35 protein-coding genes, 2 pseudogenes and 1 riboswitch are annotated in these 45290 nt (G+C 73.6%); of the genes and pseudogenes, 30 read left to right on the top strand and 7 right to left on the bottom strand.

Annotation, left to right across the window (positions count from 1 at the left end; all coding sequences use genetic code 11):
• The 10 genes and pseudogenes from glgP to D450_RS0102995 form a co-directional block, all read left to right on the top strand.
• Positions 1 to 1003: alpha-glucan family phosphorylase (glgP, locus tag D450_RS0103040; RefSeq protein ID WP_017537203.1), on the top strand; the 1003-nt coding region annotated here is incomplete at its 5' end.
• An 84-nt stretch (positions 1004 to 1087) separates the two neighbouring features.
• Positions 1088 to 1193, top strand: a riboswitch (TPP riboswitch).
• A 63-nt stretch (positions 1194 to 1256) separates the two neighbouring features.
• Complete coding sequence (locus D450_RS0103035; RefSeq protein WP_017537202.1) at positions 1257 to 1859, top strand: ECF transporter S component; 603 nt, start codon at positions 1257 to 1259, stop codon at positions 1857 to 1859.
• Positions 1856 to 3355, top strand: coding sequence for an ABC transporter ATP-binding protein (locus D450_RS0103030; protein ID WP_241483036.1), 1500 nt, complete (start codon positions 1856 to 1858; stop codon positions 3353 to 3355). The genes D450_RS0103035 and D450_RS0103030 overlap by 4 nt, the downstream gene beginning before the upstream one ends.
• A 15-nt stretch (positions 3356 to 3370) precedes the next feature.
• Positions 3371 to 4081 carry an energy-coupling factor transporter transmembrane component T gene (locus D450_RS0103025; RefSeq protein ID WP_017537200.1) on the top strand — a complete coding sequence of 237 codons (711 nt, stop codon included), beginning with the start codon at positions 3371 to 3373 and terminating at the stop codon, positions 4079 to 4081.
• A gap of 65 nt (positions 4082 to 4146) precedes the next feature.
• Positions 4147 to 4911 carry an enoyl-CoA hydratase-related protein gene (locus D450_RS0103020; protein WP_026128350.1) on the top strand — a complete coding sequence of 255 codons (765 nt, stop codon included), beginning with the start codon at positions 4147 to 4149 and terminating at the stop codon, positions 4909 to 4911.
• A gap of 50 nt (positions 4912 to 4961) precedes the next feature.
• A complete protein-coding gene (locus D450_RS0103015) occupies positions 4962 to 5516 on the top strand; it encodes a YbaK/EbsC family protein (protein WP_017537198.1) in 555 nt (184 codons plus the stop codon).
• 175 nt (positions 5517 to 5691) lie between these two features.
• Positions 5692 to 7587, top strand: a complete 1896-nt coding sequence (locus D450_RS0103010) for a serine/threonine-protein kinase (protein ID WP_241483035.1) — start codon at positions 5692 to 5694, stop codon at positions 7585 to 7587.
• Between the two features lie 233 nt (positions 7588 to 7820).
• Positions 7821 to 8600 (top strand): electron transfer flavoprotein subunit beta/FixA family protein, encoded by a 780-nt coding sequence (locus tag D450_RS0103005; RefSeq protein ID WP_039820073.1) that lies wholly within the window; start codon positions 7821 to 7823, stop codon positions 8598 to 8600.
• Positions 8601 to 8631: 31 nt separating this feature from the next.
• A pseudogene (locus D450_RS29280) lies at positions 8632 to 9567 on the top strand (electron transfer flavoprotein subunit alpha/FixB family protein); the annotation flags it as partial.
• Positions 9568 to 9630: 63 nt separating this feature from the next.
• On the top strand, positions 9631 to 10806 hold the full coding sequence (locus D450_RS0102995; protein WP_026128351.1) for a cysteine desulfurase family protein: 1176 nt from the start codon (positions 9631 to 9633) through the stop codon (positions 10804 to 10806).
• Positions 10807 to 10828: 22 nt separating this feature from the next.
• Here the strand turns inward: D450_RS0102995 and D450_RS0102990 are convergent, their stop codons facing one another.
• Positions 10829 to 11992, bottom strand: coding sequence for a hypothetical protein (locus tag D450_RS0102990; protein ID WP_017537195.1), 1164 nt, complete (start codon positions 11990 to 11992; stop codon positions 10829 to 10831).
• A gap of 108 nt (positions 11993 to 12100) precedes the next feature.
• On the opposite strand from D450_RS0102990, the gene mnmA reads away from it, so the two are divergent.
• The 7 genes from mnmA (at position 12101) to gatA (ending at position 21235) form a co-directional block, all read left to right on the top strand.
• Positions 12101 to 13192 carry a tRNA 2-thiouridine(34) synthase MnmA gene (mnmA, locus tag D450_RS0102985; protein WP_193374819.1) on the top strand — a complete coding sequence of 364 codons (1092 nt, stop codon included), beginning with the start codon at positions 12101 to 12103 and terminating at the stop codon, positions 13190 to 13192.
• A 71-nt stretch (positions 13193 to 13263) separates the two neighbouring features.
• The gene (locus tag D450_RS0102980) at positions 13264 to 13767 is read left to right on the top strand and encodes a DedA family protein (protein WP_017537193.1); all 504 of its coding nucleotides are present in this window, start codon (positions 13264 to 13266) and stop codon (positions 13765 to 13767) included.
• On the top strand, positions 13760 to 14824 hold the full coding sequence (locus tag D450_RS0102975) for a uroporphyrinogen decarboxylase/cobalamine-independent methonine synthase family protein (protein ID WP_017537192.1): 1065 nt from the start codon (positions 13760 to 13762) through the stop codon (positions 14822 to 14824). The genes D450_RS0102980 and D450_RS0102975 overlap by 8 nt, the downstream gene beginning before the upstream one ends.
• A gap of 31 nt (positions 14825 to 14855) precedes the next feature.
• Positions 14856 to 17051: an NAD-dependent DNA ligase LigA gene (gene ligA, locus D450_RS0102970; protein WP_017537191.1), complete on the top strand. Its 2196-nt coding sequence runs from the start codon at positions 14856 to 14858 to the stop codon at positions 17049 to 17051.
• A gap of 285 nt (positions 17052 to 17336) precedes the next feature.
• Positions 17337 to 19409 (top strand): putative bifunctional diguanylate cyclase/phosphodiesterase, encoded by a 2073-nt coding sequence (locus D450_RS0102965; protein ID WP_017537190.1) that lies wholly within the window; start codon positions 17337 to 17339, stop codon positions 19407 to 19409.
• A gap of 27 nt (positions 19410 to 19436) precedes the next feature.
• On the top strand, positions 19437 to 19736 hold the full coding sequence (gene gatC / locus D450_RS0102960) for an Asp-tRNA(Asn)/Glu-tRNA(Gln) amidotransferase subunit GatC (RefSeq protein WP_017537189.1): 300 nt from the start codon (positions 19437 to 19439) through the stop codon (positions 19734 to 19736).
• Entirely contained in the window at positions 19736 to 21235 is a 1500-nt protein-coding gene (gatA, locus tag D450_RS0102955; protein WP_017537188.1) for an Asp-tRNA(Asn)/Glu-tRNA(Gln) amidotransferase subunit GatA, read from the top strand. The genes gatC and gatA overlap by 1 nt, the downstream gene beginning before the upstream one ends.
• Before the next feature lie 131 nt (positions 21236 to 21366).
• Here the strand turns inward: gatA and D450_RS0102950 are convergent, their stop codons facing one another.
• Positions 21367 to 22602 (bottom strand): thioester domain-containing protein, encoded by a 1236-nt coding sequence (locus D450_RS0102950; RefSeq protein ID WP_017537187.1) that lies wholly within the window; start codon positions 22600 to 22602, stop codon positions 21367 to 21369.
• A gap of 366 nt (positions 22603 to 22968) precedes the next feature.
• On the bottom strand, positions 22969 to 24189 hold the full coding sequence (locus D450_RS0102945) for a thioester domain-containing protein (protein ID WP_017537186.1): 1221 nt from the start codon (positions 24187 to 24189) through the stop codon (positions 22969 to 22971).
• Between the two features lie 311 nt (positions 24190 to 24500).
• On the opposite strand from D450_RS0102945, the gene gatB reads away from it, so the two are divergent.
• The 9 genes and pseudogenes from gatB to cimA all read left to right on the top strand — a co-directional run bounded on the left by gatB (position 24501) and on the right by cimA (position 39283).
• Positions 24501 to 25997: an Asp-tRNA(Asn)/Glu-tRNA(Gln) amidotransferase subunit GatB gene (gene gatB, locus D450_RS0102940; RefSeq protein WP_026124667.1), complete on the top strand. Its 1497-nt coding sequence runs from the start codon at positions 24501 to 24503 to the stop codon at positions 25995 to 25997.
• A 125-nt stretch (positions 25998 to 26122) separates the two neighbouring features.
• A pseudogene (locus tag D450_RS29275) lies at positions 26123 to 28905 on the top strand (putative bifunctional diguanylate cyclase/phosphodiesterase).
• Positions 28906 to 29274: 369 nt separating this feature from the next.
• Positions 29275 to 31041: an acetolactate synthase large subunit gene (locus D450_RS0102930; protein ID WP_017537184.1), complete on the top strand. Its 1767-nt coding sequence runs from the start codon at positions 29275 to 29277 to the stop codon at positions 31039 to 31041.
• Positions 31042 to 31082: 41 nt separating this feature from the next.
• Positions 31083 to 31607: an acetolactate synthase small subunit gene (gene ilvN / locus D450_RS0102925; RefSeq protein ID WP_017537183.1), complete on the top strand. Its 525-nt coding sequence runs from the start codon at positions 31083 to 31085 to the stop codon at positions 31605 to 31607.
• Positions 31604 to 32680 carry a ketol-acid reductoisomerase gene (ilvC, locus tag D450_RS0102920; protein WP_275041881.1) on the top strand — a complete coding sequence of 359 codons (1077 nt, stop codon included), beginning with the start codon at positions 31604 to 31606 and terminating at the stop codon, positions 32678 to 32680. Before ilvN ends, ilvC begins: the two co-directional genes overlap by 4 nt.
• Positions 32681 to 32874: 194 nt before the next feature.
• Positions 32875 to 34464 (top strand): phosphoglycerate dehydrogenase, encoded by a 1590-nt coding sequence (serA, locus tag D450_RS0102915; RefSeq protein WP_017537181.1) that lies wholly within the window; start codon positions 32875 to 32877, stop codon positions 34462 to 34464.
• Between the two features lie 501 nt (positions 34465 to 34965).
• Positions 34966 to 36027, top strand: coding sequence for a 3-isopropylmalate dehydrogenase (locus tag D450_RS0102905; protein WP_017537179.1), 1062 nt, complete (start codon positions 34966 to 34968; stop codon positions 36025 to 36027).
• 217 nt (positions 36028 to 36244) lie between these two features.
• On the top strand, positions 36245 to 37369 hold the full coding sequence (locus D450_RS0102900) for a branched-chain amino acid aminotransferase (protein ID WP_017537178.1): 1125 nt from the start codon (positions 36245 to 36247) through the stop codon (positions 37367 to 37369).
• 336 nt (positions 37370 to 37705) lie between these two features.
• Positions 37706 to 39283, top strand: coding sequence for a citramalate synthase (gene cimA, locus D450_RS0102895; protein ID WP_017537177.1), 1578 nt, complete (start codon positions 37706 to 37708; stop codon positions 39281 to 39283).
• A 353-nt stretch (positions 39284 to 39636) separates the two neighbouring features.
• Here the strand turns inward: cimA and D450_RS0102890 are convergent, their stop codons facing one another.
• Entirely contained in the window at positions 39637 to 39879 is a 243-nt protein-coding gene (locus D450_RS0102890; protein ID WP_241483034.1) for a DUF7683 domain-containing protein, read from the bottom strand.
• Positions 39880 to 40062: 183 nt separating this feature from the next.
• Entirely contained in the window at positions 40063 to 41463 is a 1401-nt protein-coding gene (locus D450_RS0102885) for a helix-turn-helix transcriptional regulator (RefSeq protein WP_039820075.1), read from the bottom strand.
• Positions 41464 to 41628: 165 nt separating this feature from the next.
• Here D450_RS0102885 and D450_RS0102880 point away from each other — a divergent pair, with 165 nt between their 5' ends.
• Both D450_RS0102880 and D450_RS0102875 read left to right on the top strand, forming a co-directional pair.
• The gene (locus D450_RS0102880; RefSeq protein WP_017537174.1) at positions 41629 to 42081 is read left to right on the top strand and encodes a glycine-rich domain-containing protein; all 453 of its coding nucleotides are present in this window, start codon (positions 41629 to 41631) and stop codon (positions 42079 to 42081) included.
• A 124-nt stretch (positions 42082 to 42205) separates the two neighbouring features.
• Positions 42206 to 42895, top strand: coding sequence for a class I SAM-dependent methyltransferase (locus tag D450_RS0102875; protein ID WP_017537173.1), 690 nt, complete (start codon positions 42206 to 42208; stop codon positions 42893 to 42895).
• A gap of 61 nt (positions 42896 to 42956) precedes the next feature.
• Here D450_RS0102875 and D450_RS0102870 read toward each other — a convergent pair whose 3' ends face one another.
• Positions 42957 to 43154 (bottom strand): DUF397 domain-containing protein, encoded by a 198-nt coding sequence (locus D450_RS0102870; protein WP_017537172.1) that lies wholly within the window; start codon positions 43152 to 43154, stop codon positions 42957 to 42959.
• Between the two features lie 10 nt (positions 43155 to 43164).
• Positions 43165 to 44019 (bottom strand): helix-turn-helix domain-containing protein, encoded by an 855-nt coding sequence (locus D450_RS0102865; protein ID WP_017537171.1) that lies wholly within the window; start codon positions 44017 to 44019, stop codon positions 43165 to 43167.
• A gap of 432 nt (positions 44020 to 44451) precedes the next feature.
• Between D450_RS0102865 and D450_RS0102855 the strand changes: the two genes are divergently transcribed.
• Positions 44452 to 44718 (top strand): hypothetical protein, encoded by a 267-nt coding sequence (locus D450_RS0102855; RefSeq protein ID WP_017537169.1) that lies wholly within the window; start codon positions 44452 to 44454, stop codon positions 44716 to 44718.
• A complete protein-coding gene (locus tag D450_RS0102850) occupies positions 44715 to 45080 on the top strand; it encodes a hypothetical protein (RefSeq protein WP_017537168.1) in 366 nt (121 codons plus the stop codon). The genes D450_RS0102855 and D450_RS0102850 overlap by 4 nt, the downstream gene beginning before the upstream one ends.
• Positions 45081 to 45290 lie beyond the last annotated feature (210 nt).

Below are 45290 nucleotides of genomic sequence, written 5' to 3'. Positions count from 1 at the left end.
CCCGGCCCGGCCGGTGCAGATCGTGGTCGCCGGCAAGGCGCACCCGGCCGACGAGGGCGGCAAGCGCCTGATCCAGGACATCGTGCGCTTCGCCGACGACCCGCGGGTGCGCCACCGCCTGGTGTTCCTGCCCGACTACGACATGGCGCTGGCCACCGCCCTGGTGCAGGGGTGCGACGTGTGGCTGAACAACCCGCTGCGCCCGCTGGAGGCCAGCGGCACCTCGGGGATGAAGTCGGCGCTGAACGGCGGGCTCAACCTGTCGGTGCGCGACGGCTGGTGGGAGGAGTGGTTCGACGGCTCCAACGGGTGGGCCATCCCCACCGCCGACGGCGTGGAGGACCCCGACCGCCGCGACGACCTGGAGGCCGGCGCCCTGTACGACCTGGTGGAGCACCAGGTGGCGCCGCTGTTCTACGACCACGACGCCGGCGGCCTGCCCAAGCGCTGGCTGGAGATGGTCAAGCACACCCTGGTCTCACTGGGGCCCAAGGTGCTGGCCACCCGGATGGTGCGCGAGTACACCGAGCGCCTCTACCAGGGCGCGGCCGACTCCTCGCGGCTCCTGCTGGCCGAGGACGCGCAGGGCGCGCGGGAGCTGGCGGCCTGGAAGCGGCGGGTGCGCGCCGGCTGGCCGGCGGTGCGCATCCAGCATGTCGACCTTGCCGGGGCGGCCGGGGCGCCGCAGGTGGGCGGGCGGCTGGAGGTGCACGCCACGGTCGAGCTGGGCGCACTGGCCCCGGAGGACGTGCGGGTGGAGGCGCTGATCGGGCGGGTCGGCGACGGCGACCGGCTGGAGGAGCCCGAGGCGGTGGCGCTGGAGCCGGACGGCGGCGAAGGGCCGCGCTACACCGGGACGGTCCCGCTCTCGCGCGCCGGGGCCTGCGGGTACACCGTGCGGGTGCTGCCCCGCCACCCGCTGCTGACCTGCCCGGCGGAGATGGGGCTGATCGCGCTGCCCGCCCCGCCGCAGGCGATGGAGGACGGCATCGTGCTGCGGTGAGGAGGCGGTAGAGCCGGCGGAGAGACGGCGGAGAGGCGTTATCAGGGCGGTATGTCCCATTGTTGACCGTTCGGCCATAATGGGAGGGAACGACAGGGGAGCGCTCCGGCGCTGAGAGTGCGGTCCGACCGCAGACCCTTAGACACCTGATCCGGGTCATGCCGGCGAAGGAAGTCGTAGGACCCGCCCGTGCGCCGGGCGCTCTTGGCTCACGCCCCCTCGTGTCGCGCAACCGATACGAAGGGACATCCGCATGAAGTCCGTCAAGGCCGTCCTGGCCGCCCTGCGGGGCCGCCTGCCCCGCTGGCGCACCGTCGACATCGTCGTGGCCGCCGTCCTGGGCGTCGCCGTGGGTGTGGTGTTCTGGTTCTGGGGCATGCTCTGGTCGGTGACCGAGCCGGTGTTCCTGGTCTTCCCGCCCGCCCAGGCCGTGCTCTACGGCGTCTGGCTGGTCCCCGGCGTGCTGGGCATGCTGGTCGTCCGCAAGGCCGGCGCCGGGGTGCTCACCTCGGTGGCCGCGGCCGCCGTCTCGGCGCTGCTGGGCACCTCCTGGGGCCTGATGGTGCTGGTCGCCGGGCTGGCCCAGGGGCTGCTGCCCGAGCTGGTCTTCGCCGGGGCCCGCTACCGCCGCTGGGGCATGGGGATCTCGGTGCTGGCCGGCGCCGCCGCCGGGCTGGCCCCGGTGGCCATGGACCTGACCCTGTACTACCCGACCTGGCCGCCGCACTTCATGGCCGCCTACGGCGTGCTCGTGGTGGCCAGCGCCGCGCTGATCGGCGGCGTCGGCAGCCGCGCGCTGACCAGCGCCCTGGCCCGGGCCGGAGCGCTCTCGCCCTTCCCCTCGGCGCGCGGATGAGCCCGACCGGTCCCCGGGGCGCGCGGGTGCGCGCCGCGGGGTGGGGCTGGCGCCACGCCGGGCGCGAGGCCTGGGCGCTGCGCGGGGTGGACCTGGAGATCGCGCCCGGCGAGCGGGTCCTGCTGCTCGGCCCCTCCGGGGCGGGCAAGTCCACGCTCCTGCAGGCCCTGGCCGGGCTGGCCGGCCCGGAGGCCGCCGTCACCGGGCAGAGCGAGGGCGAGCTGCTGGTGGACGGCGCCCCGCCCGGGCGCGGGCGCGGCGCCGCGGCCCTGGTGGGCCAGGACCCGCAGGCCCAGCTGGTGATGGCGCGCACCGGGGACGACGTCGCCTTCGGCCCCGAGAACCTGGGCCTGGCGCGCGAGGAGATCGCCCCGCGGGTGTGCGAGGCGCTGGCGGCCGTGGGCTTCCCCTACGGGCCGGAGCGCCCCACCGCCGCCCTGTCCGGCGGCGAGCAGCAGCGCCTGGCGCTGGCCGGGGCGCTGGCCATGCGGCCCCGGCTGCTGCTCCTGGACGAGCCCACCGCCAACCTCGACCCGGACGGGGCGGCGCTGGTGCGCGGGGTCGTCGCCGGCCTGGCGGCCTCCAGCGGCGCCACCATGGTGCTGGTGGAGCACCGGGTGGCCGACGCGGTCGGCCTGGTGGACCGGGTGGTGGTGCTCGAACCCGGCGGGGGCGTGGCCGCCGACGGCCCGCCGGACCGGGTGTTCGCCGAGCACGGCGCCGATCTGGCCGCACGCGGGGTGTGGGTGCCCGGGCGCGAGCCCCGGGCCCCGCGCGGCGGGGGGAGCCCCGGCGAGGTGCTGGTCGAGGCCTGCGGGCTGCGCGCGCTGGAGCCGCGCGCCCCGGGCGGGCCGGCGCGCGGGCGGCGGGCCGTGCTCGACGGGGTGGACGCCGTGGTGCGCTCCGCTGCCGTGACCGCGCTGACCGGGGCCAACGGCGCCGGGAAGTCGACCCTGCTGGCGCTGCTGGGCGGGCTGGCCCGCCCGGACGGCGGGCGGGTGCGTCCGGCCGGGGCGCTGGCCGCGGCCGACGGGCGGGACCTGGGGCGCTGGCCGGCCCGGCGGCTCGCCCGGCACGTGGGCACCGTCTTCCAGCAGGCCGAGGACCAGTTCGTCACCGGCACCGTCCGCGACGAGCTGGAGTTCGCCCCGCTGCGGGCCGGCGCACCGCCCCGGCGCGCCGCCGCGCGGGCCGAGGAGCTCATGGGGCGGCTGCGCCTGGACGGCCTGGAGGGGGCCCACCCCTTCACGCTCTCCGGCGGGGAGAAGCGGCGGCTGTCGGTGGCCACCGCGCTCAGCTCCGACCCCGAGCACGCTCCCGACGTGCTGCTGCTGGACGAGCCCACCTTCGGCCAGGACGCGGTGACCTGGGCCGAGGTGGTGGAACTGCTGGACGGGCTGCGGGCCCGGGGGCGGGCGGTGGTCGCCGCCACCCACGACGAGCGGCTGCTGGACGGGTTCACCGACACGCGCCTGCGGCTGGGGAGCGATGGCTGAGGCGGCGGTGGAACGGTGCTGAGACGACGCAACCCCGCGGCCAAGCTGCTGGCCGCCCTCCTGGTGGCCGCCGCGCTGGTGCCGGTGCTCGACCCGGTCACCGCCGGGGCCGTGCTGGCCGCCGTGGTGCTCGTGCTGCCCTTCGCCGGGCTGCGGGCGCGCCCGGTCCTGCTGCTCTTCCCGCCGCTGCTGCTGGCCGCGGCCTCGGTGGCGGTGGTCAACCTGCTCTACGGCGACGCCGGCGCGGCGGCCGCGCTGGGCCTGGGCCTGCGGCTGGCGGCCATCGCCCTGCCGTGCGTGCTGGCCGTGCTCACCAGCGACCCCACCGAGACCGCCGACGCGCTGGTGCAGCGGCTGCGGGTGCCCGAGCGGCCCGCCCTGGGGGTGCTGGCCGCGCTGCGCCTGGTGCCGCTGCTGGCCGAGCAGTGGCGCACGCTCACCCTGGCCCGGCGGGCGCGCGGCCTGGAGGCGGGGGCCAACCCCGCCGCCGCGGTGCGGCTGTTCGCGGGCAAGGTGTTCGCCCTGCTGGTGCGGGCGGTGCGGACGGGGACGCGGCTGGCCGCGGCGATGGACGCGCGCGCCTTCGGCACCGGGCCGCGCACGCACGCCCGGCGCAGCGTGTGGACCGCCGCCGACACCGCCCTGGTGGCCGGGACGGCCGCCGTTCTGGCCGGTGCGCACGGGCTGTCGCTGTGGCTGGGGACCTGGCGCCTGCTGTTCGCGTGAGGGCGTGGTAGACAGCCAGGGACAGTGGCCCCGGAGCGAGGAAGGCGGCAGGAGTGGGCGAGAGCGTGCGGGAGTTCGTGCGGGTGGAAAAGGACCCGACCCACCCGGCGGTGGCGGTGGTCCGGCTGGACCGGCCCAAGATGAACGCGCTGAACGCGCAGGTGCAGCGGGAGATCGGGCAGGCGGCCGCCGAGGTGGCCGCGGACGCCTCGGTGGCCGCGGTGGTGCTCTACGGCGGCGAGCGGGTGTTCGCCGCGGGGGCCGACGTCAAGGAGATGGCGGACATGTCGTTCGCCGACATGAGCGCGCACTCGCGCACCCTGCAGGACTGCTTCACCGCGGTGGCCCGGATCCCCAAGCCGGTCGTGGCCGCGGTGACCGGGTACGCCCTGGGCGGCGGGTGCGAGCTGGCGCTGTGCGCCGACTTCCGGATCGCGGCCGAGGACGCCAGGCTGGGCCAGCCCGAGATCCAGCTGGGCATCATCCCCGGCGCCGGCGGCACCCAGCGGCTGCCGCGGCTGGTGGGGCCGTCCCGCGCCAAGGACCTGATCTTCACCGGGCGGCACGTGGACGCCGCCGAGGCCGAGCGGATCGGGCTGGTGGACCGGGTCGNGGGGGGGGGGGCGGCGCCCCGCTACACCGGCGGCCCGGCGGTGGCGCTGCGCGCCGCCAAGGAGGCGGTCGACCGGGGCCTGGAGACCGACCTGGACACCGGGCTGGAGATCGAGCGGGTCCAGTTCGCTGGCCTGTTCGGCACCGAGGACCAGAAGGCCGGCATGCGCAGCTTCGTGGAGAAGGGCCCCGGCAAGGCCGGGTTCACCGGGCGCTGAGCCCGGCGCGTGCACAGGAGCGTACGGAGGAGCCTGCGAAGGAGGAGCCGATGCGGGTGTGGGGCCTGGACGCCGTTCCGGCCGGGGAGCGGCCCGACCTGCTCGCGCCGCCCGTCGCCGCGGCCCTGGAGGGCCTCAAGGGCGGCGAGGGGGAGCAGGCGCCGCTGGTGGCGCCGATCGACCCGGAGCTGGCCGACACCGCCGCCTGCTGCGAGCACTACGGCGTGCCTCCGGAGGCCTCGGCCAACTGCGTGGTGGTGGCGGGCCGGCGCGCGGGCGAGGTGCGCATGGCGGCCTGCGTCGTCCCGGCCACCGCCCGCGCCGACGTGAACGGGGCGGTGCGCCGCCTGCTCGGGGCGCGCAAGGCCTCCTTCGCCCGGCAGGAGGACGCGGTGGAGGCCACCGGCATGGCCTACGGCGGCATCACCCCGGTGGGGCTGCCCGCCGCGTGGCCGGTCCTGGTCGACGCCGCGGCAGCGGCCTGCCCGCGGGCGGTCGTCGGCAGCGGGTTGCGGACCTCCAAGCTCATCGTGCCCGGTACGGCGCTCGCGCGCCTGCCGGGGGCCCAGGTCGTCGAGGGGCTGGGGGTTCCGGCCGGGGGCTGAGGGCCCGCCGCGGCGGCGGGGGCGGGCGGTCCGGCGGAACCGCGCGCCCCCGGCTTCCGTCATACTCATAGGGTTGCCCGAACCGTTCGGGGCCCGCGGAACCGCCCGCGGACGGCCCCCGGCCGACGGCTAAGCTGGTGTGGTGCTATGCGGGGTTTGAGGGGATGAGCAGGCAATGGCTATGACGGCAGGTTTCCCCGAGGGCGAGGAGCTGCCGGAACGCGTCGGCCCTTACACCATCCGGCGGCGCATCGGCCAGGGCGGCATGGGCGTGGTCTACCAGGGCGTCGACCCCCGGCAGGACCGCCTGGTGGCGATCAAGGTGCTGCGCTCGGAGGTGGCCGGCGACGCGATCGCGCGCGCCCGGCTGGCCCGCGAGGTGGAGACCATGCGCCGGGTGCGCAGCCGCAACGTCGCCGAGGTGATCGACGCCGACACCGAGGCCGAGCTGCCCTGGGTGGTCACCGAGTACATCCCCGGGCCCACCCTGGACGCGACCGTGGAGGACCACGGTCCGCTGCGCGGGCGCGCCCTGACCCGCTTCGTGGGCGGCATGGCGCGCGCCATCGACGACATCCACGCCGCCGAGGTCGTCCACCGCGACCTCAAGCCGGGCAACGTCATCATCTCCAACGGCGAGCCCATCGTCATCGACTTCGGCATCGCCCACGCGGTGGACGGCGCCAAGCTCACCCAGACCGGCACCTTCGTGGGCACGCCCAGCTACCTGTCGCCGGAGGTCATCGAGGGCACCGCGCTGGGCCCGGCCACCGACGTGCACGCCTGGGGCGCGACCGTGGCCTTCGCGGCCACCGGCACCCCGCCCTACGGCGCCGGGTCCTTCGAGGTCATCTTCTTCCGCATCCTCAACGGCGAGATCAACCTGGACGGGATGCCGGACCAGCTGCGCCCGCTGGTGACCGCCGCGGTCTCGCGGGACATGGCGGCCCGGCCCACCGCGGCCCAGCTGGTCGCCGAGACCTCCCGGCTCAACCTTGACCTGCCGCTCAGCGACGACCTGGCGGCCTACGTGGGCTCGGGGACGACCGGCGCCCACACGGTGCACGCCCCGATGCAGGAGCGCCCGCAGGAGCCGGCCGACGAGCCCGGCGAGGCCCCCCGGACGCAGGCCTACGACCCCTCCTCCACGCAGCAGGCCCAGCACACCCAGCAGGCCCAGCACACCCGGGTCGCCCCGGCCGAGCCGCAGCCCGAGGTGCGCACCTACTACGCCGACGACGCCGAGGACGACGACCACGCCGCGCAGGGGCCGCACACCCAGTACTTCAACTCCACCCTGCGCCCCGAGGACTTCCGCGACATCCTGACCCCCGTCGGCCAGGAGCGCCGGGACGCCTCCCCCGACAGCACCGCGATGTTCGCCGGCGAGGAGATCCAGGAGGGCTACACCACCTCCCGGGAGTACGGCGGCGGCACCGGGCGCACCAGCCGCACCGACCGGGTCTCGGACTACTTCGGCGACTACGGCGGCGAGGGGCACGACGACGACCGCTGGTACCTGCCCAAGCTCTACCTGCTCCCGCTGGCGGCGCTGGTCGCCGGCCTGGGGCTGGTCGTGCCGACCATCGGCTTCGTGGTCGGGATGGTGCTGGTGAGCGTGCTGGGCGCGCTGGACAAGGTCAAGGGCGACCACGCCCGGCGGCTGCAGACCCGCGGACCGCGCAGCTCCGACACCATGGTGGTGGCGCTGAGTATGCCGGTGGCGCTGCTGCGCACGATCGGGGTGAACCTGCTCTTCGGGCTGGGGTACCTGCTCGTCGGGGTGGTCGTGGGCATCATCATCGGCCTGCTCACCGACACCAACTCGGCCAACAACGTCGGCTCCTACGCGGTGTTCGTGATGCTGCTGCTGACCATGGTCGGCCCCAACGGCAAGGGCGCCCGCCGTCAGTCCCTGGAGCTGGTCGACCGGGTCGGCTTCGGCAACATGTACGTCTACTGGGCCGTCATCGTCTTCACCGTGCTGTTCGCGCTGCTCGTGCTCTCCTTCGGGTTCGGCTCGGCCCCGGTGTGGACCGGCTGGCAGCCCAGTGCGCCGCTGGGCGGCTGAGCCGGGCCGGGCCCTGTTCGCTCTGAGCGCACACCCGCGTTCGCCCTCCTGGCTACCAGTCAGTAACATCGGGGGTGTCAGAGAGCGACGAATCGGGAGGCGCGGGACCGGAACGCGCCCCCGCCGCCGGATGCGACCAGCGCATTTGGCACCCTTAGGGACCACGGACGCGCCCGCGTCCGCGCCGTCCGAGCGGGCGACGCATGGGAGTGCAGGGAGGTCGGCCACCGGCCATGAATATTGTCGTTTTGGTCAAGCAGGTCCCGGACACGGCGACCGAGCGGAAACTGTCGTCCGACGACTTCACGCTGGACCGCGCCGCGTCGGACGGGGTCATCAACGAGCTCGACGAGTACGCGATCGAGGAGGCCCTCCTCCTCCGCGAGAAGCACGGGGGCGAGGTCACCGTCCTGACCATGGGTCCGGACCAGGCGACCGACTCCATCCGCAAGGCCCTGTCCATGGGCGCGGACAAGGCCGTGCACCTGGTCGACGACGCGCTGCACGGCTCGGACGCCCTGCAGACCGCCTACGCGCTGTCCAAGGCGCTGGGCACGATCGAGTTCGACCTGGTCGTCCTCGGTTCGGAGTCCACCGACGCGCGCACCGGCGTGGTCGGTGCCGCGCTGGCCGAGTACCTGGGGCTGCCCCAGCTCACCCTGGCCGGCAAGGTCGACGTGGACGGCTCGGCCGTCACGGTGCAGCGCCAGACCGACTACGGCTACGACGTCGTCGAGGCGCAGCTGCCCGCGGTCGTCTCGGTCGTGGAGAAGATCAACGAGCCGCGCTACCCGTCCTTCAAGCTGATCATGCAGGCCAAGAAGAAGCCGGTCGCCAAGCTCGGCATCGCCGACGCCGGCATCGAGGCCGAGCGGGTCGGCACCGCCGCCGCGGGCACCGAGACCGTCGAGGCCAGCCCCGCCCCGCCGCGGGCGGCCGGCACCGTCGTCAAGGACGAGGGCGACGGCGGCGCCAAGGCCGCCGACTTCCTCGCCGAGAAGAAGTTCCTGTAGGTCCGGCGGAGACGAAAGAGGGGTTAGAGACATGGCTGAGGTCCTCGTCCTCGTCGACCACGTCGACGGTGAGGTCAAGAAGGTCACCACCGAGCTGCTGACCGCCGCGCGGCGGATCGGCGAGCCGTCGGCCGTCTGGGTCGGCGAGGCGACCGACTCGGGCAAGGCCAAGCTGGCCGAGTTCGGCGCGCAGAAGGTCTACACCGCCCCGGCGGAGCTCAACGACTACGTCGTTGCGCCCACCGCCGAGCTGCTGGCCAAGCTGGCGCAGGACAAGGGCGCCGGCGCGATCCTGGTCTCGGCCACCGCCGGGAACAAGGAGATCGCCGGGCGCACCGCGGTCAAGCTCGGCTCGGGCGTGCTCACCGACGTGGTGGACGTCACCGCCGAGCTGGTCACCGACCACAGCATCTTCGGCGGCGCCATGGTCACCAAGGCCAAGGTGCGCACCGGCACCCCGGTGGTCGCCGTCCGGCCCAACTCGGTCCCGGCCGAGCCGCAGGCCGGCGACGCCGCCGAGGAGGCCGTCCAGGTGGAGGTCTCCGAGGCCGCTAAGGGCGCCCGCGTCGTCGAGCGCGTCGCCCAGGAGCAGGGCGAGCGCCCGGAGCTGACCGAGGCCGCGATCGTGGTCTCCGGCGGCCGCGGCGTCGGCTCGGACGACTTCACCGTGGTGGAGAAGCTGGCCGACTCGCTCGGCGCGGCCGTGGGCGCCTCGCGCGCCGCGGTGGACGCCGGCTGGTACCCCAACCAGTTCCAGGTCGGCCAGACCGGGAAGACGGTCAGCCCGAACCTGTACATCGCGCTGGGCATCTCCGGCGCGATCCAGCACCGGGCCGGCATGCAGACCTCGAAGAACATCGTGGCGGTCAACAAGGACCCCGAGGCCCCGATCTTCGAGATCGCCGACTTCGGCGTTGTGGGCGACCTGCACACGGTCGCCCCGCAGCTGACCGAGGAGGTCGGCAAGCNGGCCCGGGCCACAGGCCCGGGCCCGCCGCGCGTGTGCGGGCGCCGTATCCTTGGGGGCGCCATGGTGTATCTGGATCACGCCGCGACGACGAGCGTCCGCCCCGAGGCCCTCGCCGCGATGACCGAGGAGTTCGGGCGCCTGGGCAACGCCTCCTCCCTGCACGGGGCCGGGCGGGCCGCCCGCCGGGTGGTGGAGGAGGCCCGCGAGGACGTCGCCTGGGCGCTGGGCGCCTCCCCCAACGAGGTGGTGTTCACCGCCGGCGGCACCGAGGCCGACAACCTGGCGGTCAAGGGCCTGTACTGGGCGCGCTCGGGCGCCGATGCGCGCCGGCGCCGGGTGCTGGTGAGCAGCGTGGAGCACCACGCGGTGCTGGACCCGGCGCGCTGGCTGGCCGACCACCAGGGCGCCGTGGTCGAGGAGCTCCCGGTGGACGCGCGCGGCGCGGTGCACCCGCAGGACCTGCGCGCGGCCATCGAGCGCGACCCCGGAGACGTGGCCCTGGTCTCGGTGATGTGGGCCAACAACGAGGTGGGCACCGTGCAGCCGGTGGCCGCCCTGGCCGAGGTCGCCGCCGAGTTCGGGGTGCCGATGCACACCGACGCGGTGCAGGCCGTGGGCGCGCTTCCGGTGGACTTCTCCGCGCACGGCGGCCTGGCGGCGCTGACCGCCTCGGCGCACAAGCTCGGCGGCCCGGTGGGCGCGGGCGCGCTGGTGCTGGCGCGCGGCGTGGACCCGGTGCCGGTGCTGCACGGCGGCGGCCAGGAGCGCGACGTGCGCTCGGGCACCCTCACGGTGCCGCTGCTGCGCGGCTTCGCGGCCGCGGTGCGCCCGGCGGTGGCCGAACGCGCCGAGCACGCCGAGCGCCTGAGGGGGCTGCGCGAGGAGCTGGTGCGCGCGGTGCTCAAGGCGGTGCCCGACGCGGTGCTCAACGGCGACCCCCAGGAGCGCCTGCCGGGCAACGCCCACCTGACCTTCCCCGGCTGCGAGGGCGACGCCCTGCTGATGCTGCTCGACGCCCAGGGGATCGCCTGCTCGACCGGGTCGGCGTGCTCGGCCGGGGTGGCCCGGCCCTCGCACGTGCTGCTGGCCATGGGCGCCGACACCGACACCGCGCTGGGCTCGCTCCGCTTCAGCCTGGGCCGGGACTCCGCGCCCGAGGACGTGGAGGCCCTGGGCGCGGCGATCGGACCGGCGGTGGAACGGGCGCGCGCCGCGCACGGCACCCGGCGGCGCTGAGCCCCGCCCGGGGCCGCCGGGGCTACCGCTGGCGGCGGATCGGCTGGGTCAGGGTGCCGATGAACCGCCAGTCGGGGTCGAGGCTGCTGCCGACCGAGGCCCCGTGCGGCCACTGCCGCGCCTCCTCCTCCAGCCGCGGCATCACCCCGGCCTCGGGGTCCAGGTACAGGTAGAGGCGGCGCTTGCCGGCCGAGGTCTCCTGGCCGAACAGGGCGCCGTCGTCCCCGGCCAGCCGCTGCAGCCGGGTGGAGAAGGCGTCCATCTCGGCCGCGGCCTCGGCGGTGGGCTGGCGCTCGTCGTCGGCGTCGCTGTAGGCCAGCTCGATCCGGGCCAGCAGGGTGAAGGCGGGGTAGTCGCGGCGCCGCAGCGGGTGGCGGGCCTGCACCTCGATCACGCCGCGCAGCGGCACCCGGGCGCGGAAGGACACCCACGAGCCGCCGGAGCCGCCGGTGAGCTGGTCGACCACCGAGGGGACCGCGGTGNGGGGCGCCCCCAGCGGGTCCAGCGGCTTCTCCACCAGCGCGCTCACCTCGCCCACGGCGCGCACCCGGTCGTCCTCGCCGACCGCGAGCAGCAGCACGTGCTCGGCCACCCCGGCCCGGTCCTGCTCGGAGAGGAACATGAAGTCGGGGTGGTAGACCCCGGCGTCGATCCGGCCCCGCCGCTGATCCACCCGCAGCTCCACGCTGGCGTGCGACAGGTCCAGCTCGTGGCCGTTCCAGTCCAGGCCCCCGGCCAGGGCGCGGTGGTCGGCCGGCACCGCGGGGCGGAAGAGCCACTCCGGCTCCTCCGGGGCCGCCCGGGACCAGCGCTCGGAGAGCACCCGCGCCTCGTCGTCGGCGCCGGGGCGCAGCGTCAGCGCATAGCCCGGGGCCGCGGCGGGCTCCTCCCCGTCGGCCTCCGACAGCCGCCGCAGCAGCTCGTCGGGGTCGGCGTCGAGCGGGGCGGACAGGTCCTCCAGGCCGGTCTCGGCGGGTTCGGGGGCCGGGCCCACCTCCCAGCCCAGGGCCGGGTGGATGCGCTGCACCAGCTCGGTCACGCGCGCCGCGGCCTCCTCGGGGACGGGCTCGGAGGCGTCGACGGCGGCCGCCAGGGCCGGGCGGAGCCCGGGCCAGGCGGCCCAGAAGGCGTCGACGTTGACGGCGGAATCGGACGCGGGGGAACGGCGGCGACGGAACAGAGCCATGGTCCGATTTTCGCAGAACCGGGGGCCCACCTCGCACGGGCGCGGGCGCGCGAGGGGGCCGCGAGGGGGCGCCGGGCACCCGCGGCGGGCGCATAGGCTGGAGGGGCTATGACTCTGCGTGTACTGGCCGCCATGTCCGGCGGCGTCGACTCGGCCGTGGCCGCCGCCCGCGCCGCGGAGGCCGGCCACGAAGTGACCGGCGTCCACCTGGCACTGTCGAAGAACCCGCAGTCCTACCGGACCGGCGCCCGCGGGTGCTGCACGGTCGAGGACTCCCGGGACGCCCGGCGGGCCGCCGACGTGATCGGCATCCCCTTCTATGTCTGGGACATGGCCGAGGAGTTCGACCGCGACGTGGTCCAGGACTTCGTGGCCGAGTACGCCGCCGGCCGCACGCCCAACCCGTGCCTGCGCTGCAACGAGAAGATCAAGTTCGAGGCGGTGCTGGACCGGGCGGTGGCGCTGGGCTTCGACGCGGTGTGCACCGGCCACCACGTCCGCAAGGTCGACGGGCGCCTGGTGCGCAGCGTCGACGAGGGCAAGGACCAGTCCTACGTGCTCGGCGTGCTCACCGCCGAGCAGCTGGAGCACGCGATGTTCCCGCTGGGCGACTGCTCCAAGGACGAGGTGCGGGCCGAGGCGGCGCGCCGCGGGCTCTCGGTGGCCGACAAGCCCGACAGCCACGACATCTGCTTCATCGCCGACGGCGACACCGCCGGGTTCCTCAACCGGCGCCTGGGCAGCGCCCCGGGGCCGATCAAGGACGAGGACGGCAACGTGGTGGGCGAGCACGAGGGGGCGCACGCCTTCACCGTGGGCCAGCGCAAGGGCCTGGACCTGGGCGGGGCCCCGGAGCGGCGCTACGTGCTGTCCATCGAGCCGGTGGAGAACACGGTGACCGTGGGCCCGCGCGCGTCCCTGCGGGTGGGGTCGATCCGCGCCGTCCGCCCGGTGTGGAGCGGCCGGTCCGCGCTCACCGAGGCCGACGGGGAGCTGGCCTGCACGGTGCAGCTGCGCGCGCACGGCGAGGTCTACGGCTGCACCGCGCGGTGCGAGGGCGGCGGCCTGCGGATCGTGCTGGACGCGCCGGCCACCGGGGTGGCCCCGGGGCAGACCGCGGTGCTCTACGAGGGCGACGCGGTGCTCGGCTCGGCGACGATCGCGGCCACCGACCCCGCTCAGGAGCCCGCCCTTTCCTAGCCGCTGCCGGTTAGGTTAGCCTTAGCAACGCCGACCGGGTGGTCCGGGCGGCGCGGACGCCGGGAGGGCGTATGGAGTACGGGTTCCTGGAGGGGCGTCCCTTCTGGATCGTCTACTCCGCGCTGTACGCCATCGTCTTCGTGCGCACCCAGGCCACCTACTGGATCGGCCGGGGCCTGGGGGCGGGCGTGCACCGCTCCCGGCTCGGCGAGCGCCTGGGGCCGCGCCTGGTCCGCGCCGAGCGTCTGATCGACCGGTTCGGCCCGCCCGTGGTCACCGCCGTCTACCTCACCGTCGGGGTGCAGACCGCGGTGCACCTGGTGGCCGGGGCCATGCGGATGTCCTTCGTGCGCTACCTGGCGGCGATGCTGCCGGGCTGCGCCCTGTGGGCGGCGGTGTACAGCCTGGGCGGCATGGCGGTGCTCGCCGCCTGGTGGAGCGCCTTCACCCGCTCCCCGGCGCTGGCCGTGGCCCTGGCGGTGCTCGCCGCCGCCGCGGCCGTCGGCGTGCTGGTCCACCGGCGGCGCCGCGCCGCCGACCGGCGGGAGTCGCCTACCCTTGTCGGACGTGACTGAGCCCCGACGCCACCCCTGGCCGAACGCGAGCGCGACCGGAATCGGGTCCTACCCCGGGACCGACCCCGACGAGGCGGCACGGATCGTCTTCGGCGAGCTGCCCGAGTTCCCGCACCTGCCCGAGCTGCCGGAGCGCGGCGCCGGCGCCGACACGGTCGGCCGCACCGCCGCCCTGCTGGTGGACCTGCCGGTGGAGGTGCAGCCCACCGGCTGGCGCGTGGCGCGCGCCCCGGGGCGGGACCTGGCCCGGGCCCGCAGCTTCCTCTCCTACGACCTGGACGCCGTGCAGCACCACGGCCACGACCGCTTCGCCGGCCCGGGCGGTTCCGGTGACCCGGGGGGCGTGTTCAAGATCCAGGCCGCCGGTCCGTGGACCCTGGCCGCGGCGGTCGAGCTGCGCGGCGGCGAGCGGATGCTCGCCGACCCCGGGGCCGTGGCCGACCTGGCCGCCTCCCTGGAGGAGGGGCTGCGCGCGCACATCGCCGAGGTGGCCGCGCGCCTGCCCGGCGCGCGCCTGGTGGTGCAGGTCGACGAGCCGGGGCTGCCCGCGGTGTCCCAGGGCCGGGTGCCCACCGCCAGCGGGCTGCGCCGCATCCCCGCCCCGGACCGGGTGGCCGTCGAGGAGCGGCTGCGCTCGCTGGCCGGGGCGATCGCCGGGGCCGGCGCGGTCCCGGCCGTGCACTGCTGCGCCGAGGAGGCGCCGGTGGGGCTGTTCCACCGGTGCGGGTTCCGCGCCCTGGGGCTGGACGCCGCGCTGCTGGCCCCGCGGGACGACGAGGCCCTGGGCACCGCCCTGGAGGACGGCGTCGGGCTGCTGCTCGGTGTCGTTCCGGGAACGGGCCCGCGTCGCGGGGAGGGACTGTCCGACCTGGGCAGTACCGTCGATCCTGTACGGGAGCTGTGGAACCGCATCGGGCTCGACCCCGGGATGCTCGCCGACGCGGTGGTGTGCACCCCCGCGTGCGGACTGGCGGGCGCCTCACCGGACGCCGCGCGCGAGGCGATGGCCGCCTGCCGGGCGGCGGCGCGCGTGCTGCGCGACGAGCCGCGGCGGTGACACGGCGCTGGAAGAGGAAAGGACGCCCTGGGTGAGCGCGGAGAAGTCGACCGCCGTCGATTCCGTCCCCGAAGAGGTGCGCGAGCGCCATGCCGAGCTGTCGCAGGAGATCGACGACCACAGCTACCGGTACTACATGAAGACGCCCGTCATCTCGGACGCCGAGTACGACGGGCTCATGCAGGAGCTGCGCTCCATCGAGGAGCGCCATCCGCAGCTGGTCACGCAGGACTCGCCGACGCAGAAGGTCGGCGCGCCGGTCAGCAACCTGTTCGCGCCGGTGGAGCACCTGCGCCGGATGGAGAGCCTGGACAACGCCTTCGACGCCGAGGAGCTGCGGGCCTGGGCCGACCGGGTGGAGGGCGAGGCCCCGGTCGACGCCTACCTGTGCGAGCTCAAGATCGACGGCCTGGCCATCGACCTGGTCTACGAGAACGGGGGGCTGACCACGGCCGCCACCCGCGGCGACGGCAGGGTGGGCGAGGACATCACGCTCAACGCCCGCACCATCGCCGCGATCCCCGAGCGGCTGGACGAGAGCGTGCGCCCGGCGCCCGAGCTGCTGGAGGTGCGCGGCGAGGTCTTCCTCCCGGTGGAGGAGTTCGGCGCGCTCAACCGGCGGCTGGCCGCCGACGGCAAGGCCGAGTTCGCCAACCCGCGCAACGCCGCCGCAGGGTCGCTGCGCCAGAAGGACCCGCGGATCACCGCAACCCGTCCGCTCACCATGATCTGCCACGGGGTGGGCGAGCACCGCGGGGTGGACTTCGCCCGCCAGTCGCACGTCTACGACCTGCTGGCCGAGTGGGGGCTGCCGGTCAGCGACCGCTACCGGGTGGTCGGCTCGCTGGAGGAGGTGGCCTCCTACGTCGCCCACTACGGCGAGCACCGGCACGACCCCGCCTACGAGATCGACGGCGTGGTGGTCAAGGTCGACGACGTGGCGCTGCAGCGCCGCCTGGGCTCGACCAGCCGCGCCCCCCGCTGGGCGATCGCCTACAAGTACCCGCCCGAGGAGGTCACCACCCGGCTGGTGGACATCCGGGTGAACGTGGGCCGCACCGGGCGGGTCACCCCCTACGGCGTGATGGAGCCGGTCCGGGTGGCCGGGTCGGAGGTGGAGTTCGCCACCCTGCACAACGCCCAGGAGGTCGAGCGCAAGGGCGTGCTCATCGGCGACACCGTGCGCCTGCGCAAGGCCGGCGACGTCATCCCGGAGATCCTGGGCCCCGTCACCGAGGCGCGGGACGGCTCGGAGCGGCCCTTCACCATGCCGCGGACCTGCCCGGAGTGCGGCAGCCCCCTGGGGCAGCAGAAGGAGGGCGACGTCGACCTGCGCTGCCCCAACGCCCGCTCCTGCCCCGGGCAGCTGCGCGAGCGGCTGTTCTACGTCGCCGGCCGCAAGGCGCTGGACATCGAGACGCTGGGGTACGTGGCGGCCACCGCGCTCACCCAGCCCCTGGAGCCCGCCGAGCCGCCGCTCAAGGACGAGGGCGACCTGTTCGACCTGTCCGTGGAGCGGCTGCTGCCGATCCGCACCCTGGTGCTGGACCCCGACACCACCGAGCCCAAGACCGACCCGAAGACGGGCGAGCGCAAGGTGGTGACGTTCTTCGCCAACCAGGACGGCGAGCCCAAGAAGACGGTGGACAAGCTCTTCGAGGAGCTGGAGGCGGCCAAGGCCCGGCCGCTGTGGCGGGTGCTGGTGGCGCTGTCCATCCGGCACGTGGGTCCGCGCGCCGCCGAGGACCTGGCCCGGCACTTCCGCTCGATGGAGGCGATCGAGGCCGCCACCGAGGAGGAGCTGGCCTCGGTGGACGGGGTCGGCCCGACCATCGCCGCCTCCATCCGGGAGTGGTTCTCCGAGGACTGGCACCGCGAGATCGTCCGCAAGTGGCGCGCGGCCGGGGTGCGCATGGAGGACGAGGGCGCCGGTTCCGGCCCCCGTCCGCTGGACGGGGTGACCCTGGTGGTGACCGGCTCGCTGGAGGGCTTCACCCGGGACGGCGCCAAGGAGGCCGCGGCCGAGGCCGGCGGCCGGGTGACCGGGTCGGTCTCCAAGAAGACCGACTTCCTGGTGGCCGGGGACAGCCCCGGGAGCAAGTACGACAAGGCCCTCAAGCTCGGGGTTCCGGTCCTGGACGAGGACGGCTTCCGGGTGCTGCTGGCGTCCGGGCCGGATGAGGCCAGGAAGGTCGCCCGCACCGGCGAGGACGCGGACGAGGGGTGAGTCCGGGGTGCGGCGCGGCCCGGCCGCGCCGCACGCCGCGGGCGTCCTCGCAGGCCGCGGCGGTCGGTACCGGGGAGCACGGCCCCATCGCGACGGAAAACGGGCGCAAACCTCCAAGGCTTACCTAAAGTCCTTGTGCGGCGACAGCTGGTGATGAAGCGTCGTAAGCTGTGCCTGGAAGGCGCGGCTCGCGCACCGGACGAGACCGGCCGGATCTGACCGAGGGGGTGGCCGGAAGGGGTGAGACCTCCGCTCCGCCGCACATCCCGACTGCCCGAGGACGCTATGAAGGACCCCAACAACACCCGAGACGTGGGACCGCGGGCCGGCACGCCGCTGTGGCTGTACCTGGCCGGCACCACGGTGGCCGGGTGCGGCCTCCTCCTCGGGTCGCTGCTGTGGACCGGCCCGGCCGGCCTGCTGGCGCTGGCCGACCAGCCGCTGGTGTGGGTCGTGCTGTGCATGGTGGTCATCGGCGAGCTGCGGCCCATCGCCACCCCCAACGCCCCGGCCACCAGCGGGGCGCCCACCTCGCTGCCGTTCTCCTTCGCGCTGCTGATCTTCTTCGGCCTGCCCGCCGCCGCCCTGGTCCAGGCGGTGGCCACGGCGGCGGCCGGCATCGCCCGCCGGCACGCCCCGCACCGGACCGCCTTCAACCTGGCCCAGTACGTGCTCAGCTTCGGGGTGGCCGACGCGGTGATGCGGCTGTTCCACCCGCAGGCCGCGGCCGGGCCCTGGGTGCCCGACGGCCCCGAGCTGCTGCTGGTGGCCCTGGCCGGGGCGGCCTACTTCGTCACCAACCTGGTGCTGGTCGAGTGCGCGGTGGCCATGCACGAGCGGGCGCCGCTGAGCAGCGTGCTGGGCAAGGACATCGGCCAGCGCCTGTTCGTCAACGCGGTGCTGCTCAGCCTGGCGCCGCTGGTCGTGGTGGCGATGACGCACTCCATCTGGCTGGTGCCGCTGTTCGCCTTCCCGCTGGCCGCGCTCTACACCAGCGCCACCCTGTCGGTGAAGCGCGAGCACCAGGCCAACCACGACGAGCTGACCGGGCTGGCCAACCGAAAGCTGCTCATCCTGCGCACCCAGCAGGCGCTGGGCGAGGCCCGCCAGCGCCACCACCGCATCGGCCTGCTCCTGCTCGACCTGGACCGGTTCAAGGAGGTCAACGACACCCTGGGGCACCCCACCGGGGACCGGCTGCTGCAGACCGTGGCGCTGCGCCTGACGCACAGCGTGCGCCCCGGCGACCTGGTGGCCCGGCTGGGCGGGGACGAGTTCGCGGTGCTGCTGCCCCAGGTGCGCGACGCCGCCTCGGCCCGCGAGGTGGCGGCACGGCTGCGGGTGGCGCTGGCCGAGCCGGTGCGCCTGGACGGCATGGACTTCGACCTGGAGGCCAGCGTCGGCATCGCGCTCTACCCCAACCACGCCCCCGACTTCGAGCTGCTCATGCAGCGCGCCGACGTGGCCATGTACGTGGCCAAGGAGCAGCGCACCGGGGTGGAGCTCTACGCCCCGCACAAGGACCGCAACTCCACCGCCCGGCTCAGCCTCTTCGGCGAGCTGCGCCGCGCCCTGGTGGAGAAGGAGCTGGAGATGTTCTACCAGCCCACCGTCGACCTGGCCGGGCGGCGGCCGGTGGGCCTGGAGGCGCTGGTGCGCTGGCGCCACCCGCGGCGCGGAGTGCTGGAGCCGCACGAGTTCGTGCCGCTGATCGAGCAGTCCTACCTGATGCGCGGCTTCACCCACGAGGTGCTGGAGCAGACCCTGTCCCAGGTGGCCCGGTGGCGGGCCGAGGGCCTGGCGCTGCCGGTCGCGGTCAACCTCTCCGCCCGCGAGCTGCTCGACCCCACCCTGCCCGACGTGGTCGCCGCGGGCCTGCGGCGGCACGGGGTGCCCCCCGAGGCGCTGCGCCTGGAGATCGGCGAGCGGGTGATGGTGAGCGAGGCCGACGCGGTGGCCCCGGTCATCCTGGCCCTGTCCGACCTGGGCGTGCCGCTGTCCCTGGACGACTTCGGCACCGGCTACTTCACCCTGGCCCGGCTCAACGGCCTGCCGGTGCAGGAGATCAAGATCGACGGCTCGTTCGTGCGGCGGGTGGAGGAGGACGGCGACGGGCGGGTGATCGTCGCCTCCGCCATCGACCTGGTCCGCACCCTGGGGATGCGGGCGGTGGCCGAGGGCGTGGAGACCGAGGGCGTGGCCGAGGCCGTGGGCGCGATGGGCTGCCACGCCGCCCAGGGGCGGCTCTTCGCCCCGCCGCTGGAGGCCGCCGAGGCCGCCGCGTGGCTGCGCGCGCACGGCGCCGTGGCGCACGAGGGCCGAGAGCCCGCCGACGGCCATAGGATTGAAGCGCCCTGACTGCAAGAAGAGAACGGTAAGCAACCCATGTCCGCCATCACCCGCGATGAGGTCGCGCACCTCGCCCGGTTGTCGCGGCTGGCGCTGAACGAGGACGAACTCGACCACCTCGCCGCCCAGCTCGATGAGATCATCTCCGCGGTGGCCAAGGTCCAGCAGGCCGCCGAGGGCGACATCCCGCCGAGTTCGCACGCCCTGCCGCTGGCCAACGTCTACCGACCCGACGAGGCCCGGCCCGGCCTCACCCCGGACCAGGCCCTGGACGCCGCGCCGGCCGTGGAGGACCAGCGCTTCCGCGTCCCGCAGATCCTGGGGGAGGAGGAGTGATGGGCAACGAACTGATCCGCATGAGCGCCGCCGAGCTGGGCTCGGCGATCGCCGCCGGGCAGGCCTCGGCGGTAGAGGCGGCCCAGGCCTACCTGGACCGGATCGAGGCGGTCGAGGGCTCGGTCAACGCCTTCCTGCACGTGGACCGCGAGACCACCCTGGCCCAGGCCCGCGCGGTGGACGCCCGCCGCGCGGCCGGCGAGGAGCTGGGCCCGCTGGCCGGCGTGCCGGTGGCGCACAAGGACGTGTTCACCACCACGGACATGCCCACCACCGCCGCCTCCCGCATCCTGCAGGACTACCGCCCGCCCTACGACGCCACGGTCACCGCGCGGCTGCGCGAGGCCGGGCTGGTGGTGCTGGGCAAGACCAACATGGACGAGTTCGCCATGGGCTCGTCCACGGAGAACTCGGCCTTCGGGCCCACCCGCAACCCCTGGGACACCTCCCGGGTGCCGGGCGGCTCCTCCGGCGGCTCCTCGGCGGCGGTCGCCGCGTTCGAGGCGCCGCTGGCCACCGGTACCGACACCGGGGGGTCGATCCGCCAGCCGGCGGCGGTGTGCGGCCTGGTGGGCGCCAAGCCCACCTACGGCGGCTCCTCCCGGTACGGGCTGATCGCCTTCGCCTCCTCGCTGGACACCCCGGGGCCCTTCGCCCGCAACGTGCTGGACGCGGCCCTGCTGCACGAGGCCTTCTCCGGGCACGACCCGCACGACTCCACCTCGATCGACGCCCCGGTCCCGGCCGTGGCCGAGGCGGCCCGCCGCGCCGACGTGGCCGGCCTGCGGGTGGGCGTGGTCAAGCAGTTCTCCGGCGAGGGCTACCAGCCCGGGGTGCTGCAGCGCTTCCAGGAGAGCGTGGACCTGCTGGAGTCGATGGGCGCCAAGGTCGTGGAGGTGTCCTGCCCCAGCTTCGACACCGCGCTGGCCGCCTACTACCTGATCGCGCCCAGCGAGTGCTCGTCCAACCTGGCCCGCTTCGACGCCATGCGCTACGGGCTGCGCTCCGGCGACGACGGCACCCGCAGCGCCGAGGAGGTCATGGCGCTGACCCGGGCCGAGGGCTTCGGTCCGGAGGTCAAGCGCCGGATCATCCTGGGCACCTACGCGTTGTCCAGCGGCTACTACGACGCCTACTACGGCTCGGCGCAGCAGGTGCGCACGCTCATCAAGCGCGACTTCGAGGCGGCCTTCGACAACGTCGACGTGCTCGTGTCGCCCACGGCGCCGACCACCGCCTTCCCGCTGGGGGAGCGGACCGACGACCCGATGGCGATGTACCTGGCCGACCTGTGCACCATCCCGACCAACCTGGCGGGCAACGCGGCGCTGTCGGTGCCGTGCGGGCTGGCGCCCGAGGACGGGCTGCCGGTGGGGCTGCAGGTGATGGCCCCGGCGCTGGCCGACGACCGGGCCTACCGGGTGGGCGCGGCCGTGGAGGCGGCGCTGCGCGAGAGGTCCGGGAGCGACTTCCTGAGCGGCAGCCCCTACGCGGTCTGACCCCGGGGGTGCGCCCGGCACGCCGGGCACGTGAAAGGGGGCGGAGGGCCGACGGCCCTCCGCCCCCTTCGGCGTCTCACGCCCGGCGTCTCACGCAGAGACGGCGCAGACGCCCGCGGCGCCTAGGCGCCTCAGACCTCCTCGGAGGCGGTCCGGCGCTTGCGGCTCAGGTAGATCGCCGCGCCGCCGCCCGCGACCGCGGCCACGGCCGCGCCGATCAGGCCGTAGAGTGCCCCACCGGTGACCGGCAGGCCGCCCTGGTCCTCGTTCTCGTCCTCGGGGGCGGGCTTGTCCTCGCCCTTGTCCTCGTCGTCACCGCCCTCGTCGGGGGTGGACGGCGTGGGGCTCGGGGACGGCTTCTCGTCCTCGTCCTCGTCGCCGTCGTCCGGCGGCGGGGTCTCGTCGCCGCCGCCCTCGGTCCAGGTGGCCTTGGCGCCGGCGGTGACCTCGGTGGACCCGTTCTCGGCGGTGATCAGGGTCTGGGTGGCCTTCTCGCCCTCCGCGCCCCGGAACAGGCGGCCGACCTGGACGGTGGCCGTGATGGTGCCGGAGAAGGAGGCCTCGCCCGCGGCGGCGTCCTGGGGGACCTTGATGCCCAGGGTGTCGCCGTCGGCGGCGCTCTCGACCGGCTCGCCGCTCTCGGCGTCGACCAGCTGGAGCCCCTCGACGCCGCCGGCGTCCAGCACCAGCGGGACCGAGTCGGCGCTGGTCTCGACGGTGAACTCGCCGACGACCTCCCCGGCGGCGCCCTCGGCGGTCTCCGGGGTGATGGTCAGCGAGGCCTCGGGCTCGGGGACCTGGGGCTGGGACTTGGCCTCGGTGACCAGGTACTCGTAGAGGGCGTCGACCTTCTCGCCGTGCCCACCGCCCTCCTTCAGCTTGGTGCCGTTGCTGAAGTGCCAGATGGCGGCCTGGGTGCCGGCGACGGCGTCGGCCTCGTCCAGGCCCTCGACACCGGAGTTCGCCACGAGGTCGTCGATGCCGACGGTGGGGAAGGAGTTCTGCAGGATCCAGTGGACCTTGCCGGCCTGGGCGGTGTCGCCCTTGCCCGGGTAGCTGTCCCAGGAGTCCTCCTGGTAGCCGGCACCGGGGCGGATCGCGGTCTCGGCGTCGATGCAGTAGGTCTGCAGGACGGTGTCGCTGTCCTGCAGCTCCAGCTTGAACAGGTTGGTCGTGATGTCACCGTGCGTGGTCTCGACCTCGACACCGCCGGGGCCGTTGCCGATGTACTTCCCCTTGGCGCCCTCGGCCAGAGCCGGGGCCGAGGTGAGGCCGAAGGCCAGTGCGGCGGCGGCGCTCACGGCCGTGGCGGCGACCAGGCGGCGGCCGCGTCGGGGGGTGCTGTGGGGGTGGATCGTCGTGGTCAAATCGCGTCCCGTTCGGTCGGATCGGGGAAAATGGGGCGCCGCGTTCTCCCAGGTCGAAAAGGGCGGGGACGGGGGAGAAAGCGGTCGGGGAAGCCGCGCACCCGTAGGGTCGCCGAGCGGTTCTGCTCGGGTGCGCCGGGGATCGCCTGAGCCGCGGGATGTCTCGGGGCCGCGGGGCGAATTCTTCACTTCCGCACCGCCCGATCCTAGCGACCCGATTCCGGTCTTCCAACAGGGTTGGCGGATTTCTCTGGTGAATCGTCCGAGGTGTCGCATATTTCCCGTTCACCTGGGGAGCGCAAGGGGAACGAGGCCTGAATCGGACACGTCTCCAGAGTGACCGAAACCACGGGGCCGAAACCGGGCCTACCGGCGCCTCCGGAGCAGCCGCGCGGCCAGCACCGCCGCGGCGCCGACGCCCAGCAGCCCGGCCCCCAGGGCGACCAGCTGCCCCGCCCAGGTCCCGGTGAAGGCCAGCGGCCCGGTGGAGCGCGCCCCCTCGGCCGCGGGCGGCGGGCCCGCCGGGGAGGCCGCCGACGCCGAAGGCGAGGGGGACTCCGGCGCCCCGGCCTGCTCGCGGGCGGGCGCCTGCGGGCTCGGCGCGGACTCCGGCGGGGGCGTCCCCGCGCCGGGCGCCCGGGACTCCGGAGCCGCCCAGTCGGCCTTGACCTGGGCCGAGGATCCGGTGGGCACCTCCTCGGCGGCGACCACCGGCAGCGTGGCCACCCCGTTCCGGCCGGCGAACGCCCGCCCGGGCAGCAGCGCGGCGGTGGAGGCGCGGGCGTGCACGGTGGCCACCCCGGCGCCCGGCTCCTGCGGCACGTGCAGGTAGAACTCGTCGCCCTCGGCCACCTCGGCGACGGTCGCGCCGGAGGCGTCGGCCAGCCGCGCCCCGGGCGCGCCGTTGACCGCCACCCGCACCGGGCCGGTGCTGGTGGTGCTCACCCGCAGCGGCCCCAGCGGTGCCGCGGGGTCGGCGCCCTCGATCCGCCGCGGCTCCAGGTCCAGGGTGGGCGGGGCGGGCGCGGGGGCCGCGCTCTGGGCCCCGGTGACCAGGTGCCGGTAGTAGCGCTCCACCCGGGCGTCGTTGCCGCCGCTCGCGCCGGGCCCGGCCAGGTCCGCGCCGTCGGTGAAGTGCCACACGGCCGCCTGGGTGGCGGCGATCGCCTGCTCCTCGCTCAGCCCGTCCGAGCCCGGGCCCGACAGCTCCTCCAGCGGCCGTGCGGGGTAGGAGTTGGCGACCACCCAGGCCACCGGCCCGGCGGCGTCCGCGGGCGCCTCCAGTGCGGTGAAGCCGGTCTCGACGTAGGCCGCCGAGTGGTCCGCCTCGCCCTCCAGGGCGGCGCCGTAGGCGGCGACCGAGGCCGAGTCGTCCACCCGCACGCTGTAGAGCACGGTGGGCACCTCCCCGCCGCCCTCCAGGTGCACCTGCGCCCCCGGGGTCTGTTCACGCTCCACCCGGGCGGTGCCGTCCGGGGCGGCCGCGGCGGGCGGTGCGCCGGCGCAGGCCAGCACGGCGGCGCCGAGCAGCGCCGCGGCGGCGCGGGCCGGGACGCGGACCGGGGTGCGGGACAGGGTGCGGGGCACGGCGGGGCGGGCTCCTCGGCGGACGGGTGACGGGTCGCGGCCAGAGTAACCGCAGGGGCGCCCGCGTCCAGGAGGAACCGCGCGCGGGTGCCGAATCGTGCGCGGGCTGTGACATTTGGCGCCGGGCGTGCGGCGGGCGTGCGGCGGTCCGTCATCGCCGGTGCCCGGCCATCGGTAGGCTTCTCATAGGCCCCGCGGAGGCGGCCCTTGCGGCCGGCGCTGTGCGGGGGGTGACGACGACGAGCACGGAAACGGGTAGTGCGGCGATGGTCAGCGCGGTAACGAACGGCACTGCCGCGGACGCGGCGCCGGTGGCGTACGAGGACGCCCTGCGGCGGTACGAGCCGGTCCTGGGCCTGGAGGTGCACATCGAGCTGGGCACCGCCTCGAAGATGTTCTGCTCCTGCCCGACCGCCTTCGGCGCCGACCCCAACACCCAGGTGTGCCCGGTCTGCCTGGCGCTGCCCGGCGCGCTGCCGGTGGCCAACGAGGCCGCGGTGGCCAGCGCCATCCGGCTCGGCCTGGCGCTGGACTGCTCGATCGCCTCCTGGTGCCGCTTCGCCCGGAAGAACTACTTCTACCCGGACATGCCGAAGAACTACCAGATCTCCCAGTACGACGAGCCGCTGTGCAGCGACGGCGCGCTCGACGTGGAGGTCGACACGCCCGAGGGGCCGCGCACCTTCCGGGTGGAGATCGAGCGGGTCCACATGGAGGAGGACACCGGCAAGAGCACCCACGTGGGCGGTGCCACCGGCCGGATCCACGGCGCCAGCCACTCCAACGTGGACTACAACCGGGCCGGCATCCCGCTGCTGGAGATCGTCACCAAGCCGATCCCCGGCGCCGGCGACCTGGCCCCGCAGGTGGCCCGCGCCTACGTCGCCGAGCTGCGCGCGCTGGCCCGCTCCCTGGGCATCTCCGACGTGCGCATGGAGGAGGGCTCCCTGCGCTGCGACGTCAACGTCTCGGTCAACCCGGTCGGCGCCCGGGAGTGGGGCACCCGCACCGAGACCAAGAACGTCAACTCGCTGCGCTCGGTCGACCGCGCCGTCCGCTCGGAGATCGAGCGCCAGGCCGGCGTGCTCGACGCCGGCGGCCGCATCGTCCAGGAGACCCGCCACTTCCAGGAGAACACCGGCGCCTCGGTCTCCGGCCGCAGCAAGGAGGAGGCGCAGGACTACCGCTACTTCCCCGACCCCGACCTGGTCCCGGTCGCCCCGGGCGCCGAGTGGGTCGAGGAGCTGCGCGCCACCCTGCCCGAGCTGCCGGCCGCCAAGCGCGCGCGGGTGCGCGCCGAGTGGAGCCTCAGCGACGAGGAGCTGCGCGACCTGGTCAACGCCGACGCCATCGACCTGGTCGAGGCGACGGTGGCGGCGGGCGCCACGCCCGACGACGCCCGCAAGTGGTGGCTCAACGAGCTGTCGCGGCGCGCCGCCGAGTCCGAGACCGAGCTGTCCGCGCTGGCGATCACCCCCGAGCAGGTGGCCCGGGTGTGCGCGCTGGTCTCCTCGGGCGAGCTGACCAACAAGCTGGCGCGCCAGGTCGTGGACGGCGTGCTGGCCGGGGAGGGGTCCCCGGAGGAGGTCGTGGAGGCCCGCGGCCTCAAGGTGGTCAGCGACGACTCCGCGCTGGGCGCGGTGGTCGACCAGGTGATCGCCGACAACCCCGACATCGTGGAGAAGATCCGCGGCGGCAAGGCCGCCGCCGCGGGCAAGCTGGTCGGCGACGTGATGAAGGCGACCCGGGGGCAGGCCGACGCGGCCCGTGCGCGCGAGCTCATCCTGGAGCGGGTCGGCACGGCCTGAGCAGGGCCCGGTGCCGTCCCTCAACCCGAGCGTGACCTTGGGTGACTAGCCTGGTCGCTCCCGGCCCGTGCCGCCCCGTGCCGCGGAGTCGGCACGCTCTGCGCCAACGACCGAAAAGGGTGCCCATGAACACGGCCGTCGCCAAGGGCGACCAGCGGATCTGGCTGGGTGCGGCCTGGGTGCTCACCGTGGTGTACGCGCTGGGCACGCTGGTCCAGGTCGCGCCGGGCATCACCCTGACCGAGCGGATGGGCCACTGGCCCCCCGGGGTGGCCGCCGGCCTGGCCGCGGTCTCCCTGCTCTACAGCGCCCGGCGCCGCGCCGCCACGGCCGACGACGACCCGATGGGGGCCGACGGCGCCGACGGCACCGCCGCGCTGCGCTACCTGGGGCTGGCCGCCGCGGCCTGGAGCGCCGGGGCCGTCACCTCGGCGGTGACCGGGCTGCTGTCCACCAGCCCGGCGGTCTCGCTGACCCTGGGCGACCTGTTCAGCCTGGTGGCGCTGCCGCTGTTCGCGCTGGGGTTCACCCGGCTGGCCCCGCTGCCGCAGGGCCTGCGGCCGGTCACCCGGCACCTGACCGACTCCTACGTGGCGGCGGCCGCGCTGTTCGCGGTGGTCTGGCTGCTGCTGTTCGCACCGCTCTACAGCGAGCTGGGCGAGGGCGGGGAGTACCTGGGCTTCGCGCTGGTCTACCCGGTGGCCGACATCGCGGTGCTGTGCCTGATCGCGCCGCTGGCCTTCACCTCCCCGCACAGCACCCGCCGCGCGGTGGCGATCGCCATGTCGGCCTTCGTCATCGTGGCCGGGGCCGACCTGATCGGGGCGGTCACCCGGCTGACCGGCGACGCCCCGGCCGGGGGCATCGAGTACCCGGTGCGGCTGCTGGGCTTCGCGCTGCTGGGCGCGCTGCCCTGGCTGATCCGGGACCGGGCCGGGGCGCGCCCGCGCCGGATCACCGGCCGCGGGCTGTACCGCTTCGCCCCGGAGATCGCCGCGATCGCCGCGCTGGGGCTGGCCGCGGTGGTGCTCACCGCGGCGGCGCTGCACGTGCCCGGGGTGGCCGCGGTGCTGCCGCTGGCCGCCGGGTCGGCGGTGCTGGTGCTGCTGGTGCGCATGGCCGGGCTGCTGGAGGAGAACGGCACCCTGAACCGGATGCTGCTCACCCGCGAGGCCCACTTCCACGAGCTGGCGCGCAACAGCGGCGACGTCATCCTCATCCTGGAGGGCGACGGCGGGGTGTTCTACGTCAGCCCCGGCGCCCCCGAGGCCTTCGGCTACACCCTGGACGACCTGGTGGCCGAGCCGGTGACGGCGATCGTGCACCCCGAGGACCTGCCGCGCACCGCCGAGGCGGTGCGGCTGTTCGAGCGGGGCGGCGGCCCGGGCAGCGTGCACCTGCGGCTGCGGGTGCGCGCCGGGGACGGCACCTGGCGGCACACCGAGTCCACCGTCTCGCTGTACGAGCAGCCGGGCGAGCCGGACCGGCTGCTGGTGACCACCCGCGACATCAGCGCCCAGGTGGCCCTGGAGGACCAGGTCAACCACCTGACCTTCCACGACGGCATCACCGGGCTGCCCAACCGGGCCTACCTGGAGGAGCGGGCGCGGGACATGATCGCCCGCCGGGAGCGGGCCGCCGACCCCGGCCGGGAGCAGGCCCCCGCGGGGGAGATCGCCGCGATCTTCCTGGACCTGGACGGGTTCACCGCGGTCAACGACTCGGCCGGGCACACCTTCGGCGACTACCTGCTGGCGCAGGCGGCGCGGCGGCTGCGCGCGGCCGCGGTGGCCGGGGTGACCCTGGCCCGGTGGGGCGGCGACGAGTTCGCGGTGCTGGTGGAGGGCGGCGCGCACGCCCAGCGGGTCGTGGACCTGGCCGAGCGGCTGGGCCGGGCGATCGCCGCCGAGCCGTTCCAGGTGGCCGACCGCGAGGTGGTGCTCACCGCCTGCGCGGGGGTGGCCTTCGCCGAGTCCGGAATGGACGCCGGCGAGCTGATGCGCAACGCCGACATGGCGCTGGCCCGTGCCAAGGAGCAGGGCGGCGGCCGCATGGAGGTCTACGCCGCCGACATGCACGCCCAGGTGGTGGGCCGGCTGGAGCTGCAGGCGCGGCTGCGCCAGGCCCTGGCCGACCGCGAGTTCACCCTGGAGTACCAGCCGGTGGTGGACCTGGAGAGCTCGCAGGTCACCGCGGTGGAGGCGCTGGTGCGCTGGCGCCGCCGCGAGGAGGACGCCGACGGCGAGCCNCCGCGGGGGAGCCGGTCGACCGGCTGCTGCTGCCCGAGGAGTTCATCGGCGCGGCCGAGGAGTCCGGCCTGATCGTGCCGCTGGGCGCCTGGGTGCTGCGGGAGGCGTGCGAGAAGGTGGCGCTGTGGCGGGCGGCCGAGTGGGACATCGGGCTGAGCGTGAACCTGTCGGTGCGCCAGATCCTGTCCGCGCGCTTCGTGGAGACGGTGGCGCAGGCGCTGGAGGACAGCGGCCTGCCGGCCCGGGTGCTGACGCTGGAGGTCGACGAGGAGGTCCTGCTGGAGGACCCCGGCGAGGCGGTGGAGCGGCTCTCCGCGCTGCGCCGGCTGGGGGTGCGGCTGGCCATCGACGACTTCGGGATGGGGTACGCCTCCCTGGCCCACCTGCGCGAGCTGCGGGTGGACGAGATCAAGATCGACCCCTCCTTCGTCCGGGACCTGGGGGCCGACGGCACCGTCACCCTGCTCACCCACACCATCGTGCGGCTCGGACAGGACCTGGGGGTCCAGGTGGTGGCCGAGGGCATCGAGCGCCCCGAGCAGCTGGAGAAGCTGCGCTCCATGGGCTGCGGGCACGGCCAGGGGTTCCTGGTGGCCCGGCCGATGGCGGCCGAGGGCGTGGAGGCGCTCGTCGGCGGCGGGGCGGGCATCCCGATGTGACCGGCCGCCTCCTGACCGGCGCGTGTGGCAGGTGGGGCGTCCGCATCGTGGACCGGCCGCGCGCGCTCGCTTCCGGCTGCGGATATCTTCCCAGGTCAGGACGGACGAACGAGGGTCGGTGCCGGGTGAGTATGCGCCACGTCACATCCCACATGGTGAGATGATGTCGGGAATCGGTTGACGCCCGCCCCCGGGTTCGCCAAGGTTGACACCGTGCAGAGCAACACCACCCTCATTCTCGTACTTGGTCGGCGCGCAGCCAGCTGACCGAGTCCACGTTGCTGCGCGCCTCCCTCCGACCGCATCCGCGGTGGAGGGTTTTTTGTTGCCACGGCTGGACCCCCAGGATCGCGACCGAAGGATCTTTCGATGACCGAGCGCATGACCGGAGCACGTTCGCTGATCAGGTCACTGGAGCACGCCGGTGTGGACGTGGTGTTCGGGATCCCCGGAGGGGCGATCCTCCCGGCCTACGACCCCCTCTACGACTCCCCGAAGGTCCGGCACATCCTGATGCGCCACGAGCAGGGCGCCGGGCACGCCGCCGAGGGCTACGCCTACGCCACCGGCCGCCCCGGGGTCTGCATGGCCACCAGCGGGCCGGGCGCCACCAACCTGGTCACCCCCATCGCCGACGCGCACATGGACTCGGTCCCCATGGTCGCCATCACCGGCCAGGTGGCCACCCCGATGATCGGCACCGACGCCTTCCAAGAGGCCGACATCAGCGGCATCACCATGCCGATAACCAAGCACAACTTCCTGGTCAAGGACGCCGCGGAGATCCCCCGGACCATCGCCGAGGCCTTCCACATCGCCTCCACCGGCCGCCCCGGCCCGGTCCTGGTGGACATCGCCAAGGACGCCCTGCAGACCGAGGCCGACTTCGCCTGGCCGGAGCGCCTGGACATGCCCGGCTACCGCCCGGTCACCAAGCCGCACGGCAAGCAGGTCCGCGAGGCCGCCCGGCTGATCGCCCAGGCCCGCCGCCCGGTGCTCTACGTCGGCGGCGGGGTACTGCGCGCCGGCGCCCACCAGGAGCTGCGGGTGCTGGCCGAGCTGACCGGCGTCCCGGTGGTCACCACCCTGATGGCGCGCGGCGTCTTCCCCGACTCCCACCCCCAGCACCTGGGGATGCCGGGCATGCACGGCACCGTCCCGGCGGTCGGCGCCCTGCAGCGGGCCGACCTGGTCGTCGCCCTGGGCGCGCGCTTCGACGACCGGGTCACCGGCCGCCTGGACAGCTTCGCCAAGGACGCGGCCATCGTGCACGCCGACATCGACCCGGCCGAGATCTCCAAGAACCGCCACGCCGACGTGCCCATCGTCGGCGACTGCCGCGAGGTCCTGGCCGACCTGGTCGTGGCGGTGCGCAAGGACCAGTCCGAGGGCCGCCGCGGCGACTACGAGTCCTGGTGGGCCCAGCTGAACCGGCTGCGCGAGGAGTACCCGCTGGGCTACGAGCCGGCCGAGGAGGGCGGGCTGTCCCCCCAGCACGTCATCCGCCGGCTGGGCGAGATCGCCGGCCCCGAGTCCACCTACGTCGCCGGCGTCGGCCAGCACCAGATGTGGGCCGCCCAGTTCATCGGGCACGAGCGCCCCGGCGCCTTCCTCAACTCCGGGGGCCTGGGCACCATGGGCTTCTCGGTCCCGGCGGCGCTGGGCGCCAAGGTCGCCGAGCCGGACCGCACCGTGTGGGCGGTCGACGGCGACGGCTGCTTCCAGATGACCAACCAGGAGCTGGCCACCTGCGCCATCGAAGGCATCCCGATCAAGGTCGCGGTGGTCAACAACGGCAACCTGGGCATGGTCCGCCAGTGGCAGACCCTGTTCTACGAGGGCCGCTACTCCAACACCAACCTGCAGACCTCCCCGCCCGAAGAGGAGGAGAAGGTCCGCATCCCGGACTTCGTGCGGCTGGCCGAGGCGTACGGTTGTGTCGGACTGCGGTGCGAGCGGCCCGAGGACGTCGACGCCACCATCGAGAAGGCGATGGCCGTCGACGACGCCCCCGTCGTGGTCGACTTCACGGTCCACCACGACGCGATGGTCTGGCCCATGGTCGGCCCGGGCGTCAGCAACGACAACATCCAGTACGCGCGCGACATGGCGCCGGACTGGGGCGACGAGGACTGACGAGGACCACGAGAAGCGACGAGCAGAAAGGCCAGCCACCCATGAGCCAGCACACGCTCTCCGTCCTCGTCGAGGACACCCCGGGCATCCTCGCCCGCGCCTCGGCGCTGTTCTCGCGCCGCGGCTTCAACATCCACTCCCTCAGCGTCAGCACCACCGAGTACGAGGGACTGTCCCGCATGACGATCGTGGTCAACTGCGACCGCCACCCCTTGGAGCAGGTGACCAAGCAGCTCAACAAGCTCGTGAACGTCATCAAGATCGTCGAGATGGACAACGACGCATCGGTCCGCAGGGAACTGCTGATGGCCAAGGTCAAGGCCGACGCCTCCAGCCGCCCCCACGTGGTCCAGACCGCCGAGCTCTTCCGCGCGAACATCGTCGACGTCTCCACCGACGTCGTCGTCATCGAGGCCACCGGCAAACCCGAGAAGCTCGATGCGCTGATCCGCAACCTAGAGCCCTACGGGATCAAGGAACTGGTCAAGTCGGGCCTGGTCGCGCTCGGCCGCGGCCCCCGGTCGATCACGGACCGCTCGCTGCGCCCGGTGGAGCGCAGCGCCTGAGCCCGCGCCGCGCCCCGGCGGACGAGCGGCGGGCGGCGGACAAGACGACAAGAAACACGAGCAAGGAGCACTCCGACGTGGCAGCACAGATGTACTACGACGACAGCGCCGACCTGAGCACGGTCCAGGGGCGCAAGGTCGCCGTGATCGGCTACGGCAGCCAGGGGCACGCGCACGCGCTGTCGCTGCGCGACTCCGGGGTGGACGTGCGCATCGGCCTGGCCGAGGGCTCCAAGAGCCGCGCCAAGGCCGAGGAGGAGGGCCTGCGGGTGCTCACCCCCGCCGAGGCCACCCGCGAGGCCGACCTGATCATGGTCCTGGTGCCCGACCACATCCACCGCGACCTGTACGCCGAGGAGATCGCGCCGAACCTGAGCAAGGGCGACGCGCTCTTCTTCGGCCACGGCTTCAGCATCCGCTACGGCCTGATCGAGCCGCCGGCCGACGTGGACGTGGCCATGGTCGCCCCCAAGGGCCCGGGCCACCTGGTGCGCCGCCAGTTCGAGGAGGGGCGCGGCGTGCCGGTGCTGGTCGCGGTCGAGCAGGACGCCTCCGGCTCGGCCTGGGAGCTGGCGCTGTCCTACGCCAAGGGCATCGGCGGCACCCGCGCCGGCGCGCTGAAGACCACCTTCACCGAGGAGACCGAGACCGACCTGTTCGGCGAGCAGGTCGTGCTCTGCGGCGGCCTGGCCGAGCTGATCAAGGCCGGCTTCGCCACCCTGACCGAGGCCGGCTACCAGCCGGAGGTGGCCTACTTCGAGTGCCTGCACGAGGTCAAGCTGATCGTCGACCTGCTCTACGAGGGCGGCATCTCCAAGATGAACTGGTCGGTCTCGGACAACGCCGAGTACGGCGGCTACACCCGCGGCCCGCGGGTGATCACCGAGCAGACCCGCGAGGAGATGCGGCGCATCCTGGCCGAGGTGCAGGACGGCACCTACGCCCGGGAGCTGGTCGCCGAGTTCGACGCCGGTCGGCCCAACTTCCTCAAGCGGCGCGAGGCCGAGCAGAACGAGCCGATCGAGAAGGTCGGCGCCGAGCTGCGCCCGCTGATGAGCTGGCTCAAGGGCTGAGGCCGGGCCCGGTCGCGTCCTGCCGGGGGCCGGCGGCGGGCGGACGGCGCGTGCGCGCGCCGTCCGCCCCGCGCATGCGGGGGAAGGATCACAACCCTCGCCCTCCCCGCCCGCGATCCCGACTGCCGGACTAGACTTTTCACGGCCGACGCACCCGACAGAGACCGACTGGCAACCCACATAAGGATCACGCTGTGCCCAAGCCCTCCGTACTCGTCGCGGAAGAACTCTCGCCCGCCGGACTCGCTCTCCTGGAGGGGGACTTCGAGGTCCGCCACACCACCGGCGCCGACCGCTCCCAGCTGCTTCCTGCCCTCGCCGACGTGGACGCCCTGATCGTGCGGAGCGCCACCCAGGTCGACGCCGAGGCGCTCGCGGCCGCCCCGAAGCTCAAGGTCGTCGCCCGCGCCGGGGTGGGTCTGGACAACGTCGACGTCGACGCCGCCACCAAGGCCGGCGTCCTGGTCGTCAACGCCCCCACCTCCAACATCATCAGCGCCGCCGAGCAGGCCGTGAACCTGCTGCTGGCCAGCGCCCGCAACACCGCCCCCGCGCACAACGCCCTGGTCAACGGGGAGTGGAAGCGGTCGAAGTACACCGGTGTGGAGGTCTACGACAAGACGGTGGGCGTGGTCGGCCTCGGGCGCATCGGCGCCCTGGTGGCCCAGCGCCTGGCGGCCTTCGGCACCAAGCTCATCGCCTACGACCCCTTCGTGCAGCCGGCCCGCGCCGCGCAGATGGGCGTGGAGATGGTGAGCCTGGACGAGCTGCTGCAGCGCTCGGACTTCATCACCATCCACCTTCCCAAGAGCAAGGACACCCTGGGCCTGATCGGCGACGAGGCCCTGCACAAGGTCAAGCCCAGCGTGCGGGTCATCAACGCCGCCCGCGGCGGCATCCTCGACGAGGACGCCCTGTACCGCGCCATCAAGGAGGGGCGGGTGGCCGGCGCCGGCATCGACGTGTGGGCCAGCGAGCCGTGCACCGACAGCCCGCTGTTCGAGTTCGAGAACGTGGTGGTCGCCCCGCACCTGGGCGCCAGCACCCACGAGGCCCAGGAGAAGGCCGGCACCCAGGTGGTGCGCTCGGTCAAGCTCGCGCTGGCCGGGGAGTTCGTGCCCGACGCGGTGAACGTGCAGGGCGGCGCGGTGGCCGAGGAGGTCAAGCCGGGGCTGCCGCTGGCCGAGAAGCTGGGGCGCATCTTCACCTCCCTGGCCGAGAGCCTGGCCACCCGGATCGACGTGGAGGTGCGCGGGGAGATCGCCGCGCACGACGTCAAGGTGGTCGAGCTGGCCGCGCTCAAGGGCGTGTTCGGCGGCGTCGTCGAGGAGGCGGTGACCTTCGTCAACGCCCCGCTGCTGGCCAAGGAGCGGGGGGTGGAGGTCAACCTGCGCACGGGGGAGGGGGACGCCGACTGGCGGAACCTGATCACGGTGCGCGGGGTGCTCTCCGACGGCCGCCGGGTATCGGTGTCGGGCACCCTGACCGGGCCGCGGCAGACCGAGAAGCTCGTCGAGGTCAACGGCTACAGCATGGAGATCGCGCTCAGCGACCACATGGCCTTCCTGTCCTACGACGACCGCCCGGGCATCGTGGGCACCGTGGGCGCGCTGCTGGGCGAGTCCTCGGTGAACATCGCCGGCATGCAGGTCAGCCGGGACACCCAGGGCGGCACGGCGCTGATCATCCTCACCGTCGACTCGGCCATCCCGGGCCCGACGCTGGAGGCGATCTCCACCGAGATCCGCGCCGAGACCACCCGCCAGGTGGACCTGGAGGACTGACCCCCTCCGCACGCNCCCCCCCCGCCGTCTTTTCCGCACTTCTCCCCCGGGGGCCCTGGAGAGAAGATCGGACATCCGATATTCTGTCGTCCGAATAATCCCGTCGGCGCGACTCCGCGCCGCGGCCGCGCGCCCCGCCGCCCCCGCCCGCAACTCGGGCCCGGGCCGGCCGGAGCCCCGCAGGACCACTTCCGCAGGGCCGGACCACCGCGCGCTCTCCACGTGTGCACACACGCGTCTCCTCACCTTTCTGCACTGCATCTGTTCTGCACCGCCGTAGCGCGCCCCTGTGCGGGCGCGGACGAGGAGGACCGCCATGTACGACACCGCCGACACCCCCGCCGAGGACCGCGAAGAGGCCGCCCGCGCCCTGCAGGACGCCTTCGAGCGCAGGGACAACGGGACGCCCGAGGGGCGCTAGAGTTGTCTCAGAGAACGTAACGCCGGTCTCGGTATGTGAGATGCCGGGATCGCACCGATTCGATAGGCAGGGCTGGCTGTATGGCTGCGCGCACCGTTGATCTGGCCGTCATCCCCGGCGACGGGATCGGCCCGGAGGTCGTCGCCGAGGGGCTGAAGGTGCTCTCGGCCGCCGCCGGGGACGACCTGGACGTGGGGACCACCGAGTACGACCTGGGGGCCCGCCGCTGGCACGCGTCCGGCGAGACCCTCACCGACGGGGTGGAGGCCCGGCTGCGCGGGCACGATGCGATCCTGCTGGGCGCCGTGGGCGACCCCTCGGTGCCCAGCGGGGTGCTCGAACGCGGCCTGCTGCTGCGGCTGCGCTTCGCCTTCGCCCACTACGTCAACCTGCGCCCGGTGCGGCTCTACCCGGGCGTGTCCACCCCGCTGGCCGACCGGGCCCCCGAGGACATCGACATGCTCGTCGTCCGCGAGGGCACCGAGGGGCCCTACGCCGGGATGGGCGGGGTGCTGCGCAAGGGCACCCCGGACGAGATCGCCACCCAGGACAGCGTCAACACCCGGATGGGCGTGGAGCGGGTGGTGCGCTACGCCTTCGCCAAGGCCGCCGAGCGGTCCCGCCGCACGCTCACCCTGGTGCACAAGGACAACGTGCTCACCTACGCCGGCGACCTGTGGCAGCGCGCCGTGCGCGAGGTGGGGGCCGAGTACCCGCAGGTGGCGGTGGACTACTGCCACGTGGACGCGGCGGCCATGTTCTTCGTGAACCAGCCCGAGCGGTTCGACGTGATCGTCACCGACAACCTGTTCGGCGACATCATCACCGACATCGGCGCCGCGATCACCGGCGGCATCGGGCTGGCCGCCAGCGGCAACGTCAACCCCGTCGGCGCCTTCCCCAGCATGTTCGAGCCGGTCCACGGGTCCGCCCCGGACATCGCGGGGCAGGGCAAGGCCGACCCGACCGCCACGGTGCTCTCGGTCGCGCTGATGCTGGAGCACCTCGGCCTGCCCGCCGCCGCCCGGCGGGTCGAGGCCGCGGTCGCCGAGGACCTGCAGGTGCGCGCCAAGGAGCAGAGTGCGCGCTCCACCGCGCAGATCGGCGACGACCTGGTCCGCCGAGTAGCCGGGCAGGACTGAACCGCGACACCCCCTCCCGGTTCGGCCCTGCACCCCCACCAGGCCGGGCGGCCGGACCGGGAGCCCTCCTCCCAGGTGCCCTCTCCTACGGCGCGCCCGGGTCCGCCGCCGTCGCCCGCCCGCCGGGCACTGGCAGCGGACGCGCCGCTTCCGTCAGACTGGAACCCGGACCGGCAGCGCTGCCGGACCGACGTAGGTGAGAGGACCTGAGAGACCCATGAGCAACGGCACCACCACAAGCGGGTTGACGTTCGACGTCCGGCCCTCGTCCCAGCGGAGGACCCCGCAGGAGCGAGCAGCGCTGCTGGACGACCCCGGGTTCGGCAATGTGTTCACCGACCACATGGTGACCATCCGCTACACCGAGGGGAAGGGGTGGCACGACGCGAAGCTGGAGCCCTATGGGCCCCTCGTGCTCGACCCGGCCACCAAGGCCCTGCACTACGCGCAGGAGATCTTCGAAGGGCTCAAGGCCTACCGGCACCCGGACGGCACCGCCGCGTGCTTCCGGCCCGAGGCCAACGCCGAGCGGATGAACCGCAGCGCCCGGCGCATGGCCATGCCCGAGCTGCCCGAGGAGCTGTTCGTCCGCTCCATCGAGCTGCTGCTCGAACACGACGGGGACTGGATCCCCACGCAGCAGGACGCCAGCCTCTACCTGCGTCCCTACATGATCGCCACCGAGGTCGGCCTGGGCGTCAACGGGCCCTCGTCCAGCTACCTGTTCGGGCTGATCGCCTCGCCCTCGGGCCCCTACTTCAGCGGCGGCGTCCGTCCGGTGACCGTGTGGCTGAGCGAGGACTACACCCGCGCCGCCCCGGGCGGCACCGGTGAGGCCAAGTTCGCCGGCAACTACGCCGCCAGCTTCCTGGCCCAGCGCCAAGCGGTCGAGCAGGGCTGCGACCAGTGCGTCTGGCTCGACGCGGTGGAGCACCGCTGGGTCGAGGAGATGGGCGGGATGAACCTGTTCTTCGTCTTCGGCTCCGGCGAGGACGCCCGCATCCTCACCCCCGGGCTCACCGGCACGCTGCTGCCCGGCATCACCCGCGACTCCCTGCTCAAGCTCGCGCCCGAGCTGGGCGTGCCCGCCGAGGAGGGCCGCATCTCCACCGAGGAGTGGCGCCAGGGCGCGGTCAGCGGGGAGATCACCGAGGTCTTCGCCTGCGGCACCGCCGCGGTCATCACGCCCGTCGGCCACGTCAAGAGCGCCCAGGGCGCCTTCACCGTCGGCACCGGCGAGCCGGGCCCGGTGACCATGCGCCTGCGCGAGGAGCTGGTGGCCCTGCAGTACGGCAAGCGGCCCGACACCCACGGGTGGATCCGCACCTTCCCCAAGGCCTGAGACCCCGGCGGTGACCGTGCCCCGGCCCTGCTCCCGCCGGGGCGGCACGCCTCCGACGCGCGCGCCGACGTGCCCGCCGAACGGCCCGCGCACGTCCGGATCCAGGAATCTCCGTCCCGAATCGTGAGACGATTCCGCCGTGAACTCCGCTTCTGCGGGGACGCTGTGGCAGACTGGCCGCGTGCCGTCTCAGGTGATCATTATCGTGAGGCGCGCCGGCTGAAAGCGGACCCCGCCGGCGCGCCGACCTCTCGTGTCCACGAGGGGTCTTTTTTATTGGCGGCGCGCGGGCGGGCTCCGGCACCACGGGCAGCATCCGACTCGGGAGTACCACCGATGCCAGACGAGAGCTTCCACGTCTTCGACACGACACTGCGCGACGGGGCCCAGCGCGAGGGGATCGCACTGACCGTCGCCGACAAGCTCGCCATCGCGCGGCTGCTCGACACCTTCGGCGTGGGCTTCATCGAGGGCGGCTGGCCGGGGGCCAACCCCAAGGACACCGAGTTCTTCCGGAGGGCTTCACAAGAGCTCGACCTGGAGCACGCGCGGCTCACCGCGTTCGGCGCGACCCGCCGGCCGGGGGCCGAGGCGGCGGACGACCCACAGGTCGCCGCACTGCGCGACTCGGGTGCTCCCGTGGTGACGCTGGTGGCCAAGAGCGACGTCCGGCACGTGGAGCGTGCGCTGCGCACCACGCCGGAGGAGAACCTGGCGATGATCGCCGACACGGTGGCCCACCTGAGGGCCGAGGGGCGCCGGGTCTTCGTGGACCTGGAGCACTTCTTCGACGGCTACCTCTACGACCCCGCGTACGCCCTGGAGGCGGTGCGCACCGTCGCCGAGGCCGGGGCCGACGCGGCGGTGCTGTGCGACACCAACGGCGGGATGCTGCCCGCCGGCGTCGGCCGGACCGTGGAGCGGGTCCTGGAGGGGACCGGGGCGCGGCTGGGCATCCACGCCCAGGACGACACCGGGTGCGCGGTCGCCAACACCCTGGCCGCGGTGGACGCGGGGGCGACCCACGTCCAGTGCACCGCCAACGGGTACGGGGAGCGGGTGGGCAACGCCGACCTGTTCTCGGTGGTCGCGGCGCTGGAGCTCAAGCACGGGCGGAAGGTGCTGCCCGAGGGGCGCCTGGCCGAGGCCTCCCGGGTCTCTACGGCCATCGCCGAGCTGGTCAACATCGCCCCGGCCACCCACCAGCCCTACGTGGGGGTGTCGGCGTTCGCGCACAAGGCGGGGCTGCACGCCTCGGCCATCAAGGTCGACCCGGACCTGTACCAGCACACCGACCCGGAGCAGGTCGGCAACGTCATGCGGATGCTGGTGTCCGACATGGCGGGGCGCGCCTCCATCGAGCTCAAGGCCGAGGAGCTGGGCGTGGACCTGGGCGGCGACCGGGCGCCGGCGGCGCGGGCGGTCGAGCGGATCAAGGAGATGGAGACCCGCGGGTACAGCTTCGAGGCGGCGGACGCCTCCCTCGAACTCCTCCTGCGGGAAGAACTCGGCCAGGCCCCGGAGCTCTTCGCCGCCGAATCGTGGCGGGTCATCACCGAGCGCCGCCCCGACGGGGCCGCGGTCAGCGAGGCCACCGTGAAGCTGCACGTCAAGGGCGAGCGGGTGATCGCCACCGCCGAGGGCAACGGCCCGGTCAACGCCCTGGACCGGGCGCTGCGCCAGGCGATGGAGGGGGTGTTCCCCGAGCTGGCGGCGCTGCGGCTGGTGGACTACAAGGTCCGCATCCTGGAAGGCGGCGGCACCGGCGCGGTGACGCGGATCCTGGTCACCTTCGGCGACGGCCGCGGCGAGTGGACCACCGTCGGCGTCGGCGAGAACGTCATCGACGCCTCGTGGACCGCCCTGGAGCAGGCCGTGAGGTACGGCCTCATGCGCCAGGGCCACGGGGAGTAGGAGGANNNNCCCGGCCCTCGGGGCCGGGGCCGCCGTCCCCACCGTCCCTTGCTTCGCGCCAATGTTGCTCGGCGCGCCCCCGTGGTGCGGCACCGCGTGTGTGGGAGGGAGCGGGAGGGAAGGGCAGAGCCCGGGCCTGAGCCGAGCAGCGCTAGCAGGGCAGGGGGCCGGGGGCGACCCGTGCTCTGTCCGGCTGCGGTAGTGGGGTGGGTCGGGGTTGTATCCCCACCGTCCGTTGCTTTGGGCCAGTGTTGCTTGGCGGGCCCACCCCACCCCCGTGGTGCGGCGCCGCGCCCCTCACCCGCCCCGACGGCCGGGCCCCAGGGGAGCGGGCTGCTCCTCCGCCCCGGCCGTCAGCCATCCGGCGCGAACGCCTCCAGGGTGTAGTCGAGGTCGGACCGGATCTCGAAGCCCGCCAGCCGCGCGGCCTCCTCCAGCGCGCGACCGGTCAGGTCGTAGCAGAACACCATGTCGCGGTCGTCGCCGAGCTCCAGGAAGCGGGCGAGGAAACGCGCAGACTCCTCACCGATCGGAGTGCTCCAGGCGAGCAACTCGGACTCCCGGCCATAGCCGCAGACCTCACGCTGTAATTCCATCCTCGTCACGCCCTCCAGCATCCTCCTAAGCCCCCGGGGCGGGGCCGCATCCCCACCGTCCCTTGCTTTGGGCTGGTGTTGCTCGGCGGGCCCACCCCACCCCAGTGGTCCGGCGCCGCGATCGCCAGGCGGCCGTCTTCCCCGGAAGGCCAAGGTGAGACTCCGTGGGCCGGGCAGTCGGTACTACTGGCCGTTAGGCTCAGGACTGGACCGCTGGATCGGTACATGGGCGGGCAGCGCCCGCAGGCGATCGGCGAACGCCCGGGAGGCAGGACCGACGACAGAGGCGGTTGCCAGGTCGTCTTGGAGCGCGTATAGGCGGTGGCGAGTCGTCTCCCGCAGGGAAGCCGCGGGCACCGTGTCCAAGAGCTCGTCGGCGAGCGCGCATGCCCCTTCGGCATCATGGTCGGCAGCGGCAGTGCGCGCCAAGATCGCAGTCGCCGCCGCCCACCCACCGGATCCGATCCGCTTCATCCCGCGTGCGGTCCCGGCGTGGCGTCGCGCATCCGCGAGATCGCCGAGCACAAGGTGCGCTTCCGCGAGGTGCTGGTGCAGCTCCGGCCGGTCGAACCCCCATCGGGTCTTGGGCTCCTCCTCAGCGTCTTCCATGCTCCGCTGCGCCCGCCGGGCCGCCTCCCGGGCCTCCCGCGATCGCCCCATACGGGCAAGCGGCCGAAGCTCGCACCACGCCGCCATCTGCGCATGTTGAAGCGATCCGGCTGCAAGCTCGCCCGCCTGTACAGCCAAGTCCACGGCGTCTGCATCGCGGCCGCGGAAGCCGGCGACCATGGACTGCGCTCCCACGCTCCAGCTCGCCAGACGGGCATCCCCCACGTCGGCTCCGAGACGGGCGCCGGTGCCCAGATGGATGAGGGCCCCCTCGTAGTCGGAGGCCGAGAACACGAAGTCCCCAAGCAACCCCGACAGCCACCCCGCCAAGGTGCGCAGCTCCCTGCGGTCCCGGTCGGCCTGACGGCGGGCGAGCATGCCCACGACCAGGCCGCGGCACCGGTGCACCTCGGAAGCCATCACCGCTGGCGGATGGTCCCCATAGCGTGTGGCGAAGTACTCCAGGGCCCGATGCACCTGTTCTCGGGTCTGCGGTCCACCTGTCGGCCCCTCCACTTCCAGGTGCAGCGCGATGCTGTCGGTCACCGCAGTCAGCGGTGAGTGGTCGGCCATGGTGACTCCCTGGGCGCACGGGTGGGGTTGACGGTACCAATCCGCGCCGGGGGCGGTCAGGCCAAGGCGCGCCGGGGGAACACCGAACACCTCGACCAGCGCCTCGGCGTAATCTGCGGAAGGGCGGACCCCGTCGTGCTCCCACCGGCAGATGCGAGCCTCGGTGAGCCCGGGGTCGGCCAGCCCGCGTGCGCGTATCGCCTCCACGACGGCGTCGGCGAGCTGGCGGCGAGTCCACGCGTAGGCATGCCGGTGGGCCTCCAGCGGACGGATCTGCGGCAGGCGCCGACCGATCTCGGCGGCTACCGCCTGTACGCTCCGTCCGGAGCGCTGGCCCTCTACACGGATCTGCGCGGCGGCGCGGGCCAGTTCGGCGCGGTGGCGACGGGTGATCGGCGGCATGGGCACCTCCGACAGGGGGTGGTGCGAGGCTAGCCCGGAGCCACCGGCGGAGGCATTGCCCCGCGGGGCAATGCCATCCTCACCCGACGTCATTGAGCCCCGCGTCCCCCGAGCCGTCTCCTGGAAGGTGTCCGACAGGTCTCCCCTCGTAGGAGGAACCCGCCGATGATCACCGCTGCCAAGGAAGCGGTTCGCACCGCTCCCCGCGACCCCCGCGACCTCGTTCCCGCCGACATGTGGGACCGAGAGATCGCCCTGCTCACCCGCGACCACCCGTGGGACACGGTCATGGCGAACAGGTGCTTCGGGCAGGCTGTGGCCTACCTGATCACCGCCATGGAAAAGAACGGCCGGCAACTCGGGCTCGGGTGCGGGCCGCTCATCGACATCGCCGTGCACGGCTTCATCCTCGACACCGTCAACTACCGTGAGTTCTGCCACCGCCACTTCGGCGGCCGTTTCCTGGAGCACATCCCCGAGATCGAGTTCAAGTACGACGGGTCGGTCATGGAGACCGCCCACATCATCGAGCACAACGGGTTCGCCGTCGACTGGCCGCTGTGGGAGCGCGACGGTGCCAAGTGCACCCCCTGCTACCCCGGTTCCGACTGCCACTGACCCTCTGACCACGCGGGGCCCGAGCACATCGCTCGGGCCCCGCTGCTGTGTTCACCGGTGATCATGGAGCACCTGGCGCTACCGTGTCGGCCACCACGCAGCGGCCACACGGGTACCGGAGATCATGAGCACACGCATCGACCCCGCGCAGACCACCAGCCCTGTCGGCTACTGGGACCGCTACGGCACTGGACAGGCCGACGCCGAGACACCCGAAGAAGCCCTGAAGAACGCCTTCGGTTGGTGCCAGTACGAGGGGCACGGGCCCGGCGACGAATTGCTCGGCCAGCCCGCCACCGCCCTGGAACTCGGGTTCGGCCGCGGCAACGCCGTCGCCGCGCTCGCCTCCAAGGGCATCGACGCCACCGGGGTCGACGTCTCTTCTGTACAGCGGGAACGGGCGGCCGCCCGGTGGGGCCACCTGGCGAACGCGGAGTTCGTGCGCTCAGAGGTGGTGGACTTCCTGTCCGGCGCGGGCGGACGGCGCTGGGAAGCGGTCTACTCCATCTGGGGCGCGGTGTGGTTCACCGACCCGGAGCGTCTGCTGCCCCTCATCCTCGACCGTCTGGAGCCCGGCGGCCGGCTCGTTTTCTCCCATGCACCGGCGGTCCCCGGCGCCTACGGCCCTCAAGGCATGTACGGGGCCGGGTTCACCGGGCGGCCGGTGTGGCTGTACCGGTGGGCGTACGAGCCGGAGCAGTGGGCCGACCTCCTGGCCAGATACGGCTTCACCGACGTGGACGTGCGCATCCACCCAGCCCCTGCCCCCGAACTGTTGGGTACGCTGATCGCCACTGCCTGTCGGGCTAGGTGAGCTGCGCTCGGAGAAGCACTGACGGGCCCTGCTGAGGCTAGGGCCCGTCTCGTTCTCGTGCTTACAGGTGACTCGCCTTCACATCGGTCAGGAACACAGCCCACTCCTCCTTTGAGAAGGCGATGTGCCCAGCATCTCGATGCTTGGAGTCGCGTACGGCGGCGCCGTCAGGGGTGTTGGCGACCTCTACACAGTCCTGGCCCTTGCCGACGCTGTAACTCGACTTACGGAAGACCAGGTTGCGGGGTTCCTTGAACAATGGTGTTCCTTTAGTGATCAATGAGCAGGCGCTTCAGGTAGGCGGTCGATTCCTCGACGGAGAGCGCGCTTGCATGCAGATGATCGTAGACCGTCTCGTAGTGCTCAAGTTCTACGCTGTCCTCCGGGAAGAGCCCGGACATGGAGTGCTCCAGGTAGACGGTGCTGGGATCACTCGGGAAGTCCAGGATCACGAACGAACCGCCCATGCCCGCATGCGGTCCGGCGGCGTCCGGGATGATCTGAAACTGTACGCGCCTTGACGCCTGTATCTCGATGAGGTGGCGCACCTGCTCCCGCATGGCTGACTCCGGGACCTTCCGCAGTACCCCTTCATCAACGATGGCCCACAGACGCGGTCCATCAGTGCGGGACAGGATCTGCTGTCGCATCATGCGCGCCTCCACCCGTCGCTCCACCTCTCGGTCGTCGGTCACCGTATGACCGCGAACGACGGCTCGGGCGTATTCCTCGGTCTGAAGCAGGCCGGGGATGACGAGTGGCTGGTAGGTCCGGATCCTCGATGCCTCGGTCTCCAGATCCACGTAGGCGCCGGCCCCGAGCACGTCCTTGTACCCCACCCACCAGCCGGTTTGGCTTGCTTCCAGGGCAAGGCGGACGTAGGCGTCCCGTTCAGCCTTATCTGTGACCCCATAGACGTCGAGGAGTGCGAGAACGTCATCACTTTGAAGCCGCCGCCACTCACGGTTCTCCAAGCGAGTGATCTTCGCGGCTGACCATGGTCGGTCCGGACGGAGCTTCTTCGCGGCCTTCGCCGCGGCATCCACGGTCATGCCTGCGGCCTGGCGGAGCGCGTCCAACTGTTGCGAGAGGCGGCGGCGCCGGAGCGTTGGGCTTGCAGGCAAGTCAGGGCTCCTCACGGGGGTCGGACGCCCCGATCCTACGCTCCGTGCACGGAAATCCGACATTAAGTGCACCATCCATCAGACATGGCTATTGCGTTCGACTTTCAATATTCATGCTACTTGGATATTGCAGATTTCGTTGCCGTGGGTCACCATTGGGCTACCTGGAAGTTCCCGCCGGACCTCCCATCCGGCTCGACCCCCTGGGGGACCCGTGTCCTACCTGCGATTTCTTCGTGCCCTGGTGGCTCTGGTGCCGACTCCGCGACCGCGCGGCCGGCACTCGCGCAGCCGCTTCCGCCAGGCCGCTCCGACCGTGCCGTGCGCGGTGACCGCGCCGCCCCTGCGCCGCTCCGACGGCCTCGATGACCTGCGTGCCGAGCTCGCCCCGCTGGTGCGCGAGCTGCTCGCCGTCCGGGCGGAGGCCGCGCGATGACCCGCCGCACCACCACCGGGCCGCCGTGCCCCGCCTACCGCACGGCCGGCGCCGACGACCTCATCGACGCCCTACTGTCCGTCCTCGCGGTCCCCGTGCGCTCCGGCAACTGGCGCGACCGGCAAGCCCTTCTCGCCATCCGCGCCGATGCGGCGCGCGGCGTCCTGCGGGCCGCTCCGCACATCCCCCTGGAGGCCGTGGTCGAAGGCCTCCGCCGCCTCCCGGAGGAGTTCCCCGACGACGGAACCGGGTGTGCGGCATGAGCATCAGCTACACCCCGCCCCGCCTGGGCGGCGACCGGTACGCCCGCTTCGTCGAACTGGCCCTGCGCTATGCGCCCTCCTGGGGCGTCGGCTACACCAGCGACGGCTCCGCTCTGCTGTTCACGGCCGAACACGCGGTCCACGGCTTCGGACTCGCCTGCCATGACCTGGAGGTCTTCGGCGTCCTCTTGGGGCGCGCCGACCGGTGCCTGAGCCTCGTGCCGCCTGGAGCGAAGGGCGGCGATGCGCGCGAATTCGAGAAGGCCGCACGCGAGCGCCACGACCTCGCGGCCCTTATGGAACAGCCCTCCGAGAGTCGCGCCGCAGAGGTGGCGGCCCTCAGGAACTCGGCCACGGAATAACCGACTGAACACCGAGCGGAAGTGCACCCGCCGCGCCCGATGCCCCGCCTCCGACACCGGGCGGCGCGGCGGGCGGGCCACCGCTCCCGGTCGTGTCCGCTGGAGTGGTAGAGCTTTCGGCCGCGTCCTTGTGAACGGTGCGACCGCTGCGGCGTGACCGGCGGCCCCGCCCCGGGTGCGCGCCCCCTCCTCGCCGTTGATCTCGGGGGA

The organism is Nocardiopsis halophila DSM 44494 (genome assembly GCF_000341245.1).
Classification (GTDB): Bacteria; Actinomycetota; Actinomycetes; order Streptosporangiales; family Streptosporangiaceae; genus Nocardiopsis_A; species Nocardiopsis_A halophila.
The sequence above is the reverse complement of the archived record's forward strand: the minus strand, read 5'-3'. Positions and strand labels throughout refer to the sequence as shown.

Coding starts and splice junctions, on each gene's coding strand:
- D450_RS0103035 (WP_017537202.1), top strand. CDS start 1,257: ATGAAGTCCGTCAAGGCCGTCCTGGCCGCCCTGCGGGGCCGCCTGCCC.
- D450_RS0103030 (WP_241483036.1), top strand. CDS start 1,856: ATGAGCCCGACCGGTCCCCGGGGCGCGCGGGTGCGCGCCGCGGGGTGG.
- D450_RS0103015 (WP_017537198.1), top strand. CDS start 4,962: ATGCGGGTGTGGGGCCTGGACGCCGTTCCGGCCGGGGAGCGGCCCGAC.
- D450_RS0103010 (WP_241483035.1), top strand. CDS start 5,692: ATGGCTATGACGGCAGGTTTCCCCGAGGGCGAGGAGCTGCCGGAACGC.
- D450_RS0103005 (WP_039820073.1), top strand. CDS start 7,821: ATGAATATTGTCGTTTTGGTCAAGCAGGTCCCGGACACGGCGACCGAG.
- D450_RS0102995 (WP_026128351.1), top strand. CDS start 9,631: ATGGTGTATCTGGATCACGCCGCGACGACGAGCGTCCGCCCCGAGGCC.
- mnmA (WP_193374819.1), top strand. CDS start 12,101: ATGACTCTGCGTGTACTGGCCGCCATGTCCGGCGGCGTCGACTCGGCC.
- D450_RS0102980 (WP_017537193.1), top strand. CDS start 13,264: ATGGAGTACGGGTTCCTGGAGGGGCGTCCCTTCTGGATCGTCTACTCC.
- D450_RS0102965 (WP_017537190.1), top strand. CDS start 17,337: ATGAAGGACCCCAACAACACCCGAGACGTGGGACCGCGGGCCGGCACG.
- gatC (WP_017537189.1), top strand. CDS start 19,437: ATGTCCGCCATCACCCGCGATGAGGTCGCGCACCTCGCCCGGTTGTCG.
- gatA (WP_017537188.1), top strand. CDS start 19,736: ATGGGCAACGAACTGATCCGCATGAGCGCCGCCGAGCTGGGCTCGGCG.
- D450_RS0102930 (WP_017537184.1), top strand. CDS start 29,275: ATGACCGAGCGCATGACCGGAGCACGTTCGCTGATCAGGTCACTGGAG.
- ilvN (WP_017537183.1), top strand. CDS start 31,083: ATGAGCCAGCACACGCTCTCCGTCCTCGTCGAGGACACCCCGGGCATC.
- D450_RS0102905 (WP_017537179.1), top strand. CDS start 34,966: ATGGCTGCGCGCACCGTTGATCTGGCCGTCATCCCCGGCGACGGGATC.
- D450_RS0102900 (WP_017537178.1), top strand. CDS start 36,245: ATGAGCAACGGCACCACCACAAGCGGGTTGACGTTCGACGTCCGGCCC.
- cimA (WP_017537177.1), top strand. CDS start 37,706: ATGCCAGACGAGAGCTTCCACGTCTTCGACACGACACTGCGCGACGGG.
- D450_RS0102890 (WP_241483034.1), bottom strand. CDS start 39,879: ATGGAATTACAGCGTGAGGTCTGCGGCTATGGCCGGGAGTCCGAGTTG.
- D450_RS0102885 (WP_039820075.1), bottom strand. CDS start 41,463: ATGCCGCCGATCACCCGTCGCCACCGCGCCGAACTGGCCCGCGCCGCC.
- D450_RS0102880 (WP_017537174.1), top strand. CDS start 41,629: ATGATCACCGCTGCCAAGGAAGCGGTTCGCACCGCTCCCCGCGACCCC.
- D450_RS0102875 (WP_017537173.1), top strand. CDS start 42,206: ATGAGCACACGCATCGACCCCGCGCAGACCACCAGCCCTGTCGGCTAC.
- D450_RS0102855 (WP_017537169.1), top strand. CDS start 44,452: ATGACCCGCCGCACCACCACCGGGCCGCCGTGCCCCGCCTACCGCACG.
- D450_RS0102850 (WP_017537168.1), top strand. CDS start 44,715: ATGAGCATCAGCTACACCCCGCCCCGCCTGGGCGGCGACCGGTACGCC.